This window comes from Aestuariirhabdus haliotis, from assembly GCF_023509475.1.
In the GTDB taxonomy this organism is placed as follows: domain Bacteria; phylum Pseudomonadota; class Gammaproteobacteria; order Pseudomonadales; family Aestuariirhabdaceae; genus Aestuariirhabdus; species Aestuariirhabdus haliotis.
On record NZ_JAKSDZ010000012.1, the window covers coordinates 1 to 56,997 of the forward strand.

General features: G+C 52.3%; 55 protein-coding genes and 1 tRNA gene (1 of these 56 only partly in view). 44 read left to right on the forward strand and 12 right to left on the reverse strand.

Annotation, left to right across the window (positions count from 1 at the left end; genetic code table 11):
• Positions 1-50: 50 nt before the first annotated feature.
• Positions 51-137: transfer RNA gene (locus MIB40_RS09450), tRNA-Leu, on the reverse strand.
• Between the two features lie 97 nt (positions 138-234).
• Positions 235-1,647, reverse strand: coding sequence for a PepSY-associated TM helix domain-containing protein (locus MIB40_RS09455; protein ID WP_249693379.1), 1,413 nt, complete (start codon positions 1,645-1,647; stop codon positions 235-237).
• Positions 1,648-2,082: 435 nt separating this feature from the next.
• Between MIB40_RS09455 and queA the strand changes: the two genes are divergently transcribed.
• The 6 genes from queA to tadA all read left to right on the forward strand — a co-directional run bounded on the left by queA (position 2,083) and on the right by tadA (position 8,170).
• On the forward strand, positions 2,083-3,135 hold the full coding sequence (gene queA, locus MIB40_RS09460) for a tRNA preQ1(34) S-adenosylmethionine ribosyltransferase-isomerase QueA (protein WP_249693380.1): 1,053 nt from the start codon (positions 2,083-2,085) through the stop codon (positions 3,133-3,135).
• Positions 3,136-3,152: 17 nt separating this feature from the next.
• Positions 3,153-4,268 carry a tRNA guanosine(34) transglycosylase Tgt gene (gene tgt / locus MIB40_RS09465; RefSeq protein WP_249693523.1) on the forward strand — a complete coding sequence of 372 codons (1,116 nt, stop codon included), beginning with the start codon at positions 3,153-3,155 and terminating at the stop codon, positions 4,266-4,268.
• 93 nt (positions 4,269-4,361) lie between these two features.
• Positions 4,362-4,700, forward strand: coding sequence for a preprotein translocase subunit YajC (gene yajC / locus MIB40_RS09470; protein ID WP_249693382.1), 339 nt, complete (start codon positions 4,362-4,364; stop codon positions 4,698-4,700).
• An 86-nt stretch (positions 4,701-4,786) separates the two neighbouring features.
• Complete coding sequence (gene secD, locus MIB40_RS09475; RefSeq protein WP_249693525.1) at positions 4,787-6,652, forward strand: protein translocase subunit SecD; 1,866 nt, start codon at positions 4,787-4,789, stop codon at positions 6,650-6,652.
• Positions 6,653-6,676: 24 nt separating this feature from the next.
• Positions 6,677-7,594: a protein translocase subunit SecF gene (secF, locus tag MIB40_RS09480; protein WP_249693385.1), complete on the forward strand. Its 918-nt coding sequence runs from the start codon at positions 6,677-6,679 to the stop codon at positions 7,592-7,594.
• A 54-nt stretch (positions 7,595-7,648) separates the two neighbouring features.
• Positions 7,649-8,170 (forward strand): tRNA adenosine(34) deaminase TadA, encoded by a 522-nt coding sequence (tadA, locus tag MIB40_RS09485; RefSeq protein ID WP_249693387.1) that lies wholly within the window; start codon positions 7,649-7,651, stop codon positions 8,168-8,170.
• A 1-nt stretch (position 8,171) separates the two neighbouring features.
• On the opposite strand, the gene mltF is transcribed toward tadA, so the two are convergent.
• Entirely contained in the window at positions 8,172-9,665 is a 1,494-nt protein-coding gene (mltF, locus tag MIB40_RS09490; RefSeq protein WP_249693389.1) for a membrane-bound lytic murein transglycosylase MltF, read from the reverse strand.
• A gap of 218 nt (positions 9,666-9,883) precedes the next feature.
• Here mltF and purL point away from each other — a divergent pair, with 218 nt between their 5' ends.
• The 3 genes from purL to MIB40_RS09505 all read left to right on the forward strand — a co-directional run bounded on the left by purL (position 9,884) and on the right by MIB40_RS09505 (position 15,646).
• Positions 9,884-13,786 carry a phosphoribosylformylglycinamidine synthase gene (purL, locus tag MIB40_RS09495; protein ID WP_249693391.1) on the forward strand — a complete coding sequence of 1,301 codons (3,903 nt, stop codon included), beginning with the start codon at positions 9,884-9,886 and terminating at the stop codon, positions 13,784-13,786.
• A 491-nt stretch (positions 13,787-14,277) separates the two neighbouring features.
• The gene (locus MIB40_RS09500; protein WP_249693393.1) at positions 14,278-15,324 is read left to right on the forward strand and encodes a S1C family serine protease; all 1,047 of its coding nucleotides are present in this window, start codon (positions 14,278-14,280) and stop codon (positions 15,322-15,324) included.
• 10 nt (positions 15,325-15,334) lie between these two features.
• Complete coding sequence (locus MIB40_RS09505; protein WP_249693395.1) at positions 15,335-15,646, forward strand: Nif3-like dinuclear metal center hexameric protein; 312 nt, start codon at positions 15,335-15,337, stop codon at positions 15,644-15,646.
• A 23-nt stretch (positions 15,647-15,669) separates the two neighbouring features.
• Here the strand turns inward: MIB40_RS09505 and MIB40_RS09510 are convergent, their stop codons facing one another.
• Together MIB40_RS09510 and MIB40_RS09515 are read right to left on the reverse strand one after the other, a co-directional pair.
• Positions 15,670-16,215, reverse strand: a complete 546-nt coding sequence (locus MIB40_RS09510) for an NUDIX hydrolase (RefSeq protein WP_249693397.1) — start codon at positions 16,213-16,215, stop codon at positions 15,670-15,672.
• Between the two features lie 68 nt (positions 16,216-16,283).
• The gene (locus tag MIB40_RS09515; protein ID WP_249693399.1) at positions 16,284-16,607 is read right to left on the reverse strand and encodes a DUF3135 domain-containing protein; all 324 of its coding nucleotides are present in this window, start codon (positions 16,605-16,607) and stop codon (positions 16,284-16,286) included.
• Between the two features lie 239 nt (positions 16,608-16,846).
• Between MIB40_RS09515 and MIB40_RS09520 the strand changes: the two genes are divergently transcribed.
• The 5 genes from MIB40_RS09520 (at position 16,847) to ccmI (ending at position 20,459) form a co-directional block, all read left to right on the forward strand.
• The gene (locus tag MIB40_RS09520) at positions 16,847-17,464 is read left to right on the forward strand and encodes an NUDIX hydrolase (RefSeq protein ID WP_249693401.1); all 618 of its coding nucleotides are present in this window, start codon (positions 16,847-16,849) and stop codon (positions 17,462-17,464) included.
• A 120-nt stretch (positions 17,465-17,584) separates the two neighbouring features.
• The gene (locus MIB40_RS09525; RefSeq protein WP_249693403.1) at positions 17,585-18,133 is read left to right on the forward strand and encodes a gamma carbonic anhydrase family protein; all 549 of its coding nucleotides are present in this window, start codon (positions 17,585-17,587) and stop codon (positions 18,131-18,133) included.
• Positions 18,130-18,324 carry a DUF1289 domain-containing protein gene (locus MIB40_RS09530; RefSeq protein WP_249693406.1) on the forward strand — a complete coding sequence of 65 codons (195 nt, stop codon included), beginning with the start codon at positions 18,130-18,132 and terminating at the stop codon, positions 18,322-18,324. Before MIB40_RS09525 ends, MIB40_RS09530 begins: the two co-directional genes overlap by 4 nt.
• Positions 18,314-19,102, forward strand: coding sequence for an SGNH/GDSL hydrolase family protein (locus tag MIB40_RS09535; protein ID WP_249693407.1), 789 nt, complete (start codon positions 18,314-18,316; stop codon positions 19,100-19,102). The genes MIB40_RS09530 and MIB40_RS09535 overlap by 11 nt, the downstream gene beginning before the upstream one ends.
• Positions 19,103-19,184: 82 nt before the next feature.
• Entirely contained in the window at positions 19,185-20,459 is a 1,275-nt protein-coding gene (gene ccmI / locus MIB40_RS09540) for a c-type cytochrome biogenesis protein CcmI (RefSeq protein ID WP_249693409.1), read from the forward strand.
• A gap of 143 nt (positions 20,460-20,602) precedes the next feature.
• Here the strand turns inward: ccmI and MIB40_RS09545 are convergent, their stop codons facing one another.
• Positions 20,603-20,890, reverse strand: a complete 288-nt coding sequence (locus MIB40_RS09545; RefSeq protein WP_249693411.1) for a c-type cytochrome — start codon at positions 20,888-20,890, stop codon at positions 20,603-20,605.
• Positions 20,891-21,248: 358 nt separating this feature from the next.
• Here MIB40_RS09545 and MIB40_RS09550 point away from each other — a divergent pair, with 358 nt between their 5' ends.
• Positions 21,249-22,370 carry a GGDEF domain-containing protein gene (locus MIB40_RS09550; protein WP_249693412.1) on the forward strand — a complete coding sequence of 374 codons (1,122 nt, stop codon included), beginning with the start codon at positions 21,249-21,251 and terminating at the stop codon, positions 22,368-22,370.
• Positions 22,371-22,415: 45 nt separating this feature from the next.
• Here the strand turns inward: MIB40_RS09550 and MIB40_RS09555 are convergent, their stop codons facing one another.
• Both MIB40_RS09555 and MIB40_RS09560 read right to left on the reverse strand, forming a co-directional pair.
• Entirely contained in the window at positions 22,416-23,684 is a 1,269-nt protein-coding gene (locus MIB40_RS09555; protein WP_249693414.1) for an HlyC/CorC family transporter, read from the reverse strand.
• 54 nt (positions 23,685-23,738) lie between these two features.
• Positions 23,739-24,536: a cytochrome C assembly family protein gene (locus tag MIB40_RS09560; RefSeq protein WP_249693417.1), complete on the reverse strand. Its 798-nt coding sequence runs from the start codon at positions 24,534-24,536 to the stop codon at positions 23,739-23,741.
• Positions 24,537-24,797: 261 nt separating this feature from the next.
• Here MIB40_RS09560 and ffh point away from each other — a divergent pair, with 261 nt between their 5' ends.
• The 11 genes from ffh to MIB40_RS09615 all read left to right on the forward strand — a co-directional run bounded on the left by ffh (position 24,798) and on the right by MIB40_RS09615 (position 33,090).
• Complete coding sequence (gene ffh, locus MIB40_RS09565; RefSeq protein ID WP_249693419.1) at positions 24,798-26,219, forward strand: signal recognition particle protein; 1,422 nt, start codon at positions 24,798-24,800, stop codon at positions 26,217-26,219.
• 167 nt (positions 26,220-26,386) lie between these two features.
• Entirely contained in the window at positions 26,387-26,632 is a 246-nt protein-coding gene (rpsP, locus tag MIB40_RS09570; RefSeq protein WP_249693421.1) for a 30S ribosomal protein S16, read from the forward strand.
• Between the two features lie 26 nt (positions 26,633-26,658).
• Positions 26,659-27,216 (forward strand): ribosome maturation factor RimM, encoded by a 558-nt coding sequence (gene rimM, locus MIB40_RS09575; protein WP_249693423.1) that lies wholly within the window; start codon positions 26,659-26,661, stop codon positions 27,214-27,216.
• A 2-nt stretch (positions 27,217-27,218) separates the two neighbouring features.
• Positions 27,219-27,968, forward strand: a complete 750-nt coding sequence (gene trmD / locus MIB40_RS09580) for a tRNA (guanosine(37)-N1)-methyltransferase TrmD (protein WP_249693425.1) — start codon at positions 27,219-27,221, stop codon at positions 27,966-27,968.
• A 60-nt stretch (positions 27,969-28,028) separates the two neighbouring features.
• On the forward strand, positions 28,029-28,382 hold the full coding sequence (gene rplS, locus MIB40_RS09585; protein ID WP_249693427.1) for a 50S ribosomal protein L19: 354 nt from the start codon (positions 28,029-28,031) through the stop codon (positions 28,380-28,382).
• Positions 28,383-28,547: 165 nt separating this feature from the next.
• On the forward strand, positions 28,548-28,817 hold the full coding sequence (locus tag MIB40_RS09590) for a phosphopantetheine-binding protein (RefSeq protein ID WP_249693429.1): 270 nt from the start codon (positions 28,548-28,550) through the stop codon (positions 28,815-28,817).
• 44 nt (positions 28,818-28,861) lie between these two features.
• The gene (locus tag MIB40_RS09595; protein WP_249693432.1) at positions 28,862-30,220 is read left to right on the forward strand and encodes an AMP-binding protein; all 1,359 of its coding nucleotides are present in this window, start codon (positions 28,862-28,864) and stop codon (positions 30,218-30,220) included.
• Positions 30,207-30,554 (forward strand): hypothetical protein, encoded by a 348-nt coding sequence (locus MIB40_RS09600; RefSeq protein ID WP_249693436.1) that lies wholly within the window; start codon positions 30,207-30,209, stop codon positions 30,552-30,554. Before MIB40_RS09595 ends, MIB40_RS09600 begins: the two co-directional genes overlap by 14 nt.
• A gap of 36 nt (positions 30,555-30,590) precedes the next feature.
• On the forward strand, positions 30,591-31,772 hold the full coding sequence (locus MIB40_RS09605; RefSeq protein ID WP_249693438.1) for a beta-ketoacyl-[acyl-carrier-protein] synthase family protein: 1,182 nt from the start codon (positions 30,591-30,593) through the stop codon (positions 31,770-31,772).
• Positions 31,769-32,608 carry a beta-ketoacyl synthase chain length factor gene (locus MIB40_RS09610; protein WP_249693440.1) on the forward strand — a complete coding sequence of 280 codons (840 nt, stop codon included), beginning with the start codon at positions 31,769-31,771 and terminating at the stop codon, positions 32,606-32,608. The genes MIB40_RS09605 and MIB40_RS09610 overlap by 4 nt, the downstream gene beginning before the upstream one ends.
• Entirely contained in the window at positions 32,599-33,090 is a 492-nt protein-coding gene (locus MIB40_RS09615) for a hotdog family protein (RefSeq protein ID WP_249693442.1), read from the forward strand. Before MIB40_RS09610 ends, MIB40_RS09615 begins: the two co-directional genes overlap by 10 nt.
• A 38-nt stretch (positions 33,091-33,128) precedes the next feature.
• Here MIB40_RS09615 and MIB40_RS09620 read toward each other — a convergent pair whose 3' ends face one another.
• Positions 33,129-33,419 (reverse strand): hypothetical protein, encoded by a 291-nt coding sequence (locus tag MIB40_RS09620; RefSeq protein WP_249693444.1) that lies wholly within the window; start codon positions 33,417-33,419, stop codon positions 33,129-33,131.
• 119 nt (positions 33,420-33,538) lie between these two features.
• On the opposite strand from MIB40_RS09620, the gene xerD reads away from it, so the two are divergent.
• The 8 genes from xerD (at position 33,539) to MIB40_RS09660 (ending at position 43,772) form a co-directional block, all read left to right on the forward strand.
• Positions 33,539-34,456, forward strand: coding sequence for a site-specific tyrosine recombinase XerD (xerD, locus tag MIB40_RS09625; protein WP_249693446.1), 918 nt, complete (start codon positions 33,539-33,541; stop codon positions 34,454-34,456).
• A 106-nt stretch (positions 34,457-34,562) separates the two neighbouring features.
• A complete protein-coding gene (locus MIB40_RS09630) occupies positions 34,563-35,306 on the forward strand; it encodes a thioredoxin fold domain-containing protein (protein ID WP_249693448.1) in 744 nt (247 codons plus the stop codon).
• Between the two features lie 275 nt (positions 35,307-35,581).
• The gene (locus tag MIB40_RS09635; protein ID WP_249693450.1) at positions 35,582-36,883 is read left to right on the forward strand and encodes a homoserine dehydrogenase; all 1,302 of its coding nucleotides are present in this window, start codon (positions 35,582-35,584) and stop codon (positions 36,881-36,883) included.
• A 67-nt stretch (positions 36,884-36,950) separates the two neighbouring features.
• Positions 36,951-38,351, forward strand: coding sequence for a threonine synthase (thrC, locus tag MIB40_RS09640; RefSeq protein WP_249693452.1), 1,401 nt, complete (start codon positions 36,951-36,953; stop codon positions 38,349-38,351).
• A gap of 919 nt (positions 38,352-39,270) precedes the next feature.
• Positions 39,271-41,664: a cache domain-containing protein gene (locus MIB40_RS09645; protein WP_249693453.1), complete on the forward strand. Its 2,394-nt coding sequence runs from the start codon at positions 39,271-39,273 to the stop codon at positions 41,662-41,664.
• Positions 41,665-41,681: 17 nt separating this feature from the next.
• Positions 41,682-42,044, forward strand: a complete 363-nt coding sequence (locus MIB40_RS09650) for a response regulator (RefSeq protein WP_249693455.1) — start codon at positions 41,682-41,684, stop codon at positions 42,042-42,044.
• Positions 42,044-42,496, forward strand: a complete 453-nt coding sequence (locus MIB40_RS09655) for a chemotaxis protein CheX (protein WP_249693457.1) — start codon at positions 42,044-42,046, stop codon at positions 42,494-42,496. Before MIB40_RS09650 ends, MIB40_RS09655 begins: the two co-directional genes overlap by 1 nt.
• A 211-nt stretch (positions 42,497-42,707) precedes the next feature.
• On the forward strand, positions 42,708-43,772 hold the full coding sequence (locus MIB40_RS09660; RefSeq protein WP_249693459.1) for an AbrB family transcriptional regulator: 1,065 nt from the start codon (positions 42,708-42,710) through the stop codon (positions 43,770-43,772).
• A 31-nt stretch (positions 43,773-43,803) separates the two neighbouring features.
• Here MIB40_RS09660 and MIB40_RS09665 read toward each other — a convergent pair whose 3' ends face one another.
• The gene (locus tag MIB40_RS09665) at positions 43,804-44,226 is read right to left on the reverse strand and encodes a DUF4124 domain-containing protein (protein ID WP_249693461.1); all 423 of its coding nucleotides are present in this window, start codon (positions 44,224-44,226) and stop codon (positions 43,804-43,806) included.
• 120 nt (positions 44,227-44,346) lie between these two features.
• Here MIB40_RS09665 and MIB40_RS09670 point away from each other — a divergent pair, with 120 nt between their 5' ends.
• The 8 genes from MIB40_RS09670 (at position 44,347) to MIB40_RS09705 (ending at position 51,826) form a co-directional block, all read left to right on the forward strand.
• Positions 44,347-44,898: a YaeQ family protein gene (locus MIB40_RS09670; RefSeq protein WP_249693463.1), complete on the forward strand. Its 552-nt coding sequence runs from the start codon at positions 44,347-44,349 to the stop codon at positions 44,896-44,898.
• A complete protein-coding gene (gene recJ, locus MIB40_RS09675) occupies positions 44,898-46,625 on the forward strand; it encodes a single-stranded-DNA-specific exonuclease RecJ (RefSeq protein WP_249693465.1) in 1,728 nt (575 codons plus the stop codon). Before MIB40_RS09670 ends, recJ begins: the two co-directional genes overlap by 1 nt.
• A 129-nt stretch (positions 46,626-46,754) precedes the next feature.
• A protein-coding gene (prfB, locus tag MIB40_RS09680) for a peptide chain release factor 2 (RefSeq protein WP_249693475.1) occupies positions 46,755-47,853 on the forward strand; the annotation gives its coding sequence in 2 pieces (ribosomal slippage) (positions 46,755-46,829 and positions 46,831-47,853; 1,098 coding nt in all).
• A 131-nt stretch (positions 47,854-47,984) separates the two neighbouring features.
• Entirely contained in the window at positions 47,985-49,517 is a 1,533-nt protein-coding gene (lysS, locus tag MIB40_RS09685) for a lysine--tRNA ligase (protein WP_249693477.1), read from the forward strand.
• A gap of 141 nt (positions 49,518-49,658) precedes the next feature.
• Positions 49,659-50,339: a TetR/AcrR family transcriptional regulator gene (locus MIB40_RS09690; protein ID WP_249693480.1), complete on the forward strand. Its 681-nt coding sequence runs from the start codon at positions 49,659-49,661 to the stop codon at positions 50,337-50,339.
• 161 nt (positions 50,340-50,500) lie between these two features.
• Positions 50,501-51,250, forward strand: coding sequence for a TIGR00266 family protein (locus tag MIB40_RS09695; RefSeq protein ID WP_249693481.1), 750 nt, complete (start codon positions 50,501-50,503; stop codon positions 51,248-51,250).
• 70 nt (positions 51,251-51,320) lie between these two features.
• Positions 51,321-51,518 carry a hypothetical protein gene (locus MIB40_RS09700; protein ID WP_249693483.1) on the forward strand — a complete coding sequence of 66 codons (198 nt, stop codon included), beginning with the start codon at positions 51,321-51,323 and terminating at the stop codon, positions 51,516-51,518.
• Positions 51,519-51,526: 8 nt separating this feature from the next.
• Positions 51,527-51,826, forward strand: coding sequence for a hypothetical protein (locus MIB40_RS09705; protein WP_249693487.1), 300 nt, complete (start codon positions 51,527-51,529; stop codon positions 51,824-51,826).
• On the opposite strand, the gene MIB40_RS09710 is transcribed toward MIB40_RS09705, so the two are convergent.
• The gene (locus MIB40_RS09710) at positions 51,807-52,721 is read right to left on the reverse strand and encodes an HDOD domain-containing protein (protein ID WP_249693488.1); all 915 of its coding nucleotides are present in this window, start codon (positions 52,719-52,721) and stop codon (positions 51,807-51,809) included. The two genes, MIB40_RS09705 and MIB40_RS09710, sit on opposite strands and share 20 nt — an antisense overlap.
• A 62-nt stretch (positions 52,722-52,783) precedes the next feature.
• Positions 52,784-54,433: an AMP-binding protein gene (locus MIB40_RS09715; protein WP_249693489.1), complete on the reverse strand. Its 1,650-nt coding sequence runs from the start codon at positions 54,431-54,433 to the stop codon at positions 52,784-52,786.
• 182 nt (positions 54,434-54,615) lie between these two features.
• Between MIB40_RS09715 and ung the strand changes: the two genes are divergently transcribed.
• Together ung and recC are read left to right on the forward strand one after the other, a co-directional pair.
• A complete protein-coding gene (gene ung, locus MIB40_RS09720; protein ID WP_406566452.1) occupies positions 54,616-55,323 on the forward strand; it encodes a uracil-DNA glycosylase in 708 nt (235 codons plus the stop codon).
• Between the two features lie 125 nt (positions 55,324-55,448).
• A protein-coding gene (gene recC, locus MIB40_RS09725) for an exodeoxyribonuclease V subunit gamma (protein WP_249693491.1) crosses the window boundary here: on the forward strand, positions 55,449-56,997 show its start. Its footprint extends 1,844 nt past the window's final position; the window shows 1,549 of its 3,393 coding nt (coding positions 1-1,549); it begins with the start codon at positions 55,449-55,451; the stop codon falls past the right edge of the window.

Sequence of the window (56,997 nt, forward strand, 5' to 3'; positions counted from 1 at the left end):
GTGAATTTCAGATACAAAAAAGCCCCGTCAAATGACGAGGCTCTTGAGTATGGTACCAGAGGCCGGACTCGAACCGGCACACCCGTTAAGGCGGGGGATTTTGAATCCCCTGTGTCTACCAATTTCACCACTCTGGCTAAATTCAGTGCCGGTATTATACGAATCCATCGAAGGGCGTCAATCAAGAAAATCAATTAAACGCAAAAACTCAATGGGTTCAGTAGTTTGCCGCTATTAGCTCGGCTCGGCCAGTGGCTTGTCGCTTTTCAGTAGGCGTTGGATCAGCAGTTTGTCGATCAGCGTGATAGCGATCAGGCTGGCGCCGACCAGGGGCACTGTGACGGCGATTACCAGCCAGATTCCCATTGCGCCTTTCCAGAGCTTTGCGGATGATGCTTTGGGGGCGTTTATGCTGAGCCTGGCACCGGCGGGGCGGCGTTTCCACCAGAGGATCAGACCGCTGATCGACAGGAAGATGCAGCCCAGGCACACCAGCACGTTCAGCACCAGGTTAGCGGTACCCCATAAGCCCATATGCAACGGCACGCCAATGGCCATGGCTTTTGCCATCAGGCCGTAATCCTCGAAGCGAATATCCATCAGGATGTTGCCGGTGTATTGATCGATGTGCACCGTGCGGTCCTGGGTCGGGGCGATGGGATCCTTGTTCATGGTGGCGGCAACAATGGTGTAAACGCCGCGCTCATCGCGGGGCAGATTCACCCGAAAGCCCTTCATACCCAGGCCGTAGGCATGTTGAACCACGCTATCGAGATTGACGGCGGAGGTAATGGCCGCTGTGCCGGCGCTGGAGCCGGATTCGGGCAGCGGCGTTTGTTCCAGGTTCCAGGGGATCTCTTCAATGACGCCGGGATTAAGGCTGGCGTGGGTTTTGGTCGAAGTGGGTATGCCGTCGTAAACCCCTATTGGGAAGCTGTTCCAGGGCTGTACGATTTTTGCTCCCCAGATGCCGGTCCAGGACAGGCCGGTAATGGCGAGGAACAACAGCGCGATAGCCAGCCAGCCCCCCAGACTTTTGTGCAGCGACTTCCATAACCCACGTCCGTTCAGTCTCAGTTGGGGTAACAGGGTTTGCCGCCAGCTCTGGCGGTTGCGTGGCCACCACATATAAAGGCCGGAAAGAATCAGCACCAGAGTAAAACCGGCAGCGAGTTCGATCAGGGCGTCTCCGGTTTTTCCCAATAAAAAGGTGCCGTGAATTTCGTCGGCGAGAGCATACAGGCTGTCATCTTTACTGTTGCTGCCGAGCAACTTGGCGCTGTAAGGGTTGAGGTAGACGTTGATATTTTCCCCCTCAGCACTTTTGACGGTAAACAAAGTGCTTTGCTCGGCGTTGAGCGGCAAACTCAGTTGAGTGATGGTTGCGTCGGGGTAGGCCTGTTGAACCACTTGTTGCTGTTCCGTCCAGGGGGCATAGGCCCCGTCTTCTGCAGTCACGTCGAGCAGTTCGCCATAGAGTGCCGGGGCAATCACAGGCTTATATAACAGCATAATCAGTCCGGTGATGCTGAGCATCAGCATAAAAGGAATAACATATAAGCCCGCGTAGAAATGCCAGCGCCAGGCGTAGGAATACTGATGTGATACGGTATTTTGTGAGCTTTTTTCAGCAGCTGTTTTTATCATGGTTCTTCCAGGAACGGCTTTTTAGAATGGCGGAGGAATTTATCAAAAAGGTCAGGCGAGCGGATGTGACGGAATGTCGCGTGACCAATTGTCGCAGGCAATAATGCTATTGGTATGAGGTGTTTTTTGGAGTAGGGGGATGACTCGCGCTATCAGGCCTGAAGCCGGTTGTGCCTTGCGCTTTTTGCGAACCAATGGTGATCGATTTTTGATAGTGTTTTGGGCAACCGGTTGGAGGAGTACGTCGATACCGATGCTGGATAATCATCACTGGCTGGCGGTCTGAAGAGGAACCATTGGAGGGGAGACGCCTTCTGCTAAAAGGCGCACAGGCTAGCCAGCATGGCATATGGCGCTGTTTTTCGGTAAAATCCCGGCCCTTTTTTGCACCACGCACTCTTTATATCCTATTTATCGCCAGGCTCCTTCGTTTCTATGCAAGTTAGTGACTTTCGTTTCGATCTTCCTGATGAGTTGATCGCCCGTTACCCCAAAGCCGACCGCAGTAGCAGCCGATTGCTCTGCGTGGATGGGAAAAATGGCGCATTAACCCATCGCCAGTTCTCCGATCTGGATGAGTTGTTGCAGCCCGGAGATCTGCTGGTGATGAACAACACCCGGGTAATTCCGGCTCGCTTGTTCGGGCAAAAAGCCACGGGAGGCAAGCTGGAAGTGTTGGTGGAACGGGTATTGGACGCCCACGAGGTACTGGCCCATGTGCGTTCCAGCAAGTCGCCCAAGCCTGGCACTCGTCTGCTGCTTGAGGGGGCCATTGAGGCGACCATGGTGGAGCGGCAAGGCAGCCTGTTCCGAATTCGTTTCGACGCTGAGGCCTCGGTACTGGAACTGCTCGACCAGCACGGCCATATGCCCTTGCCACCCTATATGGAACGGGATGATCAGGCCGAGGATCGCGAGCGTTACCAGACGGTATATGCCCAGCATGAAGGTGCGGTAGCGGCCCCGACTGCCGGTTTACACTTCGATCAGCCGTTACTGCAGCGCTTGGCTGACAAAGGCGTTGAAACCGCCTTTGTTACCCTGCATGTGGGGGCGGGTACTTTCCAGCCGGTGCGGGTCGAGCGTATCGAAGACCATCAAATGCATTCGGAATATCTCGAAGTGGATCAGGCTACCTGCGATGCGGTTAACGCCTGCCGTGCTCGTGGTGGGCGAGTGGTTGCCGTGGGCACCACCAGTGTGCGCTGCCTGGAAACCGCCAGCGCCGGCGGTGATATAAAGCCCTATTGCGGTGAAACCGACATCTTTATTTACCCGGGTTACCGATTTCAGTCGGTGGACCTGTTGATTACCAACTTTCATCTGCCCGAGTCCACGTTACTGATGTTGGTATCGGCGTTTGCAGGCTATGAGCATATGATGCAGGCTTACCGCACCGCGGTGGATGAGCAGTACCGATTTTTCAGTTACGGAGACGCCATGCTGTTAAGCCCGGCGCCTACCCGCTCGACCCAGGAGCCCCAGTGATGAGCAGAGAATGCTTTATGAAGTTTGACCAGCTCGGCAAAGATGGCCGAGCCCGCCGTGGCCGCTTGACCTTTCCCCGCGGCACCGTCGAGACCCCGGCGTTTATGCCGGTCGGTACCTATGGCACGGTGAAGGGTATGCTGCCTCGGGATATTGAGGAGATTGGTGCGGAGATCATTCTGGGTAATACCTTCCACCTGATGTTGCGCCCGGGTACCGAGATTATTCAGTCTCATGGCGACCTGCACGATTTTAATGGTTGGCAGGGTCCGATCCTGACCGACTCCGGCGGCTTCCAGGTGTTCAGCCTGGGGGATCTGCGCAAGATCACCGAAGAGGGGGTATCGTTCCGTTCTCCGGTGGATGGTGCCAAGGTGTTCCTGAGCCCGGAAGTGTCCATGGAGGTGCAGCGAAAGCTGGGTTCCGACATTGTGATGATCTTCGACGAGTGCACACCCTATCCGGCGGATGAAAAAACGGCGGAAACCTCGATGGAGTTGTCTCTGCGCTGGGCCAGGCGCAGTAAGGACGCCCACGGCGATAACCCGTCGGCGCTGTTCGGTATTATTCAGGGGGGCATGCACCAGGATCTGCGCGAGCGCTCGCTGGAAGGCCTCAACGAGATCGGTTTCGACGGCTATGCCATTGGTGGACTCTCGGTCGGTGAGCCCAAAGATGAAATGATGAAGGTGCTCGATGGGGTAACACCGTTGATGCCGGAAGATCGTCCCCGTTATCTGATGGGGGTTGGAACGCCCGAGGATATCGTCGAGTCGGTGCGTCGCGGGGTGGATATGTTTGATTGTGTGATGCCGACCCGTAATGCCCGCAACGGCCACCTGTTTACCTCGACCGGGGTGGTGCGAATTCGTAACTCCCCCCATAAGCGCGATAATGCGACGCTTGATGCAGAATGCGATTGCTATACCTGTAAGAATTTTAGCCGTGCCTATTTGCACCACCTGGATAAATGTAATGAGATTCTGGGTTCACAGCTCAACACCATCCATAACCTGCGCTTTTACCAGCGTTTGATGGCCGGTTTGCGAGATGCCATTGAACAGGGTAAATTGGACGCCTTTGTGGATGAGTTCTATCGCAAACGGGGGCAAGAGACGCCGCTGCTGGACTAAACCCAATTTTGACGGCACGCAACCGACTCAGGATGAGTCGCGGGCCTTTTTGAATTCCTATTTCTAATAAACCTAGTTTGGAGATTGTTATACATGAGCTTTTTTATCAGTGAAGCCGTAGCTGAAACCGCCGCTGCTGGCGCTGCTGCCGGACCAAGTATGATGGGCCAGTTACTGATGCTGGGCGGTTTCGTGTTGATCTTCTACTTCATCATTTGGCGTCCCCAGAGCAAGCGTGCCAAAGAGCATAAAGATTTGATCGGTGGCATCACCAAGGGTGATGAAGTGGTAACCAGTGGCGGTATTCTGGGCAAGGTCACCAAAGTCAGCGATGACTTCGTTACTTTGAAAGTGTCTGAGAATGTCGAGTTGAACTTTCAGAAGGCTTCTGTCGCTGCAGCACTGCCCAAGGGCACGATTAAAGCGATCTAATCGCGGCTTTAATGCTGTAATTTCGGCCGCAGCTTCTGCATAACGCAGGCTGCGGCTTTTCCATGGATAACCATCAGGGCACAACGATGCTCAATACATACCCGTTATGGAAGTACCTGCTGATTGTCGTGGCGTTAGTGCTGGGAGGCATCTATGCGCTGCCCAATCTCTATCCCGACGATCCCTCTATTCAGATTACTGGCCAGCGTACATCGCTGAAAATTGATCAATCGGTCATTACCAAAGCCGAAAAAGCCCTTGCTGAAGCGAACATTTCGGTTAAGTCCGGTGAATTACTGGAAAGGTCGGCACTGCTTCGTTTAACCGATTCAGAAGACCAGTTGGCCGCCAAAGAGGCTATCAAGAAAAGTTTTGGTGATGACTATGTGGTCGCGCTAAACCTGGCACCAACCACACCGGAATGGCTCGATTCCCTGGGCGCAGGCCCAATGAAGCTGGGTCTGGATCTCAGCGGTGGTGTCCACTTCCTGCTGGAAGTCGATATGCAGCGCGCGGTGGAGACTCGCCTTAAGGTCTACAACAGTGAAATTCGTACCTTGCTGCGAAAAGAGCGCCTGCGGTATCGCTCGGCTCCGGCACTGGACAATGGTGCTCGTCAGCTCAAGTTTGCCGATGCCGAGACCCGTGATGAAGCGGCCAGCCGTATCAGTGGCGAATACAATGAACTCAACGTCGATACTCGTGACAAGGACGACGGTTTTTTCCTCAGCTTTACCCTGAAGGAGAATGAGGTTCGCGAGATTGAGGATTACGCGATCAAGCAGAACCTGACCACTGTGCGTAACCGGGTGAATGAGCTGGGGGTTTCCGAGCCGCTGGTGCAGCGCCAGGGTCGTAACCGTATCGTGGTGCAGTTGCCGGGTGTTCAGGATACCGCAGAAGCCAAGCGTATTCTGGGCAAGACGGCCAACCTCGAGTTCCGTCTCGAGGCCACCGCCGATGCCTCGGCCAGTTCGACCGAAACCTTTCCCTACAAGGAAAATCGGCAGTCACCGGCGCGACTCGAGCGCAATATCATTATCAGTGGTGACCGGGTGTCCAATGCCCAGTCCAACTTCGATGAGAACGGTCGCCCCCAGGTCAATATTCGCCTTGATAGTAGCGGCGGACAGTTGATGAACCGTGCTACCCGCGATAATGTTGGTCGTCGTATGGCAGTACTCTTTATCGAACAGAAGCCTACCACTCGCATTGAAACCCAGGTGGTGGATGGCGAGAAGGTTCAGGTTCGAGTGCCGGGTTTCCGGGAAGAGAAAGAGGTAATCAGCCTTGCCACCATTCAGAGTGCTTTAGGTACCAGCTTCCGTATTACCGGCCTCGATGGTGTGGGAGAGTCCTCCGAGTTGGCGTTGCTGCTGCGCGCCGGTGCGTTGGCGGCGCCGATGTATTTTGTCGAAGAGCGTACGGTTGGGCCTAGCCTGGGTAAAGACAATATCCGCATGGGGGTGAACTCCGTGGTGATTGGCTTCACGCTGGTGCTGATCTTTATGCTGGCCTATTACAAGGTGTTTGGTCTCTTTGCCAATATTGCCCTGACCCTGAACCTGGCCTTGCTGGTGGCCCTGATGTCGATGCTGTCGGCTACCCTGACCCTGCCGGGTATCGCCGGTATCGTGTTAACCGTGGGTATGGCGGTGGATGCCAACGTGCTGATCTTCTCGCGAATACGGGAAGAGCTGGCCAACGGGCTGTCGCCTCAACGGGCGATCCACGAGGGTTATGATCGGGCGTTTGTGACCATCTTTGATGCCAATATCACCACCTTGTTGGTGGCGGTGATTCTCTATGCAGTGGGTACCGGGCCGGTGAAAGGCTTCGCGGTGACCCTGTCGCTGGGTATCGTTATCTCCATGTTTACGGCGATTGTCGTTTCACGGGCCATGGTCAACCTGAGCTTTGGCGGACGCCAGCTCAAGCGACTCTGGATTTAATGGTCGCGGATAGGAGAGACAACTATGTCAGCCAAAAAAGTTATTAATTTTATGGGTGCGCGGATGTTGGCTGTGGCCATCTCCGCCGTACTGGTGCTGGGTTCGATCGCTACTCTGGGGGTTAATGGCCTTCAGTTCGGGCTGGATTTTACCGGTGGTACCCTGGTCGAGTTAGGTTATGACCGAGCCGCCGATCTGCAAAAAATCCGTGATGATCTTGCCGCCGCCGGTTTTGAAGACACAGTGGTGCAGGATTATGGCAGTGCCAGTGATGTTTTGATTCGCATGCCCGGAGATGACCCCAAGCTGGGGGATTCGGTGGTCGATTCATTGCAAGCATCCTACGATGGCAAGATCGATTTGCGCCGGGTCGAGTTTGTCGGCCCTCAGGTAGGTGAAGAGCTGCGAGAGCAGGGCGGTCTGGGCATGTTGCTGGCTTTGTTGCTGGTGATGGTCTATATCGCGGTGCGATTCCAGTACAAGTTTGCCGTGGGCGCCGTAGTGGCTCTGGCACACGATGTCATTATTGTACTGGGCATGTTTTCCCTGCTTGGTATTGGCTTTGACCTGACCGTACTGGCCGCAGTGCTGTCGGTTATCGGTTACTCGCTAAACGATACCATTGTGGTGTCAGACCGCATTCGTGAAAACTTCCGCAAAATGCGTAAGGGTAGCGAAACCGATATCATCAACTCCTCATTGACCCAAACCTTTGGGCGAACCGTAGTGACCTCCTTAACCACCATGCTGGTGCTGGTTGCGCTGTTCTACTTTGGTGGTGAGATGATCCATGGCTTTGCCCTGGCGTTGATTATCGGTGTCGGTGTGGGTACCTACTCTTCCATCTACGTGGCGGCGAATATTCTGTTGTTTATGGATATTACCCGCGAAGATCTGCTACCGCCGCAGAAAGAAGAAGACGAAGTGGACCAGATGCCCTGAAAATAATCGGGGTTACCCGGTGGGTAGCCCCGATACCTGATAGCCCTGTTTGTTATGACTCCTCCCGATACCCATGCTTCCCCTGCCATTTTCGATGATGAGCATTGGATGCGTCTGGCCCTGGAGCAGGCCCAGCGTGCGGCGCAATGCGATGAGGTGCCGGTGGGAGCGTTGGTTGTTCATGCCGGCCGTTTGGTGGGTACAGGTTTTAACCAGCCGATCAGCGCCTGCAATCCTGTCGCTCATGCAGAAATACTGGCGTTGCAGGATGCTGCCCGCTGCCTGAATAACTATCGTCTGATCGATTGCACGTTGTATGTCACCCTGGAGCCTTGCACGATGTGTGCGGGGGCATTGATCCATAGCCGGATTCAGCGCTTGGTATATGGGGCAACAGAACCCAAGGCTGGTGCGATCCTCAGTACATCCAGGGTACTTGAGCAGGAAGCCATGAATCACCGTATTGAGGTGACGGGGGGCATTTTGGCGCAGGAGAGCTCGGCCTTGATTTCGGGGTTTTTCCAGCGCCGGCGAGCCGAGAAGCGCGCCGCACGAGGCAAGCCGCCACTGTCCTGAATTAATTGATCTTGTTGGCGGCGCTACCCTGATTGTCGGTCAGGCTGGGTTCGCTAATGGCCTCTTCGCTGATACCCGGTTCGTGAGAGGTTTGGGCCAACTGGCTGGCTTCTACCTGAGGCGTTTCGGTCCACCGTATCAGATCGTAGTAACGGCGAATGTTTTGTACGTAAGCGACGGGTTCATGGCCACGGGCATAGCCATAGCGGGTGCTCTTGTACCATTTCTTCTGGGCGAGCAGAGGCAGGTTTTTTTTCACATCTACCCAGCGATTGGGATTTCCGCCGCGTTTTTCGGTAATCACCCGGGCGTCTTCCAGATGGCCGCGTCCCACATTGTAGGCTGCCAGTGCCATCCAGGTGCGATCAGGCTCGCGAATACTTTCCGGTATGCGTCGTTTTATTTTGGCAAAGTAGCGAGCGCCGCCATTAATGCTCTGCACCGGGTCCAGTCGATTGTCCACATCCATTTCCTTGGCTGTGGGCAGGGTAAGCATCATCAGCCCCCTGACTCCGGTTGGTGAGCGGGCAGTGGGTCGCCAATGGGATTCCTGATAGCCAACGGCGGCGAGTAATTTCCAATCCAGTTCATGTTGCTGGGCCGCACCGATAAAGAGCTCCCGATACTTGGGCAGGCGATTGTCCAGCTGGCGCATAAAGGTGCGAACACCGACATAGTCCAGCTGGTCGACGTGGCCGTAGAAGCGTTCGTTCAGGTGCGCCAGGGTACCGTCCTGGGCAATGCGAGCGAAAAATTGCTCGGCCTCTTGTTGCAGGCTGCGATCCTTACCCTTGGGAAACGCCCAGGCGAGTTGCTCGCCGGGTTGCAGGTCAAAGGCGATACGGGCGTTGGGGAAATAGATGTAGTTGGTTGCCCAGAGGTTGGAGTCGACAATGGTGTAGGCGATTTCGCCATCATCGACCATCTGCAGCAGGTCCATGCTTTCCAGCTCATCACTGCTGCTCCATTGGGGTTCGAAGTCGGCGATCAGTGAACGCACACGCTCTTCGTGGTGCCCCCCTTGCTCAACCACCAGCTCGCCCTCGGTAAGCTGGTCGAACGCAGCTGGCTTGGGCAGTTTGCGGTTGTACACCAGATGCAGGTTGATGTTCATGTAGGGCGGTGAAAAAGCCACCTTTTGTTGGCGCTCGGGGGTGATGCTGAGTCCTGCGGCGGCAAAGGTCACGGGCTGTTCAAAGGCCGGGCGAATCAAGGTGTTGATCAGCTCTTCGACCGAGCTGATGGCGCGAACCTCAAGTTCGACGCCCAGCTCGTTGGCGAATTGGCGAGCGAGTTCGTACTCAAACCCGCTGGGCTCATCGCGATCGTGAAAGTACGTTGTCGGGGTGTTGCGCGTGAGCATCAAGAGCTTGTTTTGCTGTTGAATTTGCTCCAGTTGGGTCGGTTTGTCACAGCCCGTCAGGAATAAACTCAGGGCGGTAACTGCGATAAATGCCCATACTGGCAGGGAACCCGAAAGACGACCTATTCCCATACACACCTGTGGCTAGATTGGATACTGCCGACATCATACTGTGTTCGTGCCACAGGAGAAACCTGTGGCTGGTTGTCGGCAGGGGAATGGAGTATGATACGCGCAAATTTTCACCCCCCTGATTGTGCTGGCAATCCTCCGTCGTTCGGGGGCTGTGGGCCGCTAACCGTAGCCCCGAAACCAGCCGCTCCAGATGCCTGCCAGAGGATAGTTAAACGATGCTTGAGTTGCGTGGCGCACCTGCCCTTTCAGAATTTCGTGCCAATAAACTGCTAGGGTCCTTGCAGACGCTGGTCCCCTCGGTTTCCGGGGTCTATGCCGAATATATTCACTTTGCCGATCTGGCCGAGGAACTCACGGTCAACGAACAGCAAGTGCTGGATCGCCTGCTTCGCTATGGCCCCGCTATAGCCTCTCATGATCCCCTCGGACAACTGCTTTTAGTGGTGCCGCGTCCGGGGACTATTTCACCCTGGTCGAGCAAGGCCAGCGATATCGCCCACAACTGTGGCCTGAATTCGATACGACGTATCGAGCGAGGGGTTGCGTACTATATCGAAGCCGATGACGCGCTGTCCCAGACACAACTGGAGACTCTGCTGCCGGCACTGCACGACCGTATGACCGAGGCCGTCTTTGCCAGTACGGCAGAAGCTCAAGCGTTGTTTGCCACCTCGGAGCCAGCGCCAATGGCCACCGTTGGTATTCTGGAAGGTGGACGGCAAGCGCTGGTTGAGGCCAATGTTGCGCTCGGTCTGGCCCTGGCTGATGATGAAATTGACTATCTGGTCGACAGTTTTCAGGCTCTGGAACGTGACCCTTCCGATATCGAATTGATGATGTTTGCCCAGGCAAACTCGGAACACTGCCGGCACAAGATTTTTAATGCCAGCTGGGATATCGACGGCGAAGCGCAGGAGAAGTCCCTGTTTGCCATGATCCGCAATACTCACCAGTTGCACGGCGAAGGCGTGCTGTCGGCCTACAAAGACAACGCTTCGGTGATTGAAGGCTTTCAGGCAACACGATTCTTCCCGAACCCTGAAAGTCGCACCTACGAAGCTTCAGAAGAGGCGGTGCATATTCTGATGAAGGTGGAGACCCACAACCACCCGACAGCGATCGCCCCCTTTTCGGGCGCAGCGACTGGCTCCGGCGGCGAAATTCGTGACGAGGGTGCCACGGGTAAAGGCTCCAAACCCAAGGCGGGTCTGACCGGTTTTACTGTTTCCAATCTTAATATTCCCGGTTTTCGCCAGCCCTGGGAGGGTAATTACGGCAAGCCGGAACGTATCGTCTCGGCGCTGGATATTATGGTTGAGGGTCCGATTGGGGGCGCCAGCTTTAACAACGAATTTGGCCGTCCCAATCTCTGTGGATACTTCCGCACCTTTGAAGAGCTGGCCCCGGGGGCCAACGGTGTTGAGATGCGCGGTTACCACAAGCCTATTATGATCGCCGGTGGCCTGGGTAATATTCGCGCCGATCATGTTGAAAAAGGCGAGATCCCTGTTGGTGCCAAGCTGATTGTGCTGGGCGGGCCCGCCATGCAGATTGGTCTTGGTGGTGGTGCCGCATCGTCGATGGCGACCGGCACCAGTAGTGCCGATCTTGATTTTGCCTCGGTGCAGCGTGGTAACCCGGAAATGGAGCGTCGTTGCCAGGAAGTGATCGATGGCTGCTGGCAACTGGGTGATGACAACCCTATCGCCTTTATTCACGATGTCGGCGCGGGTGGTCTGTCCAATGCGTTTCCAGAGCTGGTTAGCGATGGTGGCCGCGGTGGCGACTTCGAGCTACGTAATGTTCCCAATGATGAGCCGGGCATGAGCCCACTGGCCGTCTGGTGTAACGAGTCTCAGGAACGCTATGTGATGGCGGTAGCGCCTCAGAATCTGTCGCGATTCGAAGCGATTTGTGAGCGCGAGCGTTGCCCCTACGCGGTGATTGGTGAAGCCACCGAAGAGGAGCATCTGCGAGTTGGCGATCGCCATTTCAAGAACAACCCGGTTGATATGCCCTTGTCGGTGTTGCTGGGCAAACCACCCCGGATGCATCGCAGCGTCAGCCGCCAGCCTTTTGAAGCCCAACCCTTTGATACCGACAACATTGAATTGATGGAAGCCGCCGAACGTGTTCTCAAACTACCTTCGGTGGCCAGTAAAAGTTTCCTGATAACCATTGGCGATCGTTCGATCACCGGTACCGTGGCTCGTGATCAGATGGTCGGCCCCTGGCAGGTGCCCGTTGCCGATTGTGCGGTCACTGCGACTGATTATCGCGGGGTTACCGGCGAAGCTATGGCCATGGGTGAACGCACCCCGGTTGCCTTGTTGGATGCGCCGGCTTCCGGACGCATGGCGATCGCTGAGGCGATCACCAATATTGCCGCTGCAAGTATCGACAAGCTCTCCGATATCAAACTGTCTGCCAACTGGATGGCGGCCGCTGGACATCCGGGTGAGGATGAAAACCTGTACGATACGGTTCGGGCCGTCGGCATGGAGACCTGCCCTGAGCTGGGTATCTGCGTACCTGTGGGTAAAGACTCCATGTCGATGCGTACCCAGTGGCAAGCGGAGGGTGAAGACAAATCCGTGACTGCACCCTTATCGCTGGTTATTTCAGCCTTTGCTCCGGTCCAGGATGTACGCCGTACTCTAACTCCTGAGCTGCGTACCGATCAGGGGGATACGGATCTTATCCTTATTGATTTGGGTAACGGTCAGAATCGTCTCGGCGGCAGTGCCCTGGCGCAGGTGTTCAAGGCCGTGGGGGAAACACCGGCAGACCTCGATGATTCTGAAGACCTGAAAGCTTTCTTTGCGGTAATTCAGGGGCTGAACCGCGACCAAAAGTTGCTGGCTTATCATGACCGGTCGGATGGTGGTCTGTTCGTGACGCTGGCCGAGATGGCATTTGCTGGCCGCGCCGGTGTGGAAGTGCATCTGGAGCGCATTTGCGATACTCAGGAAGATGCTCTGGCGGTGCTCTTTAACGAAGAGCTGGGTGCGGTGGTTCAGGTGCGGCAAGCTGATACCGAGCATGTGTTGCAACAACTGAATGCGGCAGGCCTTGGTGAGCAGAGCACCGTGATTGGCTCGGTAGAAGCTAGCGATAGCCTGAGTTTGCTGTTTGCCGGCGAGACTTTGCTGGAAAATTCACTCGAGCAATATCAAAGCTGGTGGGCCGAAACCAGCTATCGTATTCAAGCTTTGCGCGATAACAGCGATTGTGCACTGCAGGAGTTTGATGCGATTGCCGACCGTGATGATCCCGGCCTGCATGTTGAGTTGAGTTTTGATGTCAACGAAGACATCAGTGCGCCTTATATCAATAAAGGCGTACGCCCTGAAATCGCCGTGCTGCGCGAGCAGGGAGTGAACGGACATATTGAAATGGCGGCGGCGTTTGATCGTGCCGGTTTTAATAGCGTTGACCTTCATATGAGCCAGTTGTTGTCTGGAGAGGTGGATCTGGCGCGCTTTAAGGGGCTGGTGGCTTGTGGCGGTTTCTCCTACGGTGACGTATTGGGTGCCGGAGAAGGTTGGGCCAAATCTATTCTCTTTAATGAGCAGGGTAGGAAGCAATTTGGTGATTTCTTTGCTCGTCAGGATAGCTTTGCTCTGGGTGTTTGCAATGGCTGCCAGATGCTATCGAATCTGCATGAGCTGATCCCTGGTACCGAACACTGGCCACACTTTGTGCGTAACCGTTCGGAGCAGTTTGAGGCGCGGGTAGCGATGGTTGAAGTGCAATCGAGCGCTTCCATTTTGCTTAAGGGCATGGAAGGTTCAAGAATGCCGATCGCCATTGCCCATGGTGAAGGTCATGCCGAATTTGCCAGTGCGGATCAGCTGGCCAGCGTTAATCAACAATCGTTGGCGGCGCTACGTTATGTTGATAACTACGGTCAGGTGACCGAGCAGTATCCGGCCAACCCTAATGGTTCGCCAGAGGGTATCGCAGGCCTGAGCAGTCTGGATGGTCGGGTTACGATTATGATGCCTCACCCTGAACGAGTATTCCGGGCGTTACAGAATTCCTGGGCACCTGATAGCTGGAATGAAGATGGCGCCTGGCTGCGCATGTTCCGCAACGCTCGGGTTTGGATCGATTGATCTGTTGCTGAATTGGGGGGTACCGTTTTTAGGAGCGGTACTTTCTTGGTTGAGAGGGTATTTCCAGTAGAAATAGTCTTATTAGTCAGGATGGTATTTTACTTAATTTAGCTTATGCCAAAAACAACAAACCCCGCTTGTGCGGGGTTTGTTGTTTTTGGGTCTATATGAGCCTGTTACTGAAGCTGGCTCAAAACCAGATATAGGCTGATACATAAAGTTGTGAAGGCGGCGCCGAGCAGCAGGGCTTCCTTCCCGCTTAGCTTGTCATCCATGTCGTTCTCCCTAATCAAACTGCTTCATACTACGGCTCAAATTATAATACGATCAGTTTTACGATCAATATCACCTTTGTAAGACTACGTTGTGAGTGAAGGGCTATTTTGTAGGACATTGACCATTATTGCCCTGTTTGTAACGAGCGCTTGCACCCTGTATTCGGAGCTGTCATCGTGCTTCGATAATTGCATGTTAATCAGGAGTTATTCCGCGTGAGATTTTCCCCGGTAATTATGTTGTCTCGACCACTGTGGTTGGCGGCTTTGCTAATCGCCTTTAATGTGCAGGCGTCACCGATTGCCGATCTGTTTGCGAAGGTGGATCCGAGTGTCGTGACCATCCGCATCAGTGAGCAGGTAATCGATCCCAAGAAAAGCAATGCAATGCGCTCAAGCAGTGGTTTGGGTACCGGGATAGTGATCTCCAAAGATGGATTGATCATGACGGCGAACCATGTGGTGGAGTTGGCCGATGCGGTTGTCGTTGAGTTTTCTTCTGGAGAACTGATCAGTGCCAAAGTGAAGTCAGCGGATGCGTCAACGGATGTGGCCTTGTTAAAGCTGGATTCTCTACCCAAAAAGCTCTCGGTGGCCAAGCTGGGAGATTCAGACAAGGTGCGTGTCGGCGAGCAGATTTTTGTTATCGGTTCCCCTTATGGGGTCAAACACACGCTTTCGGTAGGGTATGTGACCGGCCGCCGTGAGGTTGGGCGGGTTCGCGGCCAGTTAACCCCGGTCGAATTCTTACAGACCGATGCGGCTATTAATCAGGGCAATTCCGGTGGCCCCATGTTTAACCTGAAAGGTGAAGTGATTGGCATTGTCAGCCATATTCGCACGCGCTCCGGCGGTAACGAGGGTTTGGGGTTTGCCTCTACCATTAATTTGGCCAAACGCATGCTGCTCGATGAAAAAAGCTTTTGGGCGGGTGTCGAGGTGATGGTAATGGGGCCAGCAGAGGCCAAAGCACTTAACGTGCCACAGGACTTCGGTTTGCTGGTGCAGCGGGTGGCGAAGAATTCTCCGGCGTATTTTCTGGGCCTGAGGCCAGGCACCTTGCCGATCAAATATGGTAACGACAGTCTGGTATTGGGGGGCGATATCATCATTGGTATCATGGGGATTCAGCTGACCGATGAATTGCTCGATGCTGCTGATTCTCCCATCCGCAAACGGGTCGCTCAGCTCAAGAAAGGTGACCGGATTGAGATGACGGTGTTCCGTGAAGGTGAAGTCATCAAACTCTTTACTACTCGATAGCAGGTAACGCTTGTACAAGCTGGCCGTTTTCGTTCCACCCAGTCACCTTGAAAGCCTCAAGGAGGCGCTGTTTGCTGCCGGTGCGGGCCGCATCGGCAACTATGGCCGGTGCGCCTGGCAAACTCTGGGTGAGGGACAGTTTATGGCCCTTGAAGGAGCGGACCCTTTTATTGGTGATGTCGGCGAATTAGAGCGGGTCAGCGAGTACAAGGTAGAGATGGTGTGCACCGATGAACTTATTCGCACCGTTGTGAAGGTTTTGAAGCAAGCTCACCCCTATGAAACGCCAGCCTATGAGGTTTGGCGAATCGAAGATTTATAATGTGAACGTCTAGCAAAGTATCGCTAATTGGCTCGTACGGGGCGAAGCAGGGCTTCAGAGCGAACCGGAAAATGGCCGGCCTGGCGGTCGGCAAAATAATATCTGAGAGTGCGTCCGATGGTTGGGAAGGCTAGCTCGTCCCAGGGAATCTCTGCTTCCGGAAGCAATTGAGTCATCAGGCTTTCGCTGCCTGGAGCAAAGTGCTCGGTGGTCATATCGGCCAGATAAAAGAGATGAACCTGATCGATATGGGGCAAGCTAAACAAGGTGTAGAGCCTCAGGTTCTCAACCTGGGCGCAGGCTTCCTCTTCGGTTTCCCGGGCTGCGCCTTCTTCGCAGCTTTCACCGTTCTCCATAAACCCGGCGGGTAGGGTCCAGTAGCCGTAGCGCGGTTCTATGGCGCGTTTGCAAAGCAGAATGCGGTTATCGTAAACCGGAATGCAGCCGGCGACGATCTTGGGGTTTTGATAATGAATCATGTCGCATCGGGTGCAGATGTAACGGGGACGATTGTCTCCTTCGGGAATGTTTAGCCCTACTGTGGCGCCGCAATCACTACAAAACTTCATTAACTACCCCCCATTAACGTCGAATGCCGGTCCAGTATAGGGGGCTGGGATAGGAAATGTAACGGCTTTTACGGGGCGCCGGGTGGTGAGGTTTGTAAGGGGTAGATAACGGCTTTTTGTCGTGGTCCCGATGCCGGGTGGCTAATCGCCTGTTTTAATGATTCCAGAGCCTCAAACATCATGCTCGACAGGGTGATACAACGACTGACGGGGTTGGTGCTGTGTCGTGTTTGCATCTCGGCCTGGAATTGTATGCCACGAAGCCGGGGTTGCAGGTGTTGCGGAGCCTCTTGGATGAATTCCTGTATCAACTGACTTTTGAGCTGCTCAAAGCGTTCCGGGTCGTCTTCGGCCAGATGATGGAGTTCATCGAATGATGGTAGGGTTTGCATGTGCCATCCCCCTGTTATGGCGGTGGTAGTAACGATGGTAAAACCCGGATCGCGGTATGTATACGGCTCTGTTTGATCGTTTTGTTATTAGTTAATCCAATTACCACCCGTCCAAGTGCATAAAGCGTTAAGGCTTGTGGTTCACGTCATTGCAGTCTGGTGGCCATCTGGCAATAATGGTTGACAGCTAAATTAGATCCCGAGGGAGGGGTCAGGTGCTGGGTTGCCAGCCTTAAGTCATGATTAATCAACTCAAAAGCCGTTTACGACAACACCAGCCCCGTCAGTTGATTGGTGCCTCGGAGGCACGCGATTTGCCCGAGGCCGGGGTGCTGATTCCGTTGCGCGAGCGTGCAGGAGAAGTTGAGCTGGTGCTGACCCTGAGATCTGAACAACTTTCGACTCACAGTGGCGAAGTGGCTTTTCCTGGTGGCAAAAGGGATCTGGAAGATCGGGATCTGTGGCATACCGCGCTGAGGGAAAGCCATGAGGAGATCGGCCTGGATCCCTCTACGGTAACTCGACTGGCAGAGATGGGCCCTCTGGTTTCCCGCTTTGGTATCAAGGTCACGCCTTTTGTTGGCATTATTCCAGCCGATGCACAGCTGGAGGCGAATCTGGATGAACTGGACTGTATTTTTTCGGTACCTTTATCGTTCTTTCTGGAGGATAAACGGCTTCGTACCGATTCCATCCGCTTCCAGCAAAAAACCTATTATGTTCCCGCGTATGAGTACGATGGCTACCAAATTTGGGGGCTGACAGCGGTGATGCTGGTCGAGTTGCTTAATGTTGCGCTCGATGCGGGTATTCCCCTGCATGCCCCACAGTTCAGCACTGAAAACCTGAATCGCTAGCCTTCAGGTATCGATTGTCTATGTCCGCCAGTTTATTAATGCTGAGTCATCCTGAAGCGGTTAGGCATCGAATAACCCCTTTCCTCCACTTATCCAGAATCTGTAATCAGGAGAATACCTATGATCTACCAATTGGGAGATCGGCAGTTAGAAACTGCTACCCAGGATTTTTACATCGCCGAGAGCGCCTCTGTGATTGGCTCGGTTCGCCTGGAGGCGAATGCCAGTGTGTGGTTTAACGCGGTGATTCGTGGTGATAATGAGCTGATCACCATCGGTGAAAACAGCAATGTCCAGGACGGTTCGGTATTGCATACTGATCCTGGCTTTCCCTTGACTCTGGGGGCGAATGTCACCGTTGGTCACAAGGTGATGTTGCATGGTTGCGATGTCGGTGATGGGTCCTTGATTGGAATCAATGCTGTGGTTTTGAATGGGGCTAAGATTGGCCGTAACTGTATTATTGGTGCCAATGCCCTGGTTCCGGAAGGCAAGGAGATCCCGGATGGTTCTGTTGTGATGGGATCGCCAGGCAAGGTGGTTAAGCAGCTGAGCGAGAGTCAGCAATTGATGCTGGCAGCGGGTGCCCAGCATTACGTGGCCAACAGCAAGCGTTATCGACAAGAGCTTCGTCCCGATCCCCGCTTTATACAAGGGCAATCGGAATGACGACTCGGCCAGTGGCATCCCCCTGTGTCAGTATTTGTGCGCTGGATGAGGATGATATCTGTGTGGGCTGTTATCGCTCTGATCAGGAGATTATGCAGTGGCGGGAGATGGACGATGACCAGCGCCGGCAGGTTATCGATGCAGCTAATCAACGAGCAGCGTCTATGGGACGGGGGTTAGGTGAGCGTTAAGTGGTATCGGCTGGGTTGGTATATAGGCTTGTTGCTGTCTCCCGTGTTGATTCTGCAAGGGCTGTGGATACGCCACCGTACGGAACGCCTGCCCGACGCCGAGGGCGCCCCTGAAGGCTGTGAAGGTGAATCAGAGCATCCGGTGTTGCGTCTACATCTACTGGGTGAGTCACCCGTTGCCGGCGTCGGCGTGGAATCCCGGCGACAGGGGTTGGCTTGCCAGACGGCCAGGGCCCTGATTGGCGAGCTGGATGCGCAGGTGCACTGGTCTGAGATGGGGGAAACGGGCAGCAACGCCCGGCAGTGGGCTCAGCGAGTTGCTGGCGATAAGGTTCTGCATGCGTGCAAGTTTGACGCGGTGGTAGTGGTCTTGGGGGTCAACGACACCAAGGGGCTGGTTTCTCTTCGTCGATGGCGTTTACAGCTTGAAGCTCTGATCGAAAATCTTGAGCTGAATGCCGATATTGTGGTTTTTTCGGCGGTGCCGGAAATGGGTCGGTTTACGGCCTTGGCGCCTCCGTTGAAGTGGTGGTTGGGTTGTCGTGCACGAATGCTGGATGATGAACTGATGCGAGTGGTTGAGCACCAAAACAATCAGATCGCCGGGATGCATATCAGCCGGCTCAATCCGGGGCTGGAATTAACGCCAGAGATGCTGGCCAGGGATGGTTTTCATCCTTCACAAGAGGGGTATTCCCATTGGGGGGGAGCACTGGCTAAACATATCGCTTCGCTGATGGTACAACCCAGGGAAGGTCTTCGACAGCACGCCCGATAGGGGCGCGCATCGGTTAACGTTATCGGATAGAATCCTGCACAGCTTGTCAGGGTTTTTCTCAATTAGGGTGGACTAGAGATCAATGGTTGTCTTTTGGTTAGTTACAGTTGTGATGGTTGTGGTGGCGTTGTCGTTTGTGCTGGTGCCTTTGTTGCGGTCTAAAAAAACCGAAACCGGCGCGCTGGATGAAGCAGCGGTTAACGTGACGGTCTATCGAGAGCGCCTTGCTGAGCTCGAAGCCGAGCATGCCGAAGGTAAAATTGATCAGGCCGAATTTGCTAAGTTGCAGTTGGAGCAGCAGCGTGCTCTGCTCGAAGATGCTTCTATGGCAAGCGAGAAAAAAGCCCTTTACGAAGGCAAGCGATGGCTATTGCCTGCCGTGTTGCTGGTACTGCTTCCAATCAGCAGCTACGGGCTCTATTTCCAGTTGGGGGCCAGCGCCCTGTTGACGGCGCAACCGGCCAATGAAGCTGACAACCCTCATGCTGCCGGAGGCATGGTTGAGATGCTGGCCAGCTTGAAGGAGGAGCTTAAGGCGAACCCTGATAACTCCCAAGGCTGGTTTACCCTGGGCCGTATCTATCTCTCCATTGGGCGATATGAGGAAGCGGTAACAGCGTTTGACAGGGTCACCGAGATCCTGGGTCAGGAGCATGCAGAAATTTTGTCCCAGAAAGCCCAGGCACTCTATTTTGGCGCTGGCAATCAAATGACACCAGAAGTTCAGTCGATCATCGATCGAGCGCTGGCTGACGACCCAAATGACCCTCAGCTGAATGGGCTTTTAGGGATGGTTGCCTTTGATCAGGGGCGCTTTGCTCAATCGATTACCTATTGGGAAACCATGCTAGCCAATGCCCGTGAAGGTATGAGTGAGGAAGGTATTCGTCAGGCGATTGAAGTGGCCAGGCAACAACTGGCACAAAGCGGTGGTGAAATGCCTTCACCCGCTGCTGCGGTTTCCAGCCAGCCTCAAACGTCATCGGACGCTGGGTTGTTGGGTGGCAAGCCCGTCAAGGTGTTGGTGGAGCTGGATACGGCTTTGGTCTCAGAGGTCTCTGCCGGGGAAACGGTATTTGTTGCGCTTAAGCGAGCGGGTGGACCGCCGATGCCCATAGCGGCTGTCAAATTCAGCGCTAGGGAGTTGCCTGCCCTGATTACTCTGGATGATAGCAATCTGTTGGGACAGGCCCCGGATATTGCGGCGGATGTTCCTCTGGTGTTAGTGGCAACCCTGTCCAAGTCAGGCACGGCAGGGGCCAAATCGGGTGATTCCAGAGGGATGTCTGCGCCCATGACACTTGGTGATATGGGGGAGAAGGTTATCCCGGTTAATATCGGTACCCTGATCCCTTGACCCCACGAGGCAATGCTGCTCAGTAACCGCAGTTGAGCTATCGGATGGGGGACTCTGACGATAATTCATAAAAAAAGGCCACCAATGAAGGTGGCCTTTTTGACACTGTAATCTATGACTACAGTATGCTTGCTATAGCGTGATTACTTACTCATGTACTCAATCGCAGCCTTATAGTCGTCATCGGAGCAATCGGCACACATAGCACCGGCAGGCATCGCATTTTTACCGTTCTTGACGCTGGCTAGCAAAGCGTCCATACCCAATGCAAGGCGGGGCTCCCAGGCGGCGGCGTCGTTTGCTTTAGGTGCACCGGCTACTCCAGCGGCGTGGCATACTTTGCAGGCTTTTTCGTATACGGCTTTGCCATCAGCAGCAAATACAGAGGCGGATAGCAGCAGAGCTGCAGCACTAGCAATTACTTTTTTCATCAGTTCTACCTTCTTGGTTTTAGTTTTGGCCATAAAGAACGTTGGCAGCTTACTATAGCAGCTAAAGGCTGTGGCTACCCCATCAAGCTTTTTTAGTTCACCATCGTTTGATTAGCATCAATATTGGACCATAGTCGATTATTTTTCTAGTTCAGAAGGGTGACATACTCCCCAAGAAGCGGTTTTAAAGCGGGCTCATATAAGGTTGCCGAGCCAATGACTGGGATGTGTTTTTGTTCAAGAGACTGATTAAAAGAGCGAAAAAGAAAGCCAGAAATAGCTGGCTAACGTATAAACGGTTGGCTATGAAGGGTCTTAACCAATTTCATCAAGTAAATACAGGCAGGAGTCCCCGGACATGTTGTCACGCCTTATGAGTATATTGAATGTAAGGTTTCATATCGCTGATCTGGTGAGAGCCAGTCACCATTCTGATGATTTTAAATGTACGCGTGCTGGCTATATAGCGCGACGTTTGAAACTGTTCAGCTATGCCTTTGCGGGTCTTTGCGCGCTTTGGATACCGTTCGATCTTGTCGCTTTATCAGAGCCCCATGTCTTTCCAATCGTGGCCTCTCGCATTGGCCTGGTTGTGTTCTTGCTGGGTATTGGCAGTTTTAGTACTAAATGGGAAGCCCCGTATGGGATTCACTTTTTGTTAGCTTCGTTTGTGTTGCTGCTGTGTGGCTTTTATCTGTTTTCGAGGGCGGTGCTGGGCGCGGATTCTGCCGGGGTGGTGGCCAGCTACTCGCTGTTGCCCTTTGTTTATATTGCGGCATTGGCCATTTTTCCCCTGACCCTTTTGGAGGGGGTGCTATGTTGTTCTGTGGTGGTGGCCTGCCTTTTTCTGGATCTTTGGGCGTCGGATTCCCTGCTTAGTTCGGGGGCGCTTCTTAGTTTTTGGTTGATCTCCACACTGGTGATGATCACTCTATGGGCGCAAATGGGGTACTTGCACCTGCTAATGCAGTTTTATCGTCAGGCGGCAATGGATTCGCTGACAGGCTTGAGTAACCGCTATGGCCTTATCAGTAGCATGAAGTCCGCTTTATCCCAGGCTGAGTCCGGGCAGGATTTTGCGATTCTCATGTTCGATATCGATGGTTGTAAGCGTATCAATCGCACCTACGGACAATATATCGGAGATAAGGTGCTGAGGTGTTTTGGGGGAATGATGAAAGCTCATCTCCGTGGTGCTGATATTGTAGGGCGATATGCCGGAGACAAGTTTGTAGCCTTGTTGAGAAATGCTAACAAAGAGCAGGCACATAAGTTGGCTGAGCGCTTGCGGTTGGCTTGCGAAAGAGATCCGGTTTATACCCATACGGGCGAATCGGTAGGTTTTACTGTCAATGTCGGCGTTGTAATGGGTGGTCAAGGTGCGGATGTTGAGCAGTTGCTGGAAGCTCTGGATGAGTTGCTTTACTCATCCAAGAATGAAGGCAGCAATCGAGTGGTGTTGCTAGCAGAAGACGGTTGATAGTCTTTTCTGATAACGCTGCCGGCTTTTTCTACTGGACCTTGATCAGCGATGGCTGGGATCAAAATGGTTCAGGTTGGCTGTTTTGATCATGTTGTCTTTAATAAGAACTGTTTCGATACGGTATTCGCCAATGCTTAAGCAAATATTGGTTTCCGGAATGGATTCGAGTCGCTCGACAATCAAGCCGTTGAGTGTTTTTGGCCCATCTACTGGTAACTCCCAGTTCAACGTTTTGTTGATTTCACGGATGGTGGCTGTGCCGTCAATATGAAAACTGCCGTCGCTTCTGGGAGTAATGTCCTGGTTGATGTCGGCTACATCTGTGGTGAATTCTCCGACGATCTCTTCAAGAATATCATCCAGAGTGATCATGCCCTGTACGTCACCGTATTCGTCTACCACGAAACCCAGTCGTTGCTTCTCTTTCTGGAAGTTGAACATTTGAGTGTGCAGTGGTGTGTTTTCGGGTACGAAATAGGGGTCTTTTGCTTCCTGCAGCAGGGCGGCCTTGCTTTGTTCTTCCCGGATTAGAAAGCGGGAGAAATTACGCATGTGCAGCAAACCAATCAGGTTGTTAATGTCACCTTTAAAAATGGGCATGCGGGTATGTTGGCTGGCTCGCAGTTGCTCGACGATTACCGCCAGGTCGTCCTCGATATCGATGCCATTAATTTCGTTGCGGGGAATCATAATGTGATCCACCGACACCTTTTCCAGATCGAGAATATTGAGCAGCATGCCCTGGCGCTTGCGGGGCAGCTTCTGTTTCGATTCATGCACTACGGTACGCAGCTCGTCTGCATTCAGGTGATGCTCGGTGGTTGCTTCGGGATTAACCCCCAGCACTCGCAGCAGGCCGTTGGTGATAATGTTTACCAGCCAGACCGCCGGGTAGAGTAGCCACAATAAAGGGGTTAACAGAATGCTGGCGGGAAAAGCGATGCGTTCAGGGTGCAATGCGGCCAGGGTCTTGGGAGTCACCTCAGCAAAAATCAGGATCACCAGGGTGAGTGCGCCGGTGGCGATGGCGATACCTGCGTCTCCCCAGAGCCGAACAGCAATTACCGTAGCTATCACGGAGGCGAAAATATTAACAAAATTGTTGCCGATCAGAATGATACCGATCAGGCGATCAGGGCGTTCGAGCAACCGACTGGCACGTTGTGCGCCAGAGTGTCCCTTTTGGGCAAGGTGTTTCAGTCGATAGCGATTAAGTGCCATCATTCCGGTTTCAGAACTGGAGAAGAAGGCGGAGCTGAGTATTAATAGGCCCAGGGTGGCAAATAGGTAGCCCAGGGGAATGTCGTTCAAACGGGGAATTCTCTTTCTGTGTCTTGGACAGGCAGTGTAGTGAAAAAAGGCAACTTATTGAAGCAGTAGATCGAGAACGAATTTACTACCGAAATAAGACAGCATCAGCAGGGCAAAACCTGCCAGGGTCCAGCGAGCTGCTGTAAGCCCCCGCCAACCCCGTTGATGGCGCCCCCACAGCAATACGGCATACACAACCCAGGCCACAAGGGAGAGTAATGTCTTATGGGTCAGTTGCTGGGCAAACATGTTGTCGATGTAGATGATCCCGGTAACTAGCGAGAGCGTTAGCAATATCATGCCAACCCATATGAATTCGAACAGCAGGATATCCATGGTTTGCAGAGGTGGGAAGATACGGCCAAGACCACGAGGGTGTTTGGTTTTAATCCTGTGTTCCTGGTAGGCCAATAGCAGCGCCTGAACCGTCGCAATGGTCAACAAGCTGTAGGCTGTAATGGACAGCAATATATGGATGATGGTTGGTGCCTGAGTATTGTTAAGAATCGCTTCAGGTGTTGCTCCCGTTGCAGCCAGCATGACACAGAGGGCAGCAACGGGAATTAACCCGGCGAATAAGCTCTCAACAGGTTTTTTGAGGCTGCTCAGCAAAACAACCAGAACGATGGCCCATGAGACCAGGGAGCCAACATTAAAGAAGCTAAGGTTGATGCCGGCCGGGGTGTGAAGGGTGAAATAGATGCTAAAAGTTTGTGCAGTCGCACCACCCAAAGCCAGCAGTTGCAACAGGGACTTGTTTACCGGGCGAGCCCGTAACAGCGCGGGAACCTGATATACGGTGGCCGCCAGGTAAAGAGTAATAGCGATGATACTGGGGATTATGATGTTCATGGGTGCCCGATGCCTTTTTCAGGTCCGCAAGTGTGGCACAACAGTGGCGGAGGTTGAAGTCGCCAGCAGCAAAAGCAGGCATTGTTCCGGTGTTATTCAGTATTAAAAAGGGCAGAGCTATTATCTGCTGGCGCCAGGATCCTTGTTTTATCGTATGTGTCCGGCCAGATTTTGGTCTCACTGCAGGCTTCGGGTATAATGGCCCGTTATTTTTACCTGTCCACCCTCCCAACGGCCTCGAGGCCGCAACAAGGTAGATCGATGTTTGAGAATCTAACAGACCGCCTTTCCCATACGCTGAAAAATGTAACCGGCAAGGCCAAGCTGACCGAAGACAATATTAAGGAAACGTTGCGCGAAGTGCGTATGGCGCTGCTGGAAGCCGATGTTGCGCTACCGGTAGTCAAAGCCTTCGTCGATCGTATTCGTGAGCGGGCAGTTGGACAGGAAGTTCAGAAGAGCCTGAGCCCGGGTCAGATGTTCGTCAAGATCGTTCAGAGCGAACTGGAAGCGGTCATGGGCGACGCTAATGAAGAGCTTGATCTTGCTGCGCGTCCGCCGGCGGTCATCTTGATGGCGGGTCTTCAGGGTGCGGGTAAGACAACCTCGGTGGCTAAGTTGTCCAAGTGGTTGACCGAGCGTAAAAAGAAGTCCGTGCTGGTGGTTAGTGCCGACGTTTATCGTCCCGCGGCGATCAAGCAGTTGGAAACTCTGGCCAATGAAGTGGGTGTGCATTTCTTCCCTAGCGATGCCAAGCAAAAGCCGTTGGCTATAGCTCAGGGCGCGATTACTGAAGCCCGTAACAAGCATTACGATGTGGTGATTGTTGATACTGCGGGTCGCCTTCATGTCGATGAAGATATGATGGGCGAGATTCGTGAGCTTCATGCGGAAATCACTCCAGTGGAAACCCTGTTCGTGGTCGACGCGATGACCGGCCAGGATGCGGCTAATACCGCCAAAGCGTTCAATGATGCGCTGCCCCTGACAGGCGTAATTTTAACCAAGGCCGATGGTGATGCGCGCGGTGGTGCCGCGCTCTCTGTACGTCATATTACGGGTAAGCCGATTAAATTCCTGGGCATGGGTGAAAAAACCGATGCCCTCGAGCCTTTCCATCCGGACCGGGTGGCTTCGCGTATCCTCGGTATGGGAGACATGCTTTCCCTGATCGAAGAGGCGGAACAAAAGCTCGATAAGAAAAAAGCGGAAACTCTGGCCCGTAAGTTGAAGAAAGGCAAAGGCTTTGACCTGGAAGACTTTCGTGATCAACTGCAGCAAATGAAACAGATGGGTGGCATGGCGTCCATGCTCGATAAAATGCCCGGCATGGGTAATATGGCGGCGATGGCGCAGCAAAAAATGGCCGATGAGAAGCCTTTCGTGCAGATGGAGGCCATTATTAATTCTATGACTCCCCAGGAGCGTCGTTTTCCGGATGTTATCAATGGCTCCAGGAAAAAGCGTATTGCGGCCGGTTCCGGTACTCAAATCCAGGATATTAACCGTCTCATCAAGCAGCATAAGCAGATGCAGAAAATGATGAAAAAGGTTTCCCGTAAGGGCGGTATGGCCAATATGATGCGTGGTCTGGGTGGTATGAAAGGTGGTCCTGGCGGTATGGGTGGCATGGGTGGACCTGGTGGAATGATGCCTCCAGGAGGCCGCTTCCCCGGCATGTAAAGGCCCGTCCAGCCAGCTTGCAGTAGATTTTTCCCGTTTAGGGGGTAAAAAGGGTTTGCATTGCCGGGCTCATCCCGTAAAATGTGCGCCCTTTCAGGGCTCCGGTCCGTGTGTTGTTAGTCGAAGAGGTATGGTGCCTCTTGTTCAACTTTAGGAAATACTGATTCATGGTAACTATTCGTTTGTCGCGTGGCGGCTCCAAAAAGCGTCCGTTCTACCACTTGACCGTGGCTGATTCCCGTACTTCTCGCGATGGTAAGTTCATTGAGCGTGTAGGTTTCTTTAATCCTGTTGCCCGTGGCCAGGAAGAGACTTTGCGTGTTGATCAGGAGCGTGTTGATTTTTGGATTGCCAAGGGTGCAACTCCTTCTGAGCGCGTTGCCAAGCTGTTGAAAGACGCAGCTGCTGCCTAATTTAAGCTCAGGCAGAGTTCGGTATCGTGGCAACCGCCCAAAATAAAGAGCAAATCGTTCTCGGGCGTATTACCACGGTTTATGGGGTAAAAGGCTGGCTTAAGGTACATTCTTATACCGAGCCGATGGATAACATCCTGAATTACTCTCAGTGGACTCTGAATCAGCAAGGCCGCAAACAGACAGTTGAAATCGATCAGGGCCGCCATCATGGCAAGGGCCTGGTTGTGCGCCTCAAGGGGTGTGATGACCGGGAAGTAGCGCGAACCTTTACGGGCAGCGAGATCCTGGTAGAAAGATCGCAACTACCTACACTGGACAATGGTGAATACTATTGGCATCAGTTGCAGGGGTTGGAAGTAATAACCGATCACGTGGTCGAAGGCGGTAGAGCCGAACCCGCGTTGTTAGGGAAAGTTGCTCAGTTGATGGAAACCGGTGCCAACGATGTTTTAGTGGTCCGGGCTTGTAAGGGCAGTATTGATAAGCGGGAACGCTTGATACCTTACTTGCAAGATCAGGTGATCAATGAAGTAAATCTCGAAGAGGGATTTGTACGGGTCGATTGGGATCCGGAGTTTTAGTTGTGTGGTTTGGGGTTGTTTCACTCTTCCCGGAAATGTTCAAAGCCGTAACGGAGCAGGGCATAACAGGAAGGGCGGTGAAGCAGGGCCTGGTTGAGGTAGATCTCTGGAATCCAAGAGACTTTACCTGCGACCGGCACCAAACGGTGGATGATCGCCCATATGGCGGTGGTCCCGGCATGTTGATGAAAGTTCAACCTCTGCGTGACGCTATCCATGCGGCCAAAGCGGCTGCTGGAACTGAGGCTAGAGTGATCTATCTCTCGCCGCAAGGTCGTAAGCTCGACCAGGCGGGTGTGATGGAGCTGGCCAGTCATAAACGACTGGTGCTGGTCGCAGGGCGATATGAAGGCATTGATGAGCGGGTTGTCGAAACCGAAATCGATGAGGAGTGGTCCATTGGTGACTTTGTCCTCAGCGGCGGTGAGTTGGCAGCCATGACCTTGATCGATGCGGTCTCACGCTTTGTTCCGGGAACCCTCGGCCATGAGGACTCCGCCCAGGAAGACTCGTTTTCAACGGGTTTGCTCGACTGCCCACACTATACTCGTCCCCCTGAGATTGAAGGTAAAAAGGTTCCTGATGTGTTGCTTAGTGGCAATCATCAGTTGATCCGGCGCTGGCGATTAAAACAATCGCTCACTCGTACCTGGTTGCGACGTCCGGATCTGCTGCAAGGCCTTGAGTTGGATGCCGAGCAGCAACAGTTGTTGGATGAGGTTATTCGTGATCATCGTGATGCAGAGTCTTAGTTGCTCATTATCGCGAACTGGTCAGGGTGGGATTAATTGCTTTTAAAGATGGAGTAAACCATGAGCAAGAACAAGATCATTGCTGCGATCGAAGCGGAGCAAATGTCTAAAGAAATACCTGTATTTGGCCCCGGTGATACCGTAGTCGTACAGGTTAAAGTAAAAGAAGGTACCCGCGAGCGTCTGCAGGCATTCGAAGGTTTTGTTATTGGTAAGCGTAACCGCGGCCTGAACTCGGCTTTCACCGTTCGTAAAATGTCCAACGGTGTTGGCGTTGAGCGTACCTTCCAGACCTACAGCCCGCTGGTTGATAGCATTACCGTCAAGCGTCGCGGTGATGTTCGTCAGGCCAAGCTGTACTACATGCGTGAGCGTACCGGTAAGAAGGCTCGGATCAAAGAGAAGTTGGGTTGATTCGGCATCCCTAACCGGCGATGTTAAGAAGGCAGCCTATAGGCTGCCTTTTTTAATGGCTTTCAGATCGTTTTATTCTATGCGTCGTAGGCGCGGGATTTTTGCTTTTAATCAGTTATACTCCCGCGCCTGTTAACCCCTGTTTAAAGAAGAGTAGTAACCCCTATGTCACAGTTTCAAGGTATTGAGAAAGAGATGGCCGAGCTGATGATCGAGGTGCTCAATCTTGAAGATGTCGAGCTCGATGAAATAAACCCTGAAGAGCCATTGTTTGGTGATGAAGGTTTGGCGCTTGACTCGATTGACGCACTCGAAATTGCTCTGGCGGTATCGCAAAATTATGGTATTCAGCTGAAATCTGACGATCCCGATAATGCTCGTATCTTCGCCTCCTTACGAGCGCTCTGCGCCCACGTTGAGCAGCATCGCACTTAACGGCCGGTTGACCCAGTGCAGAATAACGTCCCGGTTTGTCATCGATGAAGCCGTTCTTTCAGGCTTATGATAACCAGCAGCCGGTTATTGTCGGGACTTCGGTATTTGCGCGTTCGTTAGCTATCGGTGATTTGTTAACGCAGGCCCAATGCCTGTCTGATCGGTTCCCTGAAAGAACATCGATCGTTAATTTATGCAGTCACAAGTCGAGCTTTTTGGTCACCTGGATGGCCGCGGTGCTGAGCCGAACTTCTATGCTGTTGCCGCAAAATGAAACGCCAGAAGTGCTTGCGGCCCTGTGCGATGAGAATCCTGATCTTTGCTTTGTTTGGGATAAAACGCCATTGGTAGATGTTTCCGGCTGCTCCCGGATACAGCTTGACCCCATCACCCAGTTATCAAATCAACCGCCTGGCCAGAATACGGCGTTGCCCAGTATCGATCCAGACTATTGGCGACAGCCTGATACGGTGGTGTTGTTCACTTCGGGTTCTACAGGGGCTCCCCGTCCGCAGTGTAAATCACTGCAACAGCTATTTATGCGAGCCAAGCAAACCGCCGAAGCGGTTGTGAGTGAAGGGATTAAACGCGTCGTCACAACGGTCCCCCTACAGCATATGTATGGGCTGGAAAACGGATTGTTACTGCCCCTGGTTGCTGGGCTCGCATTGCAGGAATCCAAACCCTTTTATCCCGCTGATATTGCCGCTGAGGTTTCTTCGGATAGCCTGTTGGTCAGCACGCCAATGCACCTTCAATATTGTCTGGATAGTGATTTGGATTTTCCTCCTGCTGGTTGCCTTTTAAGTGCTACCGCAGCTCTTGAACCTGAGCCGGCAAAAATGCTGGAGCAACGCTTCGATTGCCCCTTGATCGAAATCTACGGTAGCACCGAGAGTGGCGTTATCGCGACCCGGCGTACTGCCGTTGATATCTGTTGGACGCCTTTGCCAGGTTTGCGTATTGAGGTTAATCAGGAAAGCGCGGCGCTCATACATGCTGATGAGCAAACCGGGTTGTCTGATCGGTTTGAGGTCTATACTGATGGCCGTTTCAGGCTGCTTGGCCGGGATCAGGACCTTGTTAAAATCGCCGGTAAGCGTCACTCCTTTTCGGCCCTTGATTATCTGTTGAAGGATATTGAAGGGGTCGATGATGGGGTCTTTTTTATTCCGGATACTCAGAAAGCGCGGCTATGTGCTCTGGTGGTTTCCCGTTTGGATGTGAAGACCATACAGGCTGCCCTGCGGCGTAAACTCGACCCGGTTTTTATACCCAGGCCACTCTTAAAGGTTGCTCGTTTGCCGCGTAACAGTCTTGGCAAGTTGCCTCGTGATGCACTCTTGCAGGCATTCGCTCAGGCACGCCAGCAAGCGGAAGATCCCGGCAATGAGTCCTCATAATATGGCATCGGAAGCCCAGGTTTGCTTCAATTTTCAGGTTTCCAGCGACCACCCTAGTCTGGCAGGTCACTTTCCAGGAAATCCGATCGTTCCCGGGGTCGTTATTTTGTCCCGGATAATCGAAGGGTACTTGGCTACTTTTGCGGCTCGTCCTTGCTTGCAGGGAATCCCCCGGGTGAAATTCCTGCAACCTTTATTGCCCGATTGCGACCTGGCGGTGACCTGTACTGTCCGTGGCAATAAGGTGCAGTTTGAAGGAGTAATTGCGGATGAGCCTTGTGTTCGAGGCGTGATACAGTTTCTGCTCGGTACTTTCACTGGGGAAAGTGCCTGATTATACTGGCGGCCCCTTTTCGAGCGCTTGAGTCCTATGCATCCGATACAGATCACTGCTTATACCGCCAGCAACGCGGCCGGGGTCGGTATAAATTCAATATTAGCGTCGTTGAAAGCGGAAAAAAGCGGTCTTGCGCCTAACGATTTTAACCCGCTAGCCACTTACATTGGTCGTGTACGGGAACTCGATACTTACCAGCTTGAGGCTCAATACCAGGATCTTGATTGTCGTAATAACCGGCTCGCCGATCTTTGTCTGCGGCAGGACGGCTTTGCGTCCAGAGTAGCCGCCTTGCGTGAACGTTGTGGGTCAACCCGCATAGGGCTTTTTCTTGGTACCAGTACATCAGGCATTTTTGATTTGGAGCAGGCCTACCATCATTCTGATGCAGGTGTTCAGTTAGATTTCGATGTTTCCTATATGGGCACGGTAAGTAACTACTCACTGGTTGAGTTTGTCGCAAGGTGCTTGGGGCTTGATGGTCCTCAGTTTTGCGTGTCTACCGCCTGTTCTTCGAGTGCCAAGGTGTTTGTTATGGCACAACGAATGATTGAAGCGGGTTTGATCGATGGCGCTGTAGTGGGAGGGGTCGATAGTCTTTGTAACAGCACGCTATACGGTTTTAACTCTTTGGCATTACTTTCCGAACAGCTGTGCCGGCCTAGTGGACAGGGACGGGATGGAATTAATATCGGGGAAGGTGGCGGCTTTATGCTACTTGAACGCAATAACGCCGAAGATGCCGATGCCCTGTGTTTGTTGGGGACAGGGGAGAGTAGCGATGCTCACCATATTTCCAGTCCCCACCCACAGGGTGATGGGGCGGTCGTTTGCATGACCCAAGCTATTGCTCGTGCGGGTTTGCAAGCGAGTGATGTCGATTACGTTAACCTTCACGGTACCGCGACGCCGGTTAATGATGCGGTGGAAGCTCTCGCCGTCAGCCGGGTCTTTGAGTGCGTGCCTGCCTGTAGCTCGACCAAAGGGTGGACGGGGCATACACTGGGAGCGGCTGGTATCACGGAAGCGGTGATTTGTGCCCTGACGATCGAACATGAGCTGCTGCCTGGCACTTTGAATCGAGGGGTGGTTGATGCAGAGTTACCGATTAGCCTTCTGCATAAAACCCGGTCTGGCAGTCCACAGAGGGCATTGACCAACTCCTTCGGTTTCGGTGGCAATAATTGCAGTTTGCTGATCGGGAGAGCGCTATGAGCATAACGCTTTATGTGGATGGTGTTGGTGTCTGGGCTCCTGGCATGGAAACCTGGGAGCAAGCTAAAGATCGGTTTCAGCAACCGTGCGAGGCATCGTTGGTGCCAGCGACGGCTCCCCGTCCAGCGTTGCTATCGTCGCGGGAGCAGCGAAGGGCCAGTCCAACCGTTCGCCTGGCTCTTGAGGTGGCATTACAGGCTGTTAACGGTGCAGAGCAGGATCCAGCAAGGCTCCCTTCGATCTTTGCCACGGCCAATGGCGATAGCGATATTCTGAATTACATTTGTCAGACCTTGGCGCGCCAGCCGGAAGCGGTGTCTCCCACCAAATTTCACAACTCGGTGCATAATGCCGCCGGCGGATATTGGAGTATTGGTACAGGGTGTCGCCAACCTCTCAATTGCCTTTCGTCGGGCCGATACTCCGTCAGCGCTGGGTTACTGGAAGCTGCTATGCAGCTTGGCAGTGGCGAACCCAAAGTGTTGCTGTGCGCTTATGATGTGCCGACCCCTGAACCCTTGAGTCTTGTTATGCCGGTAGAGCATTTCTTTGCCTGTGGACTGGTACTGAGCGCCGAGCAGGGCGCGGCCTCAATCGCCAGCCTGAAGATTGACACGTTGGCTGGACAGCAAGATGCTGATGAGCTTGAGGATGCTCAATTGCAGAGGTTACGAGAAGATAATCCCGCCGCCGAAATTTTGCCTCTGCTGCTCGGCCTGGCTTCGGTCGATAGTAAAAAAGCAGCGAATGGCAACGTCGAGGAAACAGGCGACAAAGTCAGGCTGGCTTTGAGTTCGGTGTTGCAGCTCAGGGTTGCTATAAGCTCATGCCGTTAATAGCAGAGGGACAATCGCTGAGCCTCGAGCAGTTATCGGGTTTGCTGCCGCATCAGGGTGATATGTGTCTATTGGCTTCGGTTGAAAGTTGGGATCAGAAAAATATCCATTGCCGGGTTATTTCCCATCGATCCGGGCAAAATCCCTTGCGTCATTGCGGTCGTCTGGATGCCCATACGGCGGTTGAATATGCTGGCCAGGCCATGGCAGTTCATGGCTCGTTGTTGCAACTTGTGGCTAACAGTGAATCCACAGATCATTTTACTCCCCCCGCCGGCTATCTGGTGGGGGTTAATCACTTTGTCGCCCACTGCCAGGACTTGTCGAAGGTTGAAGAGGATATTGACCTTTATTGCGAACAGCTGATCGCCGACAGCAATGGTCAGGTGTATCAGTTTGAAATGCGTGCACAGGACGTGATTAAGGCATCCGGGCGGGTAACGGTGATGCTTGATTCCGGGCAAGCGAGCCCTTTGACCTAAGCGATTTTTTGATAGGAGATGATTTACTCTGGTGAGGTTTAGCCCTGACTGGCTTGCCTTATGTAGTAACGCGCACGATCGGTCTTATCAATGCAGCTGGAATATTTTTCGAACTGCTGTTGCACCTTGGCGGCACCCAATAAGGTGGTAGCTTTGCCCCAAGCCACAGTGCCATCGAAGCCTTTGCTCCGGGCAAAATCCAGCTCCTGATAAGCCACCTCCAGACCGGTGGCACATTGCGCCGACAGTCCTTGATGACCATGGCCCGCACAGCCGCTGATCAGCAGGCTCAGTAAAAACGTGATAGAAAGGGGGCGAATAGACTGCATGCAGCGAACTCTCCATATCTGCATTAGGGAAAAAGGGTACGGGATAGCCGTGCATGACAAGGCTATAGCGGTGTACTCTAGAGCAGCCCTGACAGATTCGAAAGTGAAAATTCCTTGTCATGACTACCACATCACAGCTCGCTGAACACACTGATCCCTGGATTGATCTGTATCTTGATAACGCCTGGATGGAAAAGGGCTTGAGTGAAAACTCCCTCAGTTCTTACCGGCGAGATCTTAATGCCTTCGCTGTCTGGGCTATGGAGCGGGGAGTGGGTGATCTGTTGAGCGTTGAGCGGGCGCATTTGCTCGAGTATCTCGGTCATCGGCTGTCCAAGGGGTATAAAGCACGTTCCACGGCCCGACTGTTATCTTGTTTGCGCGGTTTTTATCAATATATGTTGCGCGAAAAGCACATCTCCCAGGATCCTACCCTGAATGTTGAGCTGCCCAAGCTGGGTCGGTCATTGCCCAAAACCATTACCGAAGAGGATGTTGAGGCGTTGCTCGATGCGCCCGATACGGCAACGGTGATCGGGTTACGGGATCGGGCCATGCTGGAATTGATTTATGCCTGTGGTTTGCGGGTTTCGGAATTGGTGGGGCTTGAGCTATCGATGGTGAACCAGCGCGCTGGAGTGGTTCGCATCCTGGGTAAGGGTGGCAAGGAGCGCTTGGTGCCTATGGGAGAGGAAGCGTTGGACTGGTTGCTACGTTACCTCGCTGAGGCTCGGCCAGAATTGATTGCCAGCGGTCAGGGCTCGGTTTTGTTTCCCAGCTTGCGCGGTGGTTTTATGACCCGGCAAACCTTTTGGCATCGACTTAAACGCTACGCTATTGAGGGTGGCATCAATAAACCTCTGTCCCCTCATACGCTTCGCCACGCCTTTGCGACCCACTTACTCAATCATGGTGCCGATTTACGGGTGGTCCAGCTTTTGCTCGGGCACAGCGATCTATCCACTACCCAAATCTATACCCATGTAGCTCAGCACCGGTTGCAGCAGCTGCATGCCAGTCACCACCCCAGGGGGTGAAGCTCTATTTTTTTCAATCTGTTAGAATAGTTTGCCCGTGTCGGCGGTCTATACAGCAGGTTGTGTTGCAATAGGGTCGGTTCGACCACAGAGTCAGAGGAAATGTATGCGTCAATTGAAATTGTTAGTCACTGGACTGCTGGTGGCTTTGTTCAGCCTTCAGCTGAGCGCCGATCAAGCAGCGGATGACAAGGCGGCCGAGACGATCAGGTCCGCCTTTCAGCAACTGGACAGTACCGTTGAAATTACCGAGGTGATGCCCACCCCGATCAAGGATCTCTACCTGGTGGTTATAGGTTCGTCTAACCTGGTGTATGTTACCGCCGACGGCAAACATGTACTTCAGGGCGATCTTCTCAATATCGGTCATCAGCCCGTGGTAAACCTTACCGAGATGGTGCGTAGTCAGATCAATGCCAAGCTGCTGGCCGGGTTTCCCCAGGACAAAATGATCGTGTTTCCGGCCGAAGGGCCAGCCAAAGCATCAATCACAGTGTTTACCGATGTCGACTGTGGCTACTGCCGAAAGCTGCACGCCGAAGTTCCTGAGTTAAATGCGCTGGGTATCGAAGTTCGTTATATGGCGTTCCCCAGAGGCGGCAAGCGGGCGCCGGCCTATGACATTATGCAGAACGTCTGGTGTGCCGATGACCAGCGACAGGCGATGACCGATGCCAAACGTGGCAAATCAATCGCCTCGAAGAGCTGCGATAACCCGGTCCAGGAAGAGTTTGAGTTGGGCATGCAGTTGGGCGTGCGTGGCACTCCGGCCCTGTTTCTGGACGATGGCACGATGATCCCTGGGTATCGTCCGGCCGAAGATCTGGCTCGAGATCTGGGCATTCTTTAAGACTGCCCGGAATTAGTCTGGAAAGAGCCCTTTGTCGTGTTCGTTTGAGCTTTTCAGGGGGGGCTGAATCTTATATTGCTTCCAATGCGTGGGGTTCCCCGCGCATTGCACCGGTCGGTGTTTCTTCTTTTAATTCTTGTTGTGATGGCTTGCCGGACTGGCTTTGTTAGCCCCTTATTGCTGGCATCAGGGGTCGATGACTCGTCGAATCTCTGTATAATATCCGCCTCATTTGGCCATTGGCCGACACCGTTTTTTGAACTGGGGAAGTTGGTTTGAAACCTATCAGAGTGGGTATCTGTGGATTGGGCACCGTTGGTGGTGGCACCTTCAATGTTTTAACACGCAACGCCGAGGTGATTCGTCGCCGTTTGGGGCGTGAGATTCAGATTGAAATGATTGCCGCCCGGCGTCCTAATCCAGACTGCGATACAGGTGCTATTCGTATTACGTCGGATATTTTTGAAGTGGCCCGCGACCCCGATGTAGATCTGGTGGTAGAACTGATCGGTGGCTACGATGTGGCCCGCGAACTGGTTATGACTGCCATCGAGCACGGCAAGCATGTGGTAACAGCGAACAAGGCCTTGATTGCTGTGCATGGTAATGACATTTTTGAAGCCGCTTCAGCCAAGGGTGTGAGTGTCGCCTATGAAGCCGGCGTGGCTGGCGGTATTCCCGTAATCAAAGCCTTGCGGGAAGGCTTGGCGGCCAATCAAATCAATACCGTCGCCGGTATCATCAATGGCACCGGTAACTTTATTCTGACCGAGATGCGTGACAAGGGCCGTGATTTTGCTGACGTCCTGAGCGAAGCGCAGGCACTGGGTTACGCTGAGGCGGACCCAACCTTTGATGTGGAAGGCATCGATGCTGCCCATAAACTCACCATTCTGGCTTCTATCGCCTTTGGCATGCCGCTACAGTTTGAGAAAGCCTATACCGAAGGGATCAGCAAAGTCAGTCCTGAAGATGTTAAATACGCCGAGGAGCTGGGCTATCGCATCAAGCATCTGGGTATTGCTCGCCGGCGAGAGCAGGGAGTTGAGCTGCGTGTGCACCCGACTCTGGTACCTGAGAGCCGCCTGATTGCCAATGTGGATGGAGTCATGAACGCCGTTATGGTTGATGCTGACGCTGTCGGGCCCACTATGTATTACGGTGCCGGTGCCGGTGCCGAACCCACGGCTTCTGCAGTCGTTGCCGATATCATTGATGTTGCTCGCAGCTTTGATCACCCCGGTTGCGCTGTGGCTGGTTTGGGTTATGCCAATGCGGAGTTGGAATCGTTGTCGATACTGCCTATCGAGCAGATTGAAAGTGCTTATTATCTGCGTCTGGATGCCAGCGATCAGCCGGGTGTGATGACCACTATTACGGGGGTGCTCAGTGAGGAAGGCATCAATATCGAGGCGATCGTGCAGAAGGAAGTGCATGCCGGTGAGCAGGTAGCTCATATCATCATGCTGACTCATACCGTGCAGGAATCGCAGATCAATCGAGCCATTACCGCGATTGAAGGGCTCGATGTCGTGACGGGCAGTGTGACCCGCATTCGAATGGATCATCTGGACTAATTATTTTTCCGCCGGTGATACACCGCCAGAAGTGGATACCGGCCACCATAGAACGAGTGAACCGAACGTGAAATATATCAGTACTCGAGGACAGGCCCCGGCCCTGAATTTTGAAGATGTGCTTTTAACCGGCTTGGCCCCTGATGGCGGTCTCTATGTGCCTGAAACCCTGCCGCGGTATACACCCGAGCAAATTTCGAGCTGGGCCGGGCTTTCGTATGCTGAATTGGCCAAGCAGATCATTGCGCCTTTCGTTGCGGAAAGCATTCCAGCGGATGAGCTGGGGCGTATTATCGATGATACCTATGCTGAGTTCAGTCATAGTGCGGTAGCACCACTCAATCAAATTGGCAGTAATGAATGGGTGCTGGAGTTGTTCCATGGCCCCACGCTAGCCTTTAAGGATTTCGCCCTGCAACTGCTGGGGCGTTTACTCGATTACATTCTCGAGCGACGCAACGAGCGTGCCGTGATTGTTGGTGCGACCTCGGGTGATACCGGCTCGGCCGCAATTGAAGGCTGTAAGCGCTGCGATAACGTCGATATTTTTATCATGCATCCTCATAACCGGGTGTCTGAGGTACAGCGGCGCCAAATGACCACTATCGTCGGTGACAATATTCATAACCTGGCGGTTGAGGGCAACTTTGATGATTGCCAGGCCATGGTGAAGGCCAGCTTTGCTGATCAGTCATTTCTTGAGGGCAAAGCACGACTGGTCGCGGTCAACTCCATCAACTGGGCACGCATTATGGCTCAGGTGGTGTATTACTTTGCGGCTGGAATTTCCTTAGGGGCGCCGCATCGCAGTGTTGCTTTCTCCGTTCCTACCGGCAATTTCGGTGATATTTTTGCGGGTTACATTGCCCGTAATATGGGTTTGCCGATCAGCCAGTTGATCGTGGCGACCAACAGCAATGATATTTTGCACCGTTTTATGGAATCCAATCATTACAATAAAGCGACGCTTGAGCACACGTTATCGCCCAGTATGGATATCATGGTCTCCAGTAACTTCGAGCGGCTGTTGTTTGATCTCTATGGTCGTAATGGTAACGCCATCGCGGAATTAATGGACAAGTTTGCCGAGACGGGTGAGCTTGAGGTTGATGAGCATCGTTGGGCATTTGCTCGTGAGCTGTTCAGTAGTAGTCGTGTGGATGACGAGCAGACCTGTGCAACTATCAAGCAAGTTTTTGCGGAAACGGAGTACTTGCTGGATCCTCACACCGCCATTGGTGTGTATGCCGCTCGACAGTGTCGACGAGATGCTTCAGTGCCCATGGTGACCTTGGCTACGGCACATCCGGTGAAGTTCCCTGAGCCGGTGATTAAGGCGGGACTTGAAGCCCCCGAACTACCTCATCATCTGAGTGACCTGTTTGAGCGGCAAGAGCGAATGAGCGTTTTAGAGCGAGACATTACCAGGTTACACAGCTATATCCGGCAACACAGTCGAGCATTGTAACTTCAGGAATAGGGTGTCATGCGAAAAGGCCAGCTTATGCTGGCCTTTTTTGTGGGTGCTATACGGCCGTGGCAAAAACAAAAATAGAAAGTTGGGCTTACATAACGAGCCTGCCGATCGATTTAGCGTTGTTATCGCAAAACAATTGAATTTAGGTTTTTGTTAGAGCTTTTCTGATGCAGAAAATAGAAATCTTGTGAAAGCGTCCACAGTATCAATTTGGTGGTTTTACAGCAGCATCGTTTATAGGGATAAGTGGTAGTGGGCTGCAGCAAGATTGTTTGTTCGTGGTTTTATGATAAAGGGATGCATGACCCCAAGGCTTTTGATGTGCTGTTCTGTGTTTGAATCGTTACATGGCTTACTGTTTTTTAGTTTGATGATGAAGAGCGTATCGGGGTGAGTGAAGGCTATTCAGATAGATGTGGGTAAGTTCGTGTCATATTTTTTACAAATTTGTTTAATGGTAAAATATATCAAATATGTTGAATGCTCATCTTTTAAAATGATTGCCATGTCAACAATATGATTATTACTCACTAATTCCATTTAAGCTGTTGATTTTAAAGAGCTATTTGTTGTTGTTGTTATTTGTTTTTTGTGTTGGCTGAAATGACTGATTTACAACGCTGACATAACAGGTACTATAAAGATAATTATACGGAAGTAATTTACTTTTTTTGTTTGTACTGCTGTAAGTGAGTTACCCCTTTGGAAAATTATAGAAATAAAATAAATGGCAGGAATAGACTTTCGTCCTGCATATTGCCAGCGCTAGCCAAAGCGACATCTCCGTCTCTTACTTGGTGGTGCGAATCGGCAGTCAATTCTTACAATAATCATAACGGATTTTTCATGACAAGGCCTGGGCATCTGTCCGGGCATTTTTGTGCGTGGGAAAAATAAATAAGGGTCTATTATGAAAAAAATAGCTGCCGTAAGAGCACTCTCTCAAAGAACGCCCAGTATCTTTAGCAAGATGTTCTTCTCCTTTGTTATCGTTCCTGTAATACCTGTACTGGCGCTATTGTACTTAACCTATAATGCACAAAATGATGGTGAAGAATACGCTAAAGAAAGTTTGATTGGTGCGGTCGACCTGATCGGTGCAAATATTGATAAATGGGTCGATAAAAACCTGTTCGTGTCAACACTGGCAAGTCGGTTCGACGAAGTAGTATCAATGGATCCCGACAAACAAAAACCTATATTGCGAAGGATCAAGGAAAACTCTACGGCTATTACCGCTGTCAGGGTGGATGCGGCAAATGGTTGGGCGGTAGCTCGAAGCGATGATAAGCCATTAAAAAACTATTCTGATCGGAAATATTTCCAGCAAGTTAAAGCTGGGGAGCCTGTGGCTCAGCAGGTCATTATGGGTAAAACGCAGAAAAAACCTCTGCTTTGTTTTACCGTTCCTGTGCATGATAAAGGAGTCTTCACTGGTGCGTTAAGTCAGTGTGCCACCCTGGATGATATTTCTAATAATGTAACCGACTTGAAAATCGGTGAAACCGGCTTCGCCTTTTTGGTAGATGATACTAATAAATTGGTGGCCTATGGTGGGTCAGATAAAAAGCTATCAGGTAAGCTCGAGGATATGGGTGATCACCCCGCGCTAAAAACGGGTGGGATGAATGAGTTGTTCTCTTATTCGGCTGATAACAAGAAAATTGCTTATAAGGCTTCGGTAGGACTGGGTTGGACGCTGGTTGTGCAACAGGACTATAACGAAGCATTTGCGATCCCTATCGCAGTGCGGACTAATGCAATCATCACTGTAGTTGTGACCGTACTTGCTTGTTTCTTTATTGTGTTTGTTATGAGTCGTGCGATTTCCAAACCTCTGGATCAGGCTCGTCAGGAAAACGATAATATTCTGGGCTCTGTAAACGATGGTCTGTTCCTGATTGATAAGAATTACAATATTGGTAAGCAGCAATCTTCAAATTTGAGTGAGATATTGCAGAAAGAGAATTTGGCTGACACCAGCTTTATGCGCTATCTGGCTGATGCTGTTCCTATCGATGTAGCGGAGCTTGCTAGAGATTATATAGATCTATTGTTTGAGGAGCGGGTAAAAGAAGCTCTGGTGCAGAGTCGTAACCCACTTAAACTGGTTCAAACCAGTATAGAAAATGAACAGGGACAGCTTGAATCAAAATACCTTAGCTTGACCTTTACTCGCGTATTCAGTGAGGGGTTGATCACTAATTTGCTGGTAACGGCTAAAGATATTACTCAGGAAACCTTATTGAAAGCTGAGCTTGAAAAAATCAAAGAAGAGAAAAATGAGCAAGTTAGCCTGTTGGCGGAAATTCTTTATATTCCTTCTGATAAAATGCACGCCTTCCTGGGTGAAGCAGATACCGTGCTAGGCAAAGTGAATGATATTCTTGAGCAGCCAGGATCTGATCTTGAAACCTACAAGACCAAAGTCAACACCATATTCCAGTTGATTCATAAGATTAAGGGTGATGCGGCGGCGATAAATTTTGAGATTTTCTCGAAGGAGTGTCATGAATTTGAAGAGCTCCTGACTAACATGCGCCAGCAAACCAGTAATCTGACTGGTAACGAGTTTTTGCCTGTTACGCTTGCTCTTAAAGAGCTGTTTAAGACCTCCAATGCTATTAAAGGGTTGCTTAATAAGGTGGGTGCCTTTGGTGTTGACGGTGCTCAATCAGCAGGCGGAGATGATTCATCGACCTCGGCTGGTCAGCCAGAGTTGGGAGATTGGGTACAGTTGCGAGTGATGGCTGAGCGATTGGCCGGTAAATACAATAAAGATGTCGAGGTCCACTTCCAGGGCTTCAAGTTAAAGCTTCCAGAAGGCTATCAATCTGCTCTTAAAGATATTTCCACGCAACTTATCCGTAATTCCCTCGTGCACGGCATAGAGGGTCGAATGGTACGTAGGGATCAATCGAAGATAAAAGAGGGGCAAATCACGATTTCCATCAAAGAGTCTCAAAGTGGTGGTTATACCTTTGTGTATAAAGATGATGGCCAGGGAATAGACTATGAGAATGTGCGAACCAAAGTGATTGAAAATGGCAAAGTGAGTGCTGAGGATGCGGCTAAGTTAAAAGAGTCTGATCTTCTTAAAATGACATTCGAGCAGGGAGTTTCGGTTATGGATGAGGCGAATCTGGATGCTGGAAGAGGGGTTGGTTTGCCGTTGGTGGTTGATACAGTCAAGGCCTTGAACGGAAAAATCAATGTCGCCAGTAATTTTGGTAAAGGCTTTATGTTAAAAGTTAGCCTGCCCAAGCAATCCAGTGAGCAGTTAAAGCTCGTTACCAATCAATAACTTGAACTCTACTACCTATGAAAAAACTACTAATAGTTGATGATTCGGAAATAATTCGCACCCAGATTCGCCAATGCTTTAAAGATTCTTTTAGTGCTATTCATGTTGCTAAAAATGGTAAGGATGCGGTTGATAAAGTTAAGGCAGTGCAACCGGATATTATTACAATGGACTTAACCATGCCTGAAATGGATGGGATTAAGTGTATTGATGAGATGATGAAGATTGATGATAGTCTGAAAATCTTGGTGATATCGGCGCTGTCAGATAACGCTACCTGTATACAGGCCTTGAAGCTTGGCGCCCAGGGCTTTCTAGATAAGCCTTTTGGCGACAAAGAGCTGAAAGAAGCTATCCAAATAATGCTTGAGGAAGGGTGATGGTCGAGGCTGAAATTGAGATCTTTATTCAGTGTGTTGAAAAGTATTTCTCCAAACGCTCTAAAGAGAAAATTATTATTGAAACGCCTTATTTAACGGAAAATATTTCACGTACCCTTTCTGATTATACCGGCATCATATCGATTAGTGGTGCTTACAAAGGGTCAATTTATTTTACGGCACCTTCAGAATTCTTAAAGCAGGTTTTGCTGGATCACGGTCAGAGTGATTTTAGTGTTGAGTATCTTGCGGATGCAATTGGTGAGGTTACAAATACTCTTTCTGGTAACTCAAGAAAGAGTCTGGGGCGAAATTTTGTAATATCGGTTCCGAAGGTGATTCAAGGAAATTCACAGGTCCCGGATTTAACTGATGGCGCTCATTCTTTTGTTGTCCCTCTGAAATGGCATGGGCATTCGGCTGCCATGGTTGTCAGTGTAATGAATAGCTGATCAAGGTGTTGGTTGTCTTGTACTGCGAATAATATGATTACTTATAATGTTTTGAGGTGTGTCACAGTTGTTGTCTATGAGCGTTTCTATGTGGTGAAACTGTTGGCTGTGCCGCTTTTTTATAAAGCTTAAATCTGTCTAATGATATGACTTTGGTGTGACGGTTGTTGCATCGATGTATCACTGCTGTAACTCATAGAGGTTCGTTGTTATGTCGTTATTCGTGACGTTTTTGCTCGGCTCAATAGGGGGGGCATTAGCATTCTACTTTCAGCTACCTCTTCCCTGGTTGCTTGGTAGTTTGCTTGCGGTGATTATCTTTCGAAAGCTATCGTTGGTGAAAAGCCCACCCAAACTATTTTCTCGCTGGATGCGCATTTTTCTGGGCGTGGCTTTAGGTGGGGCGATGGCTGAGAGTGTCGCTAGTTTCGAGATCACTACCATTGTGGTTCTCGCATCAGCTGTGGTTTTTGTTATTTTAGTAACAGTATTTGGCGTTTTCTATTTTCGTCGCCTGCCTAACTTCAGTTCTCTTGATTCTTTTATGTCGGCATTGCCTGGTGGGTTAACGTTTCTGGTTTCAATGTCGGGAAATCTGGGGGATCGCTTTCCAAAAATCGCCTTAATTCATACTGTGCGTATGGTGGCGCTTATCCTTGTTTTTTCCTTGTTTGCCTTTTTTTTAGGGGCTGAGGAAAGATCCGTCGCATCTTTTGATGAAGCCTTGGCCTTTCACTTCGATTTAGGACTTTGGCCAGTTTTACTACTCGCGCTGGCTTCGGGGTTGTTTGCTGACAAAGCCAACGTTGCCGGTGGCGATATAATGTTTCCGCTGATTATTTCAGCAGCAGTTTACGGTGTAGGCTGGGTTGATACACCCATGCCTGAACTCATTACTACGCTAGCGATGATAACGTTTGGCGCCGTTATCGGTTGCAAGATTACTCAGGGAGAGGCTGGTCAATACAAACCGCAGATAAAAGCATCACTGTTTTTTTCAGCTGTCGCTATCGGGCTGGCTTTGGGGATTGCTGTCGTTTTGGGAGGGGCTTTTGATCAGAATTACTTTCTGTTCTTCCTGGCCCTGGCGCCGGGAAGTATCCCCGAGATGTGCGTGATCGCTATTGCCATGGGATTTGATGTGGGCTTTGTTGCCCTTATTCATACCTGTCGTTATCTGTTTATTATGTTTGTTGGTGCCTTGGGGTTCAATCTATTGAATGGGCGGCAGGAAGGTAAAGAGAGGCAGGAAGACGCTACACCCGAGAAAGCCTGATGTCTTTCAGGCCGCAAAGTCTGCCTCTTTCTTAGTTGCGCAGGATGGGCCTGTTGGGCACCGGCTGGATCGTGATAGGGCCCTTTTTGTGATCTGATAATGCCTCTTTGATTTTCTTTACTTTTTTCGGGTCGGCACGAGGATAAACATAAACCCTGTCCTCGGTATCAGCGTCGATATGGTGTTGTCCTGTGACCTCAACAGGTTGCAATTCGTCAGGTTGTTTTTGTTTTGCTGGCTTGGCAGGTTTTGCTGTTGAGGGGGGAAGCGGCTGGACGGGGGTGACATTGATGACGTTGGGTTTGACCTCCACTTCGGCGGCTCCGGGTGTTGGCTGATCACTAAAGCTGGTGCTGCCCTGAGGGTCGACGTTTTTGTAGATCTTTCCCTCGGCGTTGATCTTGGCCACCATCAGGGTGCTTAACAGGCAGGCCAGGGTGAATAAATAGCGCATGGATTTTACCTCGTAGCAAACGACGAATACGGCGTTTCCTTATTAGCATAGTTGCTGTAACAGGTTACACTGGCCTTGTAGTATACGCCTTCCACCTGCTTTCAGCCGATGAGCCCCCTAATGGCCCTCAAACCTACGATTTATAAAGTCGATCTGTCTCTCTCTGATATGGATCAGCACCGTTATCATCAGCAGCGCATGACGTTGGCGCTGCACCCCTCGGAAACGGAAGAGCGCTTGCTGGTTCGATTGCTGGCCTATGCTCACTGTTATGAGGAGGGTATCGAGTTCACCCGTGGTATCTCGCAAACGGATGAGCCCGATGTCTGGCAGCATACTTTAACTGGTGAAATAGAGCAGTGGATTGAGGTCGGTCAGCCTGATGCCGAACGGGTTATCGCGGCCGGACGTAAATCCAGGCGAGTGTCTGTTTATGCTTATGGCTCTTCCTGTCGAGTCTGGCAGCAAAAGCAGGCTCCTAAACTCCTGTCGATGGGTAACCTGAGTCTTTGTGTGCTGCCTTATGACTCGTTGCAGCTATTGATATCAGGGCTTTCCCGCAACTGCCAATGTACCTTGATGATTAACGATGGCGAATGGATGGTGACTCTGGGCGACGTCAGTGTCACGCTTGTTCCTGAGTGGTTGCAGTGTCCCGAGACCGTATCCTGATGAGCATTCGTATTCAACGACGCTTCCTAAATGATCAGGTTGAATTACCCGGCTTGCCGCCTTTGTTACAGCGCTTGTATGCGGCAAGAGGTATTCGTAGCGAATCTCAACTGCAGCGCACATTGCAACATCTGCAGGGATACGATGCCCTGAAGGGCATCGATCGTGCGGCGGAGCTTCTGGCCGACGCGGTAGAAAAGGGCGACAGCATCCTGATCGTGGGGGATTTTGATGCAGATGGGGCAACTAGCAGTGCCTTGGCGGTGTTGGCGCTTCGAGCTCTGGGCGCTGTCAGAGTCGATTACCTGGTACCCAACCGCTTTGAGTTTGGTTATGGCCTCAGTCCGGAGATTGTCGCTGAGGCGGCCAAAGATGCCCCGAACTTGATCATGACTGTCGATAACGGTATCTCCAGTATTGAGGGTGTTGCCGAAGCCAATCGTCTGGGCATTCGAGTGGTGGTCACCGATCACCATCTGGCCGGGGAACAGTTGCCGAATGCGGATGCCATTGTTAACCCGAACCAGCCCGGTTGTGACTCTATTACCAAGAACAGTGCCGGTGTTGGTGTAGTGTTTTATGTGCTTTGTGCGCTGAGGGCTGAGTTGTTGTCCCGAGGCTGGTTCGACGAAGGTAGGGCGCAACCCAATCTGGCCGAATACCTCGATATAGTGGCCCTGGGCACGGTGGCTGATGTGGTTCAGCTGGATCACAATAACCGAATTCTGGTGCACCAGGGGGTACAGCGTATTCGAGCCGGTTATTGTCGGCCAGGTATTCGTGCGTTGCTGGAGCTGGCCAAACGGGAATTGCCGATGGTTTGTGCCAGTGACCTGGGTTTTGCGGTTGCCCCCCGGCTAAATGCCGCCGGGCGACTCGATGATATGTCGCTGGGTATCGAGTGTTTGCTGTGCGATGACCCACAGCGGGCTAAACAGCTGGCGCAAGAGCTGGATGGGATGAACCGGGATCGGCGCTCGATCGAAGCGGGTATGCAGGAGCAGGCATTGAAAATCCTGGCCAGCACCGAATTGGATGACAGTGGCGAGTTGCCCAATGCGCTCTGTTTGTTTGATTCAGAATGGCACCAGGGGGTGATTGGTATTCTGGCCTCGCGCATCAAGGAGCGAGTGCACCGCCCGGTGGTCGCCTTCGCCGATGGGGGTGACGGCATCCTTAAGGGCTCAGCGCGGTCCATTAGCGGTTTTCATATGCGCGACGCCCTGGAGCGTGTTTCTACATTGAATCCGGGTATGATTTCGAAGTTTGGCGGCCACGCCATGGCGGCAGGATTGTCCCTGGATAAGCAGTATTACCCAACCTTTTGCGAGTCGTTGCAACAGGTGGCCGCTGAGTGGCTGGGCCCAGAACAGTTAGAGGCGCGATTGATGAGCGATGGTGAACTCGGCGCCGACGAGTTCAGCCTTCAGGTGGCGGCTCAATTGCGTGATGCCGGGCCTTGGGGGCAAGGGTTTGCGGAGCCCCGGTTTGATGGTGAATTTGAAATAATCAGCCAGAAACTGGTAGCCGACAAACACCTTAAACTGGTACTGGCACAGCCGGATTCGGGTGTCTGCGTCGACGGTATTGCCTTCAATGTGGATCTGGAACGCTGGCCTGATAAGACGTCAACTCGAGTGCATTTGCTCTACAAACTGGATATAAATCACTTTCGTGGGCGGCAAAGCCTTCAGTTGATGATTGATCATCTGCAAGCACTGGATTAATTCGGGCTCTGTATAGGGCACATCTGAATTATTCGGAGGTGCCATAGGTATAAAACACAGTGAAAGCGCTCCGTTGATCGGTTAAAATGGCCCGCTTTTTTGACCACAGAATTCAGGTAAGGGATATCGATGCTCGAAGTAAACCCAATTGTGCAGACCATCAAAGATCTCGAGGCGCGTACGGACGTGCTTAGGGGGTATCTTTGACTATGCTGGCAAGAAAGAGCGGCTGGTAGAAGTTGAGCGCGAACTGGAACAACCCTCGGTATGGGATGATCCCGATAATGCCCAGGCGCTAGGGCGCGAGCGGGCGGCGGTGGAAGCGGTTGTATCCACCATTGAAAAGCTCGATGAAGGGCTGAGCGATGCCAGGGATCTGCTCGATATGGCGGTCGAGGAAGACGACGCTGATACCGTCACCGATGTGGAAAATGACCTCGCAGACCTGACCGAGCAACTCGAAGTGCTGGAATTTCGCCGCATGTTTTCCGGCGAGATGGACGCCAATAACGCTTTCCTCGATATTCAGGCTGGCTCCGGCGGTACCGAAGCCCAGGACTGGGCCAATATGTTACTGCGCATGTATCTGCGTTGGGGTGAACGCAAAGGCTTCAAAGTTGAAATTATCGAAGTGTCCGCGGGTGATGTGGCTGGCATCAAGAGCGCCACCGTGCAGTTCAGTGGTGAGTACGCTTTCGGCTGGTTACGCACGGAAATCGGTGTGCATCGACTGGTACGTAAATCGCCGTTCGATTCGGGTAACCGTCGTCATACTTCCTTCGCCGCCGTGTTTGTTTCCCCCGAAATCGACGATAACATCGAAATCGAGATCAACCCCTCGGACCTGCGGATCGATACCTACCGTTCCAGCGGGGCCGGTGGTCAGCACGTTAACACCACCGATTCGGCGATTCGTATTACCCACGAGCCTTCCGGCATTGTGGTGCAGTGCCAAAACCAGCGTTCGCAACACCAGAATAAAGACAAGGCCATGCAACAGCTGAAAGCCAAACTCTATGAGATGGAGATGCAAAAGCGTAACAGCGAAGCCCAGGCTCTGGAGGAGACCAAGTCCGACATCGGGTGGGGCAGCCAGATTCGCTCCTACGTGCTGGATGCTTCCCGAATCAAGGATCTGCGTACCAGCGTGGAAACCAGTAACTGTGGCGCTGTGCTCGATGGTGATATTGATGCCTTTGTTGAAGCCAGTTTGAAAAAAGGACTCTAATCGAGTCTAACTTGTGCTTTTAAAAAAGCGCTAACCTTAATCTTGGTGCCAACTGTAAGGGTGGCACTTAACCTTTGATAAAAACCGTCGCCGGGCCTTTTGTCCGGCATTTTGTTTAACAGGAAACTACCATGACTGATGAAATTCAAACCGCCCAATCCGAAGCTCACGAGGAGAACAAGCTGATCGCGCTGCGCCGTGAAAAGCTGGCGGATATTCGTCAGAAACGGGTAGCGTTCCCGAACGCCTTTCGTCGTGATGTCATGGCCAATGAGCTGCAGGAAACTTACGCTGAGCACAGTAAGGAAGCGCTCGCCGATGCCGGGATACGAGTTAAAGTCGCCGGGCGTATTATGCTAAACCGCGGCGCCTTTATGGAGATTCAGGACGTTTCCGGGCGCATTCAGGTGTACGTCAATCGCAAGAGTCTCGACAAGGAGTTGTTAGCCGAGATCAAGCATTGGGACCTGGGCGACATTATTGGCGCCGAGGGTACTTTGGCCCGCTCCGGAAAGGGTGATCTTTATGTCGATATGGACGCGGTTCAGCTGCTGACCAAGTCCCTGCGTCCGTTACCGGATAAGTTCAAGGGGCTGGAAGATACCGAGATGCGTTATCGCCAGCGTTACGTCGACCTGATCATGAACGATGAGTCTCGCAAGACCTTTATTATTCGCTCCAAGGTGATCGAGGCGATCCGGACCTTTATGGCGGACAAGCAGTTTATGGAAGTAGAGACCCCTATGCTGCAGGTGATTCCGGGTGGCGCAGCGGCGCGTCCTTTTGTTACTCACCACAATGCTCTGGATCTCGATATGTACCTGCGTATTGCGCCGGAGCTGTACCTCAAGCGTCTGGTGGTCGGAGGTTTCGAGCGTGTTTTCGAGATCAACCGTAACTTCCGTAACGAAGGCCTCTCGACTCGTCATAACCCCGAATTCACCATGATCGAGTTCTACCAGGCCTACGCTGATTATCGTGACCTGATGGATATCACCGAAGAGATGCTGCGTTATGTCGCCGAGCGGGTGTTGGGTACCACCGAACTGCCCTGCACGATCAAGGACAACGACGGCAACATCACCGAAGAGCGCGTGTACGATTTCGGCCAGCCCTTTGAGCGCCTGAGTATGGTCGATGCCATTCTGCGTTATAACCCCGAACTCAAGCGCGAGCAGCTGCTGGATTTTGACGCCGCCAAACAGGTGGCCGAATCACTGAAAATCAAGGTGATGCCGATCTGGGGCTTGGGCAAGTTGCAAACGGAAATCTTCGAAGAGACCGCGGAAGAGCAACTGATTCAGCCGACCTTTATCACCGAGTACCCGGCCGAAGTTTCTCCTCTGGCTCGTCGTAATGATGATAACCCTGATATCACCGACCGTTTCGAATTCTTTGTAGGTGGTCGTGAGATTGCCAACGGTTTCTCCGAGCTCAACGATGCCGAAGATCAGGCCGAGCGATTCCGTCGCCAGGTCGAGGAGATGGAAGCGGGTGATGACGAAGCCATGCACTACGACGATGACTATGTGCGGGCGCTCGAGTACGGTTTACCGCCAACGGCAGGTGAGGGTATCGGTATCGATCGTTTGGTGATGTTGTTTACCGACTCTGCTTCTATACGTGATGTGCTGCTCTTCCCTCATATGCGCCCTCAGGCATAATAGAACGGCTTTAACGGTACAAATAACCAATAACGTGAACGGCGCCAGCAGGGCAGGTTACCCAAAGCATCGACACAGGGTAATCTGTCCGGCGCCGACATAATAAGACAAAAAGAACGAGTGAAGAGGGATTTTTTGAGCATGAATCAAGAGTCTGAGGTGGTTCGCTACCGAGGACGCAAAGCCAGTCGCAGCGGCAGTGAACAGCGCCGTAAGACGATTCTGGAAGCGTCTCTGAGGGTTGCCATACGTGAAGGTGTGCGTGGTATTCGTCACCGTGCCGTGGCCAAGGAAGCCGATGTACCCTTGTCGGCGACGACCTACTATTTCAAAGATATCAACGACCTCATTAACGACACTTTTGCGTTGTTTGTTGAGCAGACCATCGCTGAGGTGAATCGTTTCTGGGCGGAATCGGGCGATCAGGTTACCCAACTTCTGAACCAGCTCGACGAGACTCAGGATAGCCGTCGAATTTTTGTTGCCAACCTGACCGATATCGCGGAGTCCTACATTCGTCAACAACTGCAAACCCAGCGTCAACAGCTGCTGGCGGAGCATGCTCTCAATCAGGAAGCGCTGCGTTCCACGGTACTTCGGGATATGGTGCTGGGCTATCGGAAAGAATTGCTTTCGCAACTGGTTGATTTTTACGGGGTGCTGGGAAGTTCGGATCCAGAAATGGATGCTAGCCTGACCCATGCGGTTATCATGGATATCGAGCATCAATGCCTGTTGCGCGATCCGGACAAGCACCATGAAGTGCCTGTACGAGCGCTATTACATCGCCACTTTCAACAGACTATGGGTCTGGCCGGTTAATCGATGAAAGTCAGTAAAATGCTGTTGGTTAGTCTATTCATGGAGCAGTAGAGCAGTTTCCTGCGCCTGGTAGGCCTTTTCGCTGGACCGAAGCCATGCACAGGCTCTAGGATAATCCGGGACTGATGCCACCATAAGCCAGGTTTAACAGGGAGAGAGTTATGCAAAGTCACGAAGTGGATTACAAAATCATCGGCCATGACATGCAAATGGTAGAGATCGAGCTTGATCCTGCCGAGACTGTCATCGCCGAAGCTGGCGCCATGAACTATATGGAGCAGGGCATTGCCTTTGAGACCCGAATGGGGGATGGTGCCGAGCCGGATCAGGGCATGATGGGCAAACTCTTCAGTGCCGGAAAACGTATGCTAACTGGCGAGTCCCTGTTTATGACCCATTTCACCAATGAGGGTGAAGGTAAGCAGAGAGTCGCTTTTGCCGCCCCTTATCCCGGCTCGGTGATTCCGGTTAACCTGGCCGAGATAGGTGGTCAGCTGGTTTGTCAGAAGGATTCCTTTTTGGCTGCGGCTCGAGGCACTCGAGTCGGCATTGCCCTGAACAAGCGTATCGGTTCGGGCTTTTTCGGGGGTGAAGGCTTTATCCTGCAGAAACTCGAAGGCGATGGCATGGTATTCGTGCACGCCGGTGGTACCGTAGTGCGTAAGGAACTGAAAAATGAAACCCTGCGTCTGGATACTGGTTGCCTGGTGGCCTTTTCACAGGGCATCGATTATGACATCGCACTGAGCGGTGGTCTTAAAAGTATGATGTTCGGAGGCGAAGGTCTGGTAATGGCAACTTTGAGCGGTTCGGGTACCGTGTGGATCCAGAGTCTGCCTTTCTCGCGCCTGGCCGACCGTATTCTTGCCCATGCGCCGAAAGCGGGTGGCTCGAGTCAGGGTGAAAATTAGGCCGTCAGGTCTGAACCTTCGAACGGTTGTCGTACCCGCTTAGGCGGGTACGTTGTTTTAGGAGGAAGGAATGAAAAAACTGTTGTTCGGAATAGTGATCGGTATGCTCGCCGGATTATGGATGGGCGCAAACCTGGGGAAAGGTCAGGCGATCTGGGAAAATCCGTTTCAAGATAATTCCCTGCAAGGACGTCTGGAGCGTAGCCAGCGTGACCTGGGTGAAGCTTTTAAAGATGGTGCCGATGCCATTCGTGATGCGGTCAAATAGGAGTAGTTATGAGTGATAACCGTCCCCAACAGTTAATACTGACCGCGTTGGTAACTCTGATTGTTACGGTCGCGATGCTGCACTTCAATGGCTACCTGCGCCATTCCTCTTCGGAAGATGGCATCATTTATGGTGGCTTCAGCATGATTATCAATGTGCCGGAAATGGATCAGTATGTATCGGCCAAGGCCGCGAAGCAGAAGGCCATCTGCGCCCAGGGCTTTTTGATGCTGGAGTCGGTGGAAGGCCCCACTAAAATTGGCCTGCTGGTAGACGAAAAACGACGGGCTATTCGCTGCGATTTCTAAGGGTAGGAATGACGCTTCGCGCAGGCTTTGGTGGAGAGGGCGGTGTCATACTGCCCCCCAGCAGAATAAGCATCTGCTCAATATCATCCCGTAGGTAATCAAAGAGTGTCACGCTTCGCGGCCGGCGCATAAAGGCAAAACTGGATTTCTGGTAGAGAGCAAGTTCTTCCAGTGGCGGCGCGTTATAGCGCCGTGCGCTGTCACCTAAGCTGAGGTGACGGGCGAGGATCGACAGGTCGACCAGGTCGAAAGGTAAACGGCTATCGCGACCCCAATGGTTGCGTTCGCGGACGGCTTCTACAAAGAGTTCATCCAGCCCCCAGAACTTGAGCAGGACCACGCCGATATCAGCTCCCACTTCGTCAAACATACGATACACCTGGGTGGGATCGTTCAGCAGTTCAGGTTCTTCATCAATATGAAGCAACAGTAACAAGTTGCCGATCTCTTGCAGCAGTCCGGCCAGCATCGCCTGGGCAGGCTCGATCACGGTACTTTGTTTGGCCAGTATCGAACAGATAGCCGCATTCTTCAGGCTGTGATGCCAGAGTTCACGCATATACTGCATCGCCAGCGGATTTCGTGGGAAAAACAGGTTCTTGATGCTGTAAGTGATAACAATATTGCCTGTAGCACTGGCTCCCATGCGCTGCACGGCTGTCATCAGGTCCATGGCTGGTGTTGGTTGGTGGTAGAGTGGTGAGTCGGCCATTTTGAGCAGGTGCCCCGCGATGGCGGGGTCGCCTTGCAGCAACTCTACCAGATCATTCAGGTGGTAATCGCTGCGCGTTAGAGTTTGGCGAATACGCAAGGAAACATCAGGCAAGCAGGGTAATTCGACTTCACCATCCAAAATGCGTTTGTACAATGTCAGGTGGTAACGACTGCCGGCCATGCTCTAATTCATCCTCTACTTCAGGGCGGCGCGGATTGTACCGCGTCGCCCTTGGAAGTGCATCAAGCAGAGAGTTCTGTTTCCCAAACAACGCTATCTGGCAAGGCTCTACCGAGTAAATCGCCATAACGTTTCTCTAACTTATCGCGTTTGATTTTAAGGGTCGGGGTTAGCATATCGTTTTCGATGTCCCAGGCTTCGTCAGAGACGATCAGGTGATCGAGTCGCTGGTGGCTTTCCAGTTCATCGTTGACCTGTGCGAGGGTTTGCTTGAGGCTCTCTTCCATCTCAGGCGTGTGAGCGCGGGTTTGCTCATTGAGCACCACAATGGCCAGAGGCTGTTTGCGTCCCGAGCCCATCACGCAGACCTGTTCGATGTCGTGGTTGCGAGCCAGTTTGCTCTCGATCGGTACCGGGGCGACGTACTTACCCTTGCCGGTTTTGAACTGCTCCTTGACTCGACCAATGATCTGCCAGACACCCTCTTTGCTGACATCAGCGCGGTCGCCGGTCCGGAACCAGCCATCGATAAAGGCATCGGCGGTGGCTTCGGGGTTACGATAATATTCGCTGAACACCGCTTCACCACGAATCAGTACCTCACCCTCATCGGAGAGCTTCATCTCGACACATTTCTGCGGCACCCCTATGGTGCCCAGGCGGTCCATCGAGAAGGGGTTGTTACCGCAGGATAAGCCCGAGGTCTCGGTCATGCCCCAACCTTCCGAGATCTTGATATCCAGCTGAGCGTACCAGCGCAGAATATCCGGCGAGATTGGTGCGGAACCGGAACCAAACAGGCGAGCCTTGTCCAGCCCCAGGGCGGTTTTTATTTTGCGTTTGACCAGGCTGCTGACCAGGGGAATCTTCAGCAACAGTTGCAGTTTTTTCTGTGGTAGCTGGGCCAATACCTGAGCCTGGAACTTGGTCCATAAACGAGGAACCGAGATAAACAGGGTTGGACTGGCGTGCTTGACGTCGTCGATGAAGGTTTCCAGCGACTCGACAAAATAGATCTCAATCGGTGAGTACAGGGTCATCAGTTCAACGACACAGCGCTCGGTAATATGAGCCAGTGGCAGATACGACATGGTGGAGTCGTTGGGCTGATGCGGAGTCAGGTTGGCCGAACAATAGGATGACGAAGCGATATTGCGATAGTTCAGCACTACCCCCTTGGGTAAACCGGTGGAACCAGAGGTGTAGACCAGGGTAGCAGTCTCTTCGGGCTGGGGCTCATGGACGTTTTCCAGCGGTTCATACTGGCTTAACCAGTCGCTCCAGGATTCCTTGCAGGGCAGGGTGGGATAAGGATAAGCGATGGTTAACAGGTGGTCGGGAATGGCTTCGCGTCCGGCATCCTGACCATCGAGTTTGCCGATAAAAATGGCTTTGGCTTCGCTGTGGGCAAGAATATGACTGATCGTCTCTACCCCAGCAGTGGCATAGATCGGCACACTAACCATTCCTGCCATCATGATGGCGAAGTCAGTGATAAACCACTCGGCGCTGTTTTTGGCAAAAATCGCGATACGGTCGCCAGGCTCGAACCCTTGAGCTTTAAGGCCGGCAGCAATCCGCCGTGCCTGTTGATCCACTTCAGCCCAGCTCAGGGTACTCCACTGGCGGTTACGGGGCTGGTGCAGATAGGGTTTGTCGGGGTGGCTGGCAACGTTGTGGGCTAGTTGCGCTAACGGAAGTCGATAGTCCATGCAAAGCTCTCTGTTATTGTTTTTTGAATGAAGCGTCAAAACGCCTTATGCCATTGCAACAAAGGATTTGCCCTACGGCAAGTGTTGTAACAGAACTATTCGCTCGGTGAATGGTGCACAGCCACACTTTGGTTATAATTGGCCCCCCTTGAAGGGGATAGCGACACATGGGAGTCGAGAAGATGATGAGAAAGGTGCAGATGGAACCGCAATGGCAAGCCGTATTGCAGGGAGAATTTGAACAGCCCTATATGCAGCAGCTGCGCAGTTTTCTGGTTGAGCAGAAGCACCAGGGGAAAACCCTCTATCCCAAAGGTGAAGAGATCTTCAACGCCTTTAATACGACGCCCTTTGATCAGGTTAAAGTGGTGATTTTGGGCCAGGATCCCTATCACGGAGAAGGGCAGGCCCATGGTCTGTGCTTCTCCGTACTGCCGGGCGTGCGCATTCCTCCCTCATTAATCAATATCTACAAAGAGCTGCAGCGGGATCTGGGCGTACCTCCGGTTGCACATGGCTACCTTATGCCCTGGGCGCGTCAGGGCGTGTTGCTGCTTAACTCGGTGTTGACTGTGGAACGGGCCCAGGCCGCTTCCCATCAGAAACAGGGGTGGGAAACCTTTACCGACCGCGCTATCGCCGAACTGAATTCACGCAGGGAAGGTATCGTGTTTATGCTTTGGGGCAGTTACGCCCAGCGTAAAGGCGCCTTTATCGATGAAACCCGGCACCTGGTGCTGAGAGCACCCCATCCTTCGCCCCTGTCCGCTCATCGCGGGTTTATCGGTTGTGGGCACTTTTCTTCGGCCAATGCCTGGCTGGAACAGCAGGGTTTAGGCCCTATCGACTGGCAGTTGCCCGCTTCCCCGGAGGCGTTTGGCGACCCCTGAATGACGCTCGCTATAACCACCAGGTAGACCTGTCGCTGAAGGCGACAGGTGAGTGGGTTACTGGCTGGTCAAGCCGGGTTGCCTCCGGTAGCCTGTAGCCTGTTTTCCTATTGGCCGTCGACTCGATGTTGCAGATCCATCATTCCAATTTTGCCGAATTGCATCAGGCCCTGATTGCGGATCTGATTCGCGAACAGCCGCTGCGTGATCCCCTGGCCGAAGAGCTGGTATTGGTGCAGAGCCCAGGTATGGCGCAATGGCTCAAATTGGGTTTGGCGAATCATCTGGGTATTGCCGCCAATATTCGGTTTCCCCTGCCGTCCAGCTTTATCTGGCAGCTGTTCACCCGGGTTATTCCGGATATGCCAAAGGAATCTGCCTTTAACAAGGAATCGATGGGTTGGATGCTGATGAACCTGTTGCCGCAGCATTTGTCGCAACCGGAATTTGAACCCCTGAGGGGGTATTTGGAAGAGGACCAGGGACAACGTAAACGCTACCAGCTGGCGATGAAAGTGGCCGACATATTTGACCAGTATCTGGTGTATCGTCCGCAGTGGATCCTGGCCTGGGAAAACAATCAGCCAGGCACTGACTCTGTTATAGAGCAACCCTGGCAACCCATTCTCTGGCGCGCACTGGTGGCGTACAACGCACAGCTTGGCGGCAACAGTGCCCACCGCGCCAACCTCCATCAACGGTTTATTCAGGCGCTTAAAAGCGAACGATCGCTGGATCTTCCCCAGCGCCTTTTTATCTTTGGTGTGTCGGCGTTGGCTCCCCAGTATCTCGATGTACTGGTGCAGCTGGGACAACGTTGCGATGTGCATATTATGCAGCTGAACCCTTGCCGGCATTATTGGGGTGACCTGCTTGATGCGGCCCACCCCCCCTGGCTCGAGCAAGCCGGTGGTGAAGGTACCTTGTCGAATCCGCTGTTGGCCTCCATGGGTAAACTTGGTCGTGATTATCAGGCGCAGTTGCACGCCATTGATCCTGAGCTTCAGGTCAATCAGGGGGAGCATTTCGTCGATGTGCCAGAAGATAATCTGTTGCACAGTATCCAGCGAGACCTGCTGGATTTAAACAATCGCGGTGAGCTGCCGCCGGCGACTCCCTTACCCGATAACAGCCAGCATAAAACACCGCTGGCATCGGATGATCATTCCCTGGAACTGCACAGCTGTCACAGCCCCATGCGTGAAGTGCAGGTTTTGCACGATCGTTTGTTGGCGCTGTTCGATCAGGATACCTCATTACAGCCGCGGGATGTTTTGGTCATGGTGCCCAATATTGATCAATACAGTGCGGCCATCCACTCGGTGTTCAGTGCTGGCGTCGGGGATGCTTGCCGGGCCCATGAGATACCGTTTTCGATTGCCGACCGGGGCGTGCAGCAGGAAAATCCGTTATTAGTGAGTTTTTTTCAGTTGTTGCAGTTGCCGGGTAGCCGTTTTGAAGTGACCAGCCTGCTCGATATTCTCGAAGTTCCGCAGATTATGCAGCGATTTGATCTGCAACAACATGAGTTCGATGAACTCAGGGAATGGATTCGGGCCAGTGGCATTCGTTGGGGGTTGGATCAGCAGCAGATGCAGGGCGCGGGTTTTTATCCCCAGTATCAAAACAGCTGGCATTTTGGTTTGCGCCGGTTGTTATTGGGGGTCGCCCGGC

Excerpts from the sequence above, each read along its gene's own strand:
- MIB40_RS09455 (WP_249693379.1), bottom strand. The coding sequence starts at position 1,647 with ATGATAAAAACAGCTGCTGAAAAAAGCTCACAAAATACCGTATCACAT.
- queA (WP_249693380.1), top strand. The coding sequence starts at position 2,083 with ATGCAAGTTAGTGACTTTCGTTTCGATCTTCCTGATGAGTTGATCGCC.
- tgt (WP_249693523.1), top strand. The coding sequence starts at position 3,153 with ATGAAGTTTGACCAGCTCGGCAAAGATGGCCGAGCCCGCCGTGGCCGC.
- yajC (WP_249693382.1), top strand. The coding sequence starts at position 4,362 with ATGAGCTTTTTTATCAGTGAAGCCGTAGCTGAAACCGCCGCTGCTGGC.
- secD (WP_249693525.1), top strand. The coding sequence starts at position 4,787 with ATGCTCAATACATACCCGTTATGGAAGTACCTGCTGATTGTCGTGGCG.
- secF (WP_249693385.1), top strand. The coding sequence starts at position 6,677 with ATGTCAGCCAAAAAAGTTATTAATTTTATGGGTGCGCGGATGTTGGCT.
- tadA (WP_249693387.1), top strand. The coding sequence starts at position 7,649 with ATGACTCCTCCCGATACCCATGCTTCCCCTGCCATTTTCGATGATGAG.
- mltF (WP_249693389.1), bottom strand. The coding sequence starts at position 9,665 with ATGGGAATAGGTCGTCTTTCGGGTTCCCTGCCAGTATGGGCATTTATC.
- purL (WP_249693391.1), top strand. The coding sequence starts at position 9,884 with ATGCTTGAGTTGCGTGGCGCACCTGCCCTTTCAGAATTTCGTGCCAAT.
- MIB40_RS09510 (WP_249693397.1), bottom strand. The coding sequence starts at position 16,215 with ATGAAGTTTTGTAGTGATTGCGGCGCCACAGTAGGGCTAAACATTCCC.
- MIB40_RS09515 (WP_249693399.1), bottom strand. The coding sequence starts at position 16,607 with ATGCAAACCCTACCATCATTCGATGAACTCCATCATCTGGCCGAAGAC.
- MIB40_RS09520 (WP_249693401.1), top strand. The coding sequence starts at position 16,847 with ATGATTAATCAACTCAAAAGCCGTTTACGACAACACCAGCCCCGTCAG.
- MIB40_RS09525 (WP_249693403.1), top strand. The coding sequence starts at position 17,585 with ATGATCTACCAATTGGGAGATCGGCAGTTAGAAACTGCTACCCAGGAT.
- MIB40_RS09530 (WP_249693406.1), top strand. The coding sequence starts at position 18,130 with ATGACGACTCGGCCAGTGGCATCCCCCTGTGTCAGTATTTGTGCGCTG.
- ccmI (WP_249693409.1), top strand. The coding sequence starts at position 19,185 with ATGGTTGTCTTTTGGTTAGTTACAGTTGTGATGGTTGTGGTGGCGTTG.
- MIB40_RS09545 (WP_249693411.1), bottom strand. The coding sequence starts at position 20,890 with ATGAAAAAAGTAATTGCTAGTGCTGCAGCTCTGCTGCTATCCGCCTCT.
- MIB40_RS09550 (WP_249693412.1), top strand. The coding sequence starts at position 21,249 with ATGTTGTCACGCCTTATGAGTATATTGAATGTAAGGTTTCATATCGCT.
- MIB40_RS09560 (WP_249693417.1), bottom strand. The coding sequence starts at position 24,536 with ATGAACATCATAATCCCCAGTATCATCGCTATTACTCTTTACCTGGCG.
- ffh (WP_249693419.1), top strand. The coding sequence starts at position 24,798 with ATGTTTGAGAATCTAACAGACCGCCTTTCCCATACGCTGAAAAATGTA.
- rpsP (WP_249693421.1), top strand. The coding sequence starts at position 26,387 with ATGGTAACTATTCGTTTGTCGCGTGGCGGCTCCAAAAAGCGTCCGTTC.
- rplS (WP_249693427.1), top strand. The coding sequence starts at position 28,029 with ATGAGCAAGAACAAGATCATTGCTGCGATCGAAGCGGAGCAAATGTCT.
- MIB40_RS09590 (WP_249693429.1), top strand. The coding sequence starts at position 28,548 with ATGTCACAGTTTCAAGGTATTGAGAAAGAGATGGCCGAGCTGATGATC.
- MIB40_RS09595 (WP_249693432.1), top strand. The coding sequence starts at position 28,862 with ATGAAGCCGTTCTTTCAGGCTTATGATAACCAGCAGCCGGTTATTGTC.
- MIB40_RS09600 (WP_249693436.1), top strand. The coding sequence starts at position 30,207 with ATGAGTCCTCATAATATGGCATCGGAAGCCCAGGTTTGCTTCAATTTT.
- MIB40_RS09605 (WP_249693438.1), top strand. The coding sequence starts at position 30,591 with ATGCATCCGATACAGATCACTGCTTATACCGCCAGCAACGCGGCCGGG.
- MIB40_RS09610 (WP_249693440.1), top strand. The coding sequence starts at position 31,769 with ATGAGCATAACGCTTTATGTGGATGGTGTTGGTGTCTGGGCTCCTGGC.
- MIB40_RS09615 (WP_249693442.1), top strand. The coding sequence starts at position 32,599 with ATGCCGTTAATAGCAGAGGGACAATCGCTGAGCCTCGAGCAGTTATCG.
- MIB40_RS09620 (WP_249693444.1), bottom strand. The coding sequence starts at position 33,419 with ATGCAGTCTATTCGCCCCCTTTCTATCACGTTTTTACTGAGCCTGCTG.
- xerD (WP_249693446.1), top strand. The coding sequence starts at position 33,539 with ATGACTACCACATCACAGCTCGCTGAACACACTGATCCCTGGATTGAT.
- MIB40_RS09630 (WP_249693448.1), top strand. The coding sequence starts at position 34,563 with ATGCGTCAATTGAAATTGTTAGTCACTGGACTGCTGGTGGCTTTGTTC.
- MIB40_RS09645 (WP_249693453.1), top strand. The coding sequence starts at position 39,271 with ATGAAAAAAATAGCTGCCGTAAGAGCACTCTCTCAAAGAACGCCCAGT.
- MIB40_RS09650 (WP_249693455.1), top strand. The coding sequence starts at position 41,682 with ATGAAAAAACTACTAATAGTTGATGATTCGGAAATAATTCGCACCCAG.
- MIB40_RS09655 (WP_249693457.1), top strand. The coding sequence starts at position 42,044 with ATGGTCGAGGCTGAAATTGAGATCTTTATTCAGTGTGTTGAAAAGTAT.
- MIB40_RS09660 (WP_249693459.1), top strand. The coding sequence starts at position 42,708 with ATGTCGTTATTCGTGACGTTTTTGCTCGGCTCAATAGGGGGGGCATTA.
- MIB40_RS09665 (WP_249693461.1), bottom strand. The coding sequence starts at position 44,226 with ATGCGCTATTTATTCACCCTGGCCTGCCTGTTAAGCACCCTGATGGTG.
- MIB40_RS09670 (WP_249693463.1), top strand. The coding sequence starts at position 44,347 with ATGGCCCTCAAACCTACGATTTATAAAGTCGATCTGTCTCTCTCTGAT.
- recJ (WP_249693465.1), top strand. The coding sequence starts at position 44,898 with ATGAGCATTCGTATTCAACGACGCTTCCTAAATGATCAGGTTGAATTA.
- lysS (WP_249693477.1), top strand. The coding sequence starts at position 47,985 with ATGACTGATGAAATTCAAACCGCCCAATCCGAAGCTCACGAGGAGAAC.
- MIB40_RS09690 (WP_249693480.1), top strand. The coding sequence starts at position 49,659 with ATGAATCAAGAGTCTGAGGTGGTTCGCTACCGAGGACGCAAAGCCAGT.
- MIB40_RS09695 (WP_249693481.1), top strand. The coding sequence starts at position 50,501 with ATGCAAAGTCACGAAGTGGATTACAAAATCATCGGCCATGACATGCAA.
- MIB40_RS09700 (WP_249693483.1), top strand. The coding sequence starts at position 51,321 with ATGAAAAAACTGTTGTTCGGAATAGTGATCGGTATGCTCGCCGGATTA.
- MIB40_RS09705 (WP_249693487.1), top strand. The coding sequence starts at position 51,527 with ATGAGTGATAACCGTCCCCAACAGTTAATACTGACCGCGTTGGTAACT.
- MIB40_RS09710 (WP_249693488.1), bottom strand. The coding sequence starts at position 52,721 with ATGGCCGGCAGTCGTTACCACCTGACATTGTACAAACGCATTTTGGAT.
- MIB40_RS09715 (WP_249693489.1), bottom strand. The coding sequence starts at position 54,433 with ATGGACTATCGACTTCCGTTAGCGCAACTAGCCCACAACGTTGCCAGC.
- ung (WP_406566452.1), top strand. The coding sequence starts at position 54,616 with ATGATGAGAAAGGTGCAGATGGAACCGCAATGGCAAGCCGTATTGCAG.